This is a genomic window from Aureibaculum luteum (assembly GCF_003449015.1).
GTDB classification, from domain to species: domain Bacteria; phylum Bacteroidota; class Bacteroidia; order Flavobacteriales; family Flavobacteriaceae; genus Aureibaculum; species Aureibaculum luteum.
Genome location: NZ_QRGD01000003.1, coordinates 403,700 through 461,370, shown reverse-complemented (window position 1 = coordinate 461,370; position 57,671 = coordinate 403,700). Strand labels below are relative to the sequence as shown.

At 30.9% G+C, this 57,671-nt stretch carries 57 protein-coding genes and 2 tRNA genes (2 of these 59 running past the window's edge); 29 read left to right on the top strand and 30 right to left on the bottom strand.

All coding sequences use genetic code 11. From position 1 onward, the window contains the following. The 3 genes in view from D3P13_RS10220 to D3P13_RS10210 are tightly spaced (at most 18 nt apart) and all read right to left on the bottom strand, a layout consistent with a single transcriptional unit that may run on beyond the window. Positions 1–278, bottom strand: the start of a protein-coding gene (locus D3P13_RS10220; RefSeq protein WP_117881990.1) for a beta-N-acetylhexosaminidase. 1,336 nt of this gene lie to the left of the window's left edge; 278 of the gene's 1,614 nt are visible here — the first part of the coding sequence; its start codon is at positions 276–278; its stop codon lies beyond the left edge, outside the window. 18 nt (positions 279–296) lie between these two features. Then, entirely contained in the window at positions 297–1,454 is a 1,158-nt protein-coding gene (locus D3P13_RS10215; RefSeq protein ID WP_117881987.1) for an N-acetylglucosamine-6-phosphate deacetylase, read from the bottom strand. Positions 1,455–1,457: 3 nt separating this feature from the next. Further along, positions 1,458–2,939, bottom strand: a complete 1,482-nt coding sequence (locus tag D3P13_RS10210; protein WP_117881985.1) for a sodium:solute symporter family protein — start codon at positions 2,937–2,939, stop codon at positions 1,458–1,460. Positions 2,940–3,286: 347 nt separating this feature from the next. Here D3P13_RS10210 and D3P13_RS10205 point away from each other — a divergent pair, with 347 nt between their 5' ends. Then, complete coding sequence (locus tag D3P13_RS10205) at positions 3,287–4,318, top strand: LacI family DNA-binding transcriptional regulator (protein ID WP_117881983.1); 1,032 nt, start codon at positions 3,287–3,289, stop codon at positions 4,316–4,318. A gap of 13 nt (positions 4,319–4,331) precedes the next feature. Here D3P13_RS10205 and D3P13_RS10200 read toward each other — a convergent pair whose 3' ends face one another. The 6 genes from D3P13_RS10200 to D3P13_RS10175 all read right to left on the bottom strand — a co-directional run bounded on the left by D3P13_RS10200 (position 4,332) and on the right by D3P13_RS10175 (position 13,598). Then, a complete protein-coding gene (locus D3P13_RS10200) occupies positions 4,332–5,894 on the bottom strand; it encodes a family 20 glycosylhydrolase (RefSeq protein WP_117882270.1) in 1,563 nt (520 codons plus the stop codon). A 90-nt stretch (positions 5,895–5,984) separates the two neighbouring features. Continuing rightward, positions 5,985–6,761 (bottom strand): 6-phosphogluconolactonase, encoded by a 777-nt coding sequence (locus D3P13_RS10195; RefSeq protein WP_198680007.1) that lies wholly within the window; start codon positions 6,759–6,761, stop codon positions 5,985–5,987. Positions 6,762–6,862: 101 nt separating this feature from the next. Then, positions 6,863–7,618, bottom strand: a complete 756-nt coding sequence (locus tag D3P13_RS10190; RefSeq protein WP_117882268.1) for a glycoside hydrolase family 16 protein — start codon at positions 7,616–7,618, stop codon at positions 6,863–6,865. Positions 7,619–7,641: 23 nt separating this feature from the next. Continuing rightward, entirely contained in the window at positions 7,642–9,090 is a 1,449-nt protein-coding gene (locus D3P13_RS10185; RefSeq protein WP_198680006.1) for a CBM96 family carbohydrate-binding protein, read from the bottom strand. Between the two features lie 29 nt (positions 9,091–9,119). After that, on the bottom strand, positions 9,120–10,487 hold the full coding sequence (locus D3P13_RS10180) for a RagB/SusD family nutrient uptake outer membrane protein (RefSeq protein ID WP_117881979.1): 1,368 nt from the start codon (positions 10,485–10,487) through the stop codon (positions 9,120–9,122). A 12-nt stretch (positions 10,488–10,499) separates the two neighbouring features. Further along, positions 10,500–13,598 carry a SusC/RagA family TonB-linked outer membrane protein gene (locus tag D3P13_RS10175; RefSeq protein WP_117881977.1) on the bottom strand — a complete coding sequence of 1,033 codons (3,099 nt, stop codon included), beginning with the start codon at positions 13,596–13,598 and terminating at the stop codon, positions 10,500–10,502. Between the two features lie 587 nt (positions 13,599–14,185). On the opposite strand from D3P13_RS10175, the gene D3P13_RS10170 reads away from it, so the two are divergent. The 5 genes from D3P13_RS10170 to D3P13_RS10150 all read left to right on the top strand — a co-directional run bounded on the left by D3P13_RS10170 (position 14,186) and on the right by D3P13_RS10150 (position 18,301). Further along, positions 14,186–15,514, top strand: a complete 1,329-nt coding sequence (locus D3P13_RS10170; protein ID WP_117881975.1) for a phage integrase SAM-like domain-containing protein — start codon at positions 14,186–14,188, stop codon at positions 15,512–15,514. 36 nt (positions 15,515–15,550) lie between these two features. After that, positions 15,551–16,444, top strand: coding sequence for a hypothetical protein (locus tag D3P13_RS10165; RefSeq protein ID WP_117881973.1), 894 nt, complete (start codon positions 15,551–15,553; stop codon positions 16,442–16,444). A gap of 78 nt (positions 16,445–16,522) precedes the next feature. Further along, positions 16,523–16,804 (top strand): MerR family transcriptional regulator, encoded by a 282-nt coding sequence (locus D3P13_RS10160; RefSeq protein ID WP_117881971.1) that lies wholly within the window; start codon positions 16,523–16,525, stop codon positions 16,802–16,804. A gap of 4 nt (positions 16,805–16,808) precedes the next feature. Beyond that, positions 16,809–17,195, top strand: coding sequence for a hypothetical protein (locus D3P13_RS10155; RefSeq protein ID WP_157972889.1), 387 nt, complete (start codon positions 16,809–16,811; stop codon positions 17,193–17,195). Between the two features lie 311 nt (positions 17,196–17,506). Next, positions 17,507–18,301: a hypothetical protein gene (locus D3P13_RS10150; RefSeq protein WP_157972888.1), complete on the top strand. Its 795-nt coding sequence runs from the start codon at positions 17,507–17,509 to the stop codon at positions 18,299–18,301. A gap of 504 nt (positions 18,302–18,805) precedes the next feature. Here the strand turns inward: D3P13_RS10150 and D3P13_RS10145 are convergent. After that, entirely contained in the window at positions 18,806–19,321 is a 516-nt protein-coding gene (locus D3P13_RS10145; protein ID WP_157972887.1) for a hypothetical protein, read from the bottom strand. Positions 19,322–19,476: 155 nt separating this feature from the next. On the opposite strand from D3P13_RS10145, the gene D3P13_RS10140 reads away from it, so the two are divergent. The 5 genes from D3P13_RS10140 to D3P13_RS10120 all read left to right on the top strand — a co-directional run bounded on the left by D3P13_RS10140 (position 19,477) and on the right by D3P13_RS10120 (position 22,842). Then, complete coding sequence (locus D3P13_RS10140; protein ID WP_117881964.1) at positions 19,477–19,686, top strand: hypothetical protein; 210 nt, start codon at positions 19,477–19,479, stop codon at positions 19,684–19,686. A gap of 40 nt (positions 19,687–19,726) precedes the next feature. Then, positions 19,727–20,248 carry a hypothetical protein gene (locus tag D3P13_RS10135; RefSeq protein ID WP_117881962.1) on the top strand — a complete coding sequence of 174 codons (522 nt, stop codon included), beginning with the start codon at positions 19,727–19,729 and terminating at the stop codon, positions 20,246–20,248. 415 nt (positions 20,249–20,663) lie between these two features. After that, the gene (locus D3P13_RS21920) at positions 20,664–20,807 is read left to right on the top strand and encodes a hypothetical protein (protein WP_157972886.1); all 144 of its coding nucleotides are present in this window, start codon (positions 20,664–20,666) and stop codon (positions 20,805–20,807) included. 2 nt (positions 20,808–20,809) lie between these two features. Further along, on the top strand, positions 20,810–21,055 hold the full coding sequence (locus D3P13_RS10125) for a hypothetical protein (protein WP_117881958.1): 246 nt from the start codon (positions 20,810–20,812) through the stop codon (positions 21,053–21,055). 389 nt (positions 21,056–21,444) lie between these two features. Further along, positions 21,445–22,842: a hypothetical protein gene (locus D3P13_RS10120; protein WP_117881956.1), complete on the top strand. Its 1,398-nt coding sequence runs from the start codon at positions 21,445–21,447 to the stop codon at positions 22,840–22,842. Positions 22,843–22,974: 132 nt separating this feature from the next. Here D3P13_RS10120 and D3P13_RS10115 read toward each other — a convergent pair whose 3' ends face one another. From D3P13_RS10115 to D3P13_RS10095, 5 genes are all read right to left on the bottom strand, one after another. Then, positions 22,975–23,427: a hypothetical protein gene (locus D3P13_RS10115; protein WP_157972885.1), complete on the bottom strand. Its 453-nt coding sequence runs from the start codon at positions 23,425–23,427 to the stop codon at positions 22,975–22,977. A gap of 3 nt (positions 23,428–23,430) precedes the next feature. Beyond that, entirely contained in the window at positions 23,431–23,979 is a 549-nt protein-coding gene (locus D3P13_RS10110; RefSeq protein ID WP_117881952.1) for a helix-turn-helix domain-containing protein, read from the bottom strand. A 1-nt stretch (position 23,980) separates the two neighbouring features. Continuing rightward, positions 23,981–24,502, bottom strand: a complete 522-nt coding sequence (locus tag D3P13_RS10105) for a hypothetical protein (RefSeq protein ID WP_117881950.1) — start codon at positions 24,500–24,502, stop codon at positions 23,981–23,983. A gap of 335 nt (positions 24,503–24,837) precedes the next feature. Further along, positions 24,838–24,923: transfer RNA gene (locus D3P13_RS10100), tRNA-Leu, on the bottom strand. 45 nt (positions 24,924–24,968) lie between these two features. Beyond that, positions 24,969–25,040 (bottom strand) — tRNA-Gly (locus D3P13_RS10095). Positions 25,041–25,211: 171 nt separating this feature from the next. On the opposite strand from D3P13_RS10095, the gene cyoE reads away from it, so the two are divergent. The 10 genes from cyoE to tsaB all read left to right on the top strand — a co-directional run bounded on the left by cyoE (position 25,212) and on the right by tsaB (position 32,924). Beyond that, complete coding sequence (gene cyoE / locus D3P13_RS10090; protein ID WP_117881948.1) at positions 25,212–26,117, top strand: heme o synthase; 906 nt, start codon at positions 25,212–25,214, stop codon at positions 26,115–26,117. Between the two features lie 7 nt (positions 26,118–26,124). Further along, on the top strand, positions 26,125–26,685 hold the full coding sequence (locus tag D3P13_RS10085) for a cytochrome c oxidase subunit 3 (RefSeq protein WP_232829169.1): 561 nt from the start codon (positions 26,125–26,127) through the stop codon (positions 26,683–26,685). Between the two features lie 82 nt (positions 26,686–26,767). Then, on the top strand, positions 26,768–27,754 hold the full coding sequence (locus tag D3P13_RS10080) for a cytochrome c oxidase subunit 3 (RefSeq protein ID WP_117881944.1): 987 nt from the start codon (positions 26,768–26,770) through the stop codon (positions 27,752–27,754). A gap of 9 nt (positions 27,755–27,763) precedes the next feature. Next, a complete protein-coding gene (locus tag D3P13_RS10075; RefSeq protein ID WP_117881942.1) occupies positions 27,764–28,123 on the top strand; it encodes a cytochrome C oxidase subunit IV family protein in 360 nt (119 codons plus the stop codon). A 184-nt stretch (positions 28,124–28,307) separates the two neighbouring features. After that, positions 28,308–28,952 carry a hypothetical protein gene (locus D3P13_RS10070; protein ID WP_117881940.1) on the top strand — a complete coding sequence of 215 codons (645 nt, stop codon included), beginning with the start codon at positions 28,308–28,310 and terminating at the stop codon, positions 28,950–28,952. Between the two features lie 91 nt (positions 28,953–29,043). After that, positions 29,044–29,676, top strand: coding sequence for an SCO family protein (locus D3P13_RS10065; RefSeq protein ID WP_117881938.1), 633 nt, complete (start codon positions 29,044–29,046; stop codon positions 29,674–29,676). After that, positions 29,676–30,194, top strand: coding sequence for a DUF420 domain-containing protein (locus D3P13_RS10060; protein WP_117881936.1), 519 nt, complete (start codon positions 29,676–29,678; stop codon positions 30,192–30,194). The genes D3P13_RS10065 and D3P13_RS10060 overlap by 1 nt, the downstream gene beginning before the upstream one ends. Positions 30,195–30,407: 213 nt before the next feature. Then, a complete protein-coding gene (locus tag D3P13_RS10055) occupies positions 30,408–30,614 on the top strand; it encodes a hypothetical protein (RefSeq protein WP_117881934.1) in 207 nt (68 codons plus the stop codon). A 190-nt stretch (positions 30,615–30,804) separates the two neighbouring features. Continuing rightward, on the top strand, positions 30,805–32,142 hold the full coding sequence (locus D3P13_RS10050) for a TolC family protein (protein WP_117881932.1): 1,338 nt from the start codon (positions 30,805–30,807) through the stop codon (positions 32,140–32,142). A gap of 107 nt (positions 32,143–32,249) precedes the next feature. Then, a complete protein-coding gene (gene tsaB, locus D3P13_RS10045; RefSeq protein WP_117881930.1) occupies positions 32,250–32,924 on the top strand; it encodes a tRNA (adenosine(37)-N6)-threonylcarbamoyltransferase complex dimerization subunit type 1 TsaB in 675 nt (224 codons plus the stop codon). Here the strand turns inward: tsaB and D3P13_RS10040 are convergent, their stop codons facing one another. From D3P13_RS10040 to D3P13_RS10020, 5 genes are all read right to left on the bottom strand, one after another. Continuing rightward, positions 32,925–33,737 carry a mechanosensitive ion channel family protein gene (locus tag D3P13_RS10040; protein ID WP_117881928.1) on the bottom strand — a complete coding sequence of 271 codons (813 nt, stop codon included), beginning with the start codon at positions 33,735–33,737 and terminating at the stop codon, positions 32,925–32,927. 15 nt (positions 33,738–33,752) lie between these two features. Further along, on the bottom strand, positions 33,753–34,112 hold the full coding sequence (locus D3P13_RS10035) for a DUF1304 domain-containing protein (protein WP_117881926.1): 360 nt from the start codon (positions 34,110–34,112) through the stop codon (positions 33,753–33,755). Then, positions 34,109–36,169, bottom strand: a complete 2,061-nt coding sequence (locus tag D3P13_RS10030; protein WP_232829168.1) for a thioredoxin domain-containing protein — start codon at positions 36,167–36,169, stop codon at positions 34,109–34,111. The genes D3P13_RS10035 and D3P13_RS10030 overlap by 4 nt, the downstream gene beginning before the upstream one ends. A gap of 221 nt (positions 36,170–36,390) precedes the next feature. Further along, positions 36,391–36,591 (bottom strand): dodecin family protein, encoded by a 201-nt coding sequence (locus D3P13_RS10025; RefSeq protein ID WP_117881922.1) that lies wholly within the window; start codon positions 36,589–36,591, stop codon positions 36,391–36,393. 45 nt (positions 36,592–36,636) lie between these two features. Continuing rightward, positions 36,637–37,530 carry a NifU family protein gene (locus D3P13_RS10020; protein WP_117881920.1) on the bottom strand — a complete coding sequence of 298 codons (894 nt, stop codon included), beginning with the start codon at positions 37,528–37,530 and terminating at the stop codon, positions 36,637–36,639. A 59-nt stretch (positions 37,531–37,589) separates the two neighbouring features. Between D3P13_RS10020 and D3P13_RS10015 the strand changes: the two genes are divergently transcribed. After that, the gene (locus tag D3P13_RS10015; protein WP_157972884.1) at positions 37,590–40,265 is read left to right on the top strand and encodes a T9SS type B sorting domain-containing protein; all 2,676 of its coding nucleotides are present in this window, start codon (positions 37,590–37,592) and stop codon (positions 40,263–40,265) included. Between the two features lie 31 nt (positions 40,266–40,296). Then, positions 40,297–41,292: a PorP/SprF family type IX secretion system membrane protein gene (locus D3P13_RS10010; RefSeq protein ID WP_117881916.1), complete on the top strand. Its 996-nt coding sequence runs from the start codon at positions 40,297–40,299 to the stop codon at positions 41,290–41,292. 8 nt (positions 41,293–41,300) lie between these two features. Here the strand turns inward: D3P13_RS10010 and D3P13_RS10005 are convergent, their stop codons facing one another. Beyond that, positions 41,301–41,972 (bottom strand): hypothetical protein, encoded by a 672-nt coding sequence (locus tag D3P13_RS10005; RefSeq protein WP_157972883.1) that lies wholly within the window; start codon positions 41,970–41,972, stop codon positions 41,301–41,303. A 14-nt stretch (positions 41,973–41,986) separates the two neighbouring features. Then, a complete protein-coding gene (locus tag D3P13_RS10000; RefSeq protein WP_117881913.1) occupies positions 41,987–43,141 on the bottom strand; it encodes a vWA domain-containing protein in 1,155 nt (384 codons plus the stop codon). A 215-nt stretch (positions 43,142–43,356) separates the two neighbouring features. Here D3P13_RS10000 and D3P13_RS09995 point away from each other — a divergent pair, with 215 nt between their 5' ends. The 5 genes from D3P13_RS09995 to D3P13_RS09975 all read left to right on the top strand — a co-directional run bounded on the left by D3P13_RS09995 (position 43,357) and on the right by D3P13_RS09975 (position 48,701). Beyond that, entirely contained in the window at positions 43,357–45,576 is a 2,220-nt protein-coding gene (locus D3P13_RS09995; RefSeq protein WP_117881911.1) for a histidine kinase, read from the top strand. A gap of 132 nt (positions 45,577–45,708) precedes the next feature. Continuing rightward, the gene (locus D3P13_RS09990; protein ID WP_117881909.1) at positions 45,709–46,452 is read left to right on the top strand and encodes a LytR/AlgR family response regulator transcription factor; all 744 of its coding nucleotides are present in this window, start codon (positions 45,709–45,711) and stop codon (positions 46,450–46,452) included. A 133-nt stretch (positions 46,453–46,585) separates the two neighbouring features. After that, the gene (locus D3P13_RS09985; RefSeq protein WP_117881907.1) at positions 46,586–47,095 is read left to right on the top strand and encodes a gamma carbonic anhydrase family protein; all 510 of its coding nucleotides are present in this window, start codon (positions 46,586–46,588) and stop codon (positions 47,093–47,095) included. A gap of 14 nt (positions 47,096–47,109) precedes the next feature. Further along, positions 47,110–47,619, top strand: coding sequence for a DUF6265 family protein (locus D3P13_RS09980; protein ID WP_157972882.1), 510 nt, complete (start codon positions 47,110–47,112; stop codon positions 47,617–47,619). Then, positions 47,619–48,701, top strand: a complete 1,083-nt coding sequence (locus D3P13_RS09975) for an esterase-like activity of phytase family protein (protein WP_117881903.1) — start codon at positions 47,619–47,621, stop codon at positions 48,699–48,701. Before D3P13_RS09980 ends, D3P13_RS09975 begins: the two co-directional genes overlap by 1 nt. Before the next feature lie 306 nt (positions 48,702–49,007). Here D3P13_RS09975 and murI read toward each other — a convergent pair whose 3' ends face one another. From murI to D3P13_RS09935, 8 genes are all read right to left on the bottom strand, one after another. Then, on the bottom strand, positions 49,008–49,799 hold the full coding sequence (murI, locus tag D3P13_RS09970; RefSeq protein WP_117881901.1) for a glutamate racemase: 792 nt from the start codon (positions 49,797–49,799) through the stop codon (positions 49,008–49,010). 101 nt (positions 49,800–49,900) lie between these two features. Beyond that, positions 49,901–50,410, bottom strand: a complete 510-nt coding sequence (locus D3P13_RS09965) for an OmpH family outer membrane protein (protein WP_117881899.1) — start codon at positions 50,408–50,410, stop codon at positions 49,901–49,903. A gap of 82 nt (positions 50,411–50,492) precedes the next feature. Continuing rightward, the gene (locus tag D3P13_RS09960) at positions 50,493–51,290 is read right to left on the bottom strand and encodes an OmpH family outer membrane protein (protein WP_117881897.1); all 798 of its coding nucleotides are present in this window, start codon (positions 51,288–51,290) and stop codon (positions 50,493–50,495) included. 63 nt (positions 51,291–51,353) lie between these two features. Continuing rightward, positions 51,354–53,954 carry an outer membrane protein assembly factor BamA gene (gene bamA / locus D3P13_RS09955; RefSeq protein ID WP_117881895.1) on the bottom strand — a complete coding sequence of 867 codons (2,601 nt, stop codon included), beginning with the start codon at positions 53,952–53,954 and terminating at the stop codon, positions 51,354–51,356. Further along, the gene (locus tag D3P13_RS09950; RefSeq protein ID WP_117881893.1) at positions 53,947–54,699 is read right to left on the bottom strand and encodes an isoprenyl transferase; all 753 of its coding nucleotides are present in this window, start codon (positions 54,697–54,699) and stop codon (positions 53,947–53,949) included. The genes bamA and D3P13_RS09950 overlap by 8 nt, the downstream gene beginning before the upstream one ends. A gap of 6 nt (positions 54,700–54,705) precedes the next feature. Beyond that, positions 54,706–55,377, bottom strand: a complete 672-nt coding sequence (gene porG, locus D3P13_RS09945) for a type IX secretion system protein PorG (protein ID WP_117881891.1) — start codon at positions 55,375–55,377, stop codon at positions 54,706–54,708. Positions 55,378–55,517: 140 nt separating this feature from the next. Then, on the bottom strand, positions 55,518–56,402 hold the full coding sequence (locus tag D3P13_RS09940) for an NAD kinase (protein ID WP_117881889.1): 885 nt from the start codon (positions 56,400–56,402) through the stop codon (positions 55,518–55,520). Between the two features lie 15 nt (positions 56,403–56,417). Beyond that, positions 56,418–57,077 (bottom strand): CBS domain-containing protein, encoded by a 660-nt coding sequence (locus D3P13_RS09935; protein WP_117881887.1) that lies wholly within the window; start codon positions 57,075–57,077, stop codon positions 56,418–56,420. A 146-nt stretch (positions 57,078–57,223) separates the two neighbouring features. On the opposite strand from D3P13_RS09935, the gene D3P13_RS09930 reads away from it, so the two are divergent. After that, positions 57,224–57,671, top strand: the 5' portion of a protein-coding gene (locus D3P13_RS09930) for a pyridoxine 5'-phosphate synthase (protein WP_117881885.1). 266 nt of this gene lie beyond the right edge of the window; only the first 448 of its 714 coding nucleotides appear in the window; it begins with the start codon at positions 57,224–57,226; its stop codon lies off the right edge, out of view.

The window sequence follows — 57,671 nt, the reverse complement described above, 5'->3', positions numbered from 1 at the left end:
TTTTCAAGTTTTGGGTTTATTATTAATTGAATACCATTACCTTTTTCTTTAAGCTTAGGTTTTTTATGAAAACCTTTTTCAAGAATGGAGGATAGTAATAATGCTGAGCTTTTACTGTCTTTATCAAATACAATTTTAGTTTTACTTGTTAAAATGAAAGACCCTTCTCCAATTGATATTTCCATCGGACGAGGAATAATATTTATTTGAGCATTTAATGTACCAATAAAAAGAAGCAATAATGCAGTGATAAATTTTATTTTTTTAAAAGTATTCATATTTTTCAGGTAGGATATTTAGTTAAAATCAGAATTAGAAAAAACCAGTTTTCCAGATTTAATGGTTTTTATAATCTTTAAAGAGTCACCTTCTTTTTTAAAAATAACAAGATCTGCTGGGTGTTCTATTTGTAAGTAATTTGTAGAATTACCAAACAAACACTCGGTTGGTTTTATTGAGGCCATATTCCAAGCTTCATGTAAGGATAAGATATTTTTCTTTATTAATTGGTTAACACACCAAAGTAAAGATTGGGCTGAACCTGCAAGCATTTTTGGACTGTTTTTCATAAACAATCTACCGTTAGAGTCTAGTTCAACGTCACCACCAATATGAGCCTTATACGTTCCCGGTAAAAGGCCTGCATAAGATGTAGCGTCACTTACCAATATACTTTTATTAGGTTTGGTTTTTATAAAGATTTTTAAAAGTGAATCTGGCAAATGAAAACCATCGGCAATTAGTGACGACCAGAGTTTGTCTGAGGCCAATTGTTCCATGACATAATTTGAATGACGAGGCAACATAGCGTGTGAAGCATTGCCTAAATGTGTAGACATGCTTGCACCTGCTTCAATAGCATCATTTATTTGTTGAGTAGTAGCAGCAGTATGTCCAATAGAAACAATAATTCCAGCTTCTACACATTTTTTAATAAAAGTAATGGATTCTGGCCATTCAGGTGATAATGTGATAATTTTAATTCTATTACCTGAAGTTTTTTGCCATTTAGAAAATAAGTCCCAGTCTGGAGCTTTTATAAACTCCTTTGAATGTGCACCTCTAGGACCATCTTCAATAGATAAAAATGGACCTTCTAGATGGATACCACCAACACATGCATTTACATTAGTAAAACTGTCACAAGCCTTTGCTATAACTTTTAGTAGTGATTCCGTAGCGATATCACTATTACTAATTACAGTAGGGTAGTAGGTGGTAATTCCTTTTTCAAGGAGAATTTGCGTTAATGTTTTAAGATCAGCAATAGTTAATCCTATTGTATTTAAGTCGATCCCTTTGAAGCCATTAATTTGTAGATCAACTAAGCCAGGGGCAATGTAATATGGTGTGACTAATTGCTCATTATATGCTGCTATATTATCTATATATCCATTTTTTATATGGACACTAATAGGTTTGTTCGTTCTATAATCTAATGCTTCAATCGTCATAATTTATCCGTTTTTTGAACCTTTAATTAAGTTGGAATGTAAATCTTTTACTTTTTGCGGCACAGCTTCTTTATTAAAAAGACCAATTACAATAAAAAGTATTAAGGAAGCCAAAATAGGAGCACCCAACTCAAGAGCGAGTGATTTTTGTTCAACAACTTTTAATAAAGCAAAAACGGCTAAACCACCAATTATGGAACCAATAGCCGCTTTGCTTCCGCTTTTTTGAAACATAGGTAGAAGTCCAAGAATCATTGGAACAGACATTGGTCCTAATAAAGCCGCAAACCAAGTAACTATTAATCCGAAAACGCCTCCAAATTTACTTGCATTTAATCCTACAATAATTGTAATTAATGTAAAACAAAAGGTAGTTATTCTTGCTAATCTTAACTCCCTGCTTTTAGAGAGGTTTCGGAATTTTGGAAACAATTTAGGTAAAATATCTCTACAAATAACAGAAGATATGGTATTAGAATCTGACGAGGTCATTGAGAGTGTATTTGCAAACATTGAAGCAAGTACAAGACCTAATAAACCGGCAGGTAAAAATTTTAGAGCCATTAATCCGTATGATAAAGTTGGATCTTCTAGATTGTCAAAAAATAGAGGAGCCGCAAACATAGGGAATAGAAGAATTAAAGGCCAAATAAGGTATAAGATGGCAGATAAAATACCTGCTTTTTTAGCTACAGTTGCAGAAGATGAAGATATAAATCTGGTAGCTAAATTCCAGGTACCACCACTATAACTGAAAAAATTAATGAGTAACATGGTAAAAGCAAATGCTATTGTGTATGGATCATTAAAGAAATCTGCATTTCCTTCAGGCAGTTTATCCCACATGGTAAATATACTAGAAGCACCATCGTCTAAATTCATTAAAATGATTACGAACATGGTTATTCCAGCCAGAAGTTGCACAATAAATTGAGCAAAATCGTTCCAAACATCTGCCCATAAGCCTCCAATTGTAATATAAACAAGTGAAACTATACCAACCAGTACGATTCCGAAAGAAATGGAAGTTCCACTAAATACATTTAGTAATACGGCTATAGCTGCTAGCTTACCACCGGTATCAAAAACTTTTATAATAGACCCAACCCAAGCAATAAGTTGTTGCGTTTGTACATTGTATCTCACTAAGAGATATTCGGTAGGCGATTGTATGTTTGCATATTTTCTTAGTCTTGCCCATTTGGGTGCAATATAAAAGGCGGCCAACAATGTAGCAATGGAAACTGTAAAAGCCCACCAAACATATAGCGTGAATCCGTGGGTATATGCAATACCTGCATAGGCAACAAAAACGGCTCCACTATAACCTGAAACGTGATGAGAAATACCAGACAACCACCAAGGTAGTTTACCGCCGGCAGTATAAAAATCAGCAGAGCTTTTTACTCGTGAATATGCCCACAAGCCAATGGAGATAAGCATTATAAAATAACATGATAAAACTAACCAATCTAGTAGTTGCATTTAAGTCTATTTTTTATGTAAATTAATTAAAAAGATGTCATTATATAATATGTTGTAAATCTATACGCTTAACTATTGTTTTGATAGAGAATTACTTTTTTTTGAGTAAAATTATTTTGAATTATAAAACTAACTTTATCTTCGTTTTCAACAAACATAAAACAATTTTAATTTTTATGCAAACGTTTGCATAACTAATTTTCTTTTAATGAAGTTTTTGTTTATATTTTTTATTAGCTTGCATAAGTGAACATTTTATTGAGCTTTTCAATACGGATTTAAATCTTTTGAGTATTATAATTTTCACGAGATATGAATCTGTTAAATGCAAACGTTTGTGTTTTATTATGAAGAATAAGAGAATTACATTAAAAGACTTAGCTAAAGATTTAAATTTATCTGCATCGACAATTTCACGAGCATTAGATAACCATCCAGCTATTAGTGATGCAACTAAAAAAAAGGTGCAACGAAAGGCGGAAGAGCTGGGTTTTATTCCCAATTCAATTGCTTCAAGTTTTAGAACAAAAAAAACCAAATCTATCGGTATAATAGTACCTAGAATAGATATTCATTTTCATTCATTAGTTATAAGTGGAATTGAAGATTTTGCATATAAAAATGGTTATAACGTTACTATTTTTCAATCAAAAGATTCTCTTAAGCGGGAAAAGGAAATCGCCAAGATATTACAGAATAGAATGGTAGATGGTATTATTATCTGCTTAAGTATTGAAACTGAAAAGTGTGATCATTTTAAAAAATTTGATAAACTAGGAGTGCCTATGGTTTTTTACGATAGAGTACCTACAGATTTTGATGCAAACAAAATAGTAATCAACGATTTTGAATCCGCTTTTACGGCAACAGAACATCTTATTAAAAAAGGATGTAAAAGAATAGGTCATATTGCTGGAAGTCAAAAAACTGATATATTTAAAGCACGTTTAGAAGGGTTCAAAGCAGCACTTCAAAAATATAAACTACCCGTAAACGAAGATTTAATATTGTATACAAAACAATTGGGTTATGAAGAGGGTGTTATTTGTGCTAAAAAGTATTTAGAATTTTCAGAATTACCAGATGGTGTTTTTTGTGCAAATGACTACACCGCAGTTAGTGTTATTCAAGTTTTTAGAAAGCATGGTATAAGAATCCCTCAAGATGTTGCCATTGTTGGGTTTAGTAACTATCCTATTTCTAAAATTATTGAACCTAATTTAACAACCATTAACGATTGTGCTTTTCAAATGGGTGAGTCTTCTGCAAAATTATTAATTCGTCATATTGAAGATAAGGATGAATTTATAAATTCAGAGTCTATTACGTTAAGAACAGATTTAATTGTTAGGGAATCTACCCAATTGTCAGATGCTTAGTGACGCATAGCTTCTATTTTAATTTTGCTAATCGATCATGTAAGGCGTGCATTTGTTGAGTTCGTAAAAAGTTTTGCTCATTTATTTCAGCATCATAAAGAAAACCTTTGTTGAGAGCAAGGAATCTTTTGTCTAATCCTTTTGCATTTTCTAGTATTTTATTTAAGTCTTCAAGTAGTTTGGGGGTTTGCGATCTGACAAAATTAACAGAGTTATATGAAGATTCTACTTCCTTAAAATTTAAGTAATGCATTCTTAAATCTGCCATTAATTTATAATGGTCAAATTCCTCTTTGTTTTTCTTAGGATTTATTAGGATTAATTGGTCCCTAACTTTACCGTAATCATTTTTCATAACGGCAATACTTGAACTTTTATCAGGTTTTCCATTTGTGATTAACTCTTTAGGAAAAAATATAAATTCAGATAATTTTTGAGCATCTTGTTTTTTTAAACCAAACTGTTTTTTTGCATATTTTAAAACAAAGGTTTGTGGATCAATAGCATCTTTTGATTCAAGTGCTTCGGTATAACTTTGAATTAAAATATTGAATCCAGAGAGGGGATAGGTGTTTCTAATTTGAACCATGTCAACAACATCATAGTTAACATCCCAAGTAAAACCGTATACTCCAGATGTAGACCAAGAAGTCATAATGATACCTTCATAGTTCGCTTTTCTAGCATAGGGAATAAATTCCTTTTGATTTTTAAAATGGGTAGCCCAATCGGTAATAAACCAATTGTCTGGATGAGATCGTATTGCAGGTGATCCCCAAAAAGTAAAACCTAATTTTTGAAGGTTTGGAATATCTCCAAAATGATTAATTTTCCAACCATAATTCCAATCCACAAAAATGGTTTCTTTCGGTAAATCTGCAGCCGCTTCAGGATATTTTAAAATAATATCTGCCCACATCACCGGTTTCTTACCTAATGAGATCACAATGTCTGCTATCATTTTCATATGATCAACAAACAATTTTGATTTACCTTCTTTTGCGACTTTCTTTTTACATTTTTCACAATGTCCCAATAAATAGGTTTCATCACCACCAATATGTATATAATCTGAATTATGCATGTTTGCTAAATCAGTAAATAAGTCGGTAAACAAGGCTTTATTATCAGAAATTTCCATTGGGCATAACTGAGAAATATCTTTGCGGTCTTCCTTCAAAATACTATATCTAGGATTACGTAAAATATATTCTACATGCCCCAATGTTTGTTGTAATGGAATAACCTTAATTCCTAAGCCTTCACAATGTGAAATAAAACTTTTTACTTCAGCTCTTGTATATGAGTATTTATTAGAAATAGTTGCATGTTTTTCAAACGGGTAAGTACCTTCCCATTCTAATACCAATGTATTCATACCTAACTCAGAAAGCTCATCGGCAAATTCCATTAAAGCCGTAGGAGTCATTACTTGTATACGTAAATCTAAATGAAACCCTTTAACCTTGAAATTATCAGCTTCTTTTTGTACCTGTTTTTGTGCAAGTAGCTGAGAAGATCCAAATGCAACAAAGCATATCAGTAATAAAAACTTATAAAAATATTTACAATTCATCTTGTTCGTTTTTTGAAAAATAGAAAAATTCATAACGGGTTTTAATTTACTGATTTATTTTAAAACATCTCTTTGAGATAGTAATTTTAACTAGATATTTTGAAGCTTTAAAGTTTCTTGATACGCGTCTTTATCAAAATAAAATTTACAATTAGCATGTGTTGTAAGAATAGAGGCAGGACATGAAGTTGTAATTGGTCCAGTCAACGTATCTTTTACAGCGTTACTTTTGTTTAAACCATTAACAACACAAAACAAATGCTTACCTTTTAAAAGTGTTGGAATTGTTAAGGTAATAGCTTTTTCAGGCACACTTTGTATAGAATCAAAACAGCCATCATTTACCTGTTGTACACGACATGCACGGTCTAATTTAACCACTTTAATTGTTTCTGAATCATTAAAATCAGCTACCGGTGGATCATTAAAAGCAATATGACCATTCTCTCCAATTCCTAAACATACAATATCTATAGAAGCATCTAAAAGTAAATCTGTATATCTCTTTAGTTCATTAGAAATGCCATTATGAACATTGATTGTATTTTTGTTTTTGACACTTATTTTTGAAAACAAATTCTTGTTGAGATATGAAGAAAATAACTCTGGTGAGTCAGGTTCTAAGCCAATATACTCATCCATATTAAACGCTGTTACTTTATTCCAATCAATTAATTTTGAATTGGTTATATATGCTAGCATTGAATCTTGTGAAGGAGCTGCAGCAAATATTATACGTACACTGGTTTGTGTACTTTGCAATTTTACAATACATGTTTCTATGGCTTTACCTGCAGCAACACCTGTTGCTGTTTTATTAGGAAAAACATGAATATCTTGGTTGTGGTCAGACATTATCTTATTCATTTACTTTTAAGTGTTTCGGTTAAAAGAAACTCTGTTAATTAAAAAATATATAATTAACAAGAGTTTCAATCCTTATTTACTAACTCAACTATTTTTATACTTTATAATATTTCAATACGGTCAATAATCATTTCAGCGGCTTTGTTATCCGTTGGTCCATTACCTCTAAACAACCATAGGTTTATTTTTAAACGCTCGTCATTAAGTGGAGGTATAGCTTCGCCAGTATACGTCCATGTGTTAATAATAGCATTGGTTTCCGGTTCTAACGTATGCCCTTCATAACTACCAAAGTCAATTTTATCAGCTTGCCAATCAAAGAAATGTGTAGTTAAATTACTATCTAAATTCATATCATAGCGTGTTTTATTTCCTGCTACATAAGACGGTTGAATTGCAAATTGTGAGTTCTGATTCTCAGTATCTGACCATCTAGAAAATTCGATATCAATTTCTTCTTCGTCATTCTTATAAGTGAACAATCCGGCAACAACATTTTCATCCAATTGATCAACTCTACTTGATAGATAGAAAACATATTTTTTATGTCCTTGCGTTTGGCGTAATGTTATACCCGCACAATACCATATACCATCTCTTTGTACAACTTTGAGGTGGAGTTTTCCATCATTATCTACCCATACATTTTCTTCAGAGTCTGAAAAAAAATTAGGTCCAGGACCTTGTTTATCATCCTTGGTAGTTCTTACTACCCATTCATAACCTGAAAATGTTATGATTCTCGTTGTTACAACAGGTATTTCTTCATCTTTATCACCATTAGACGCACTGCAAGAGTTCATCATAAACAATGGAAATAGTAATAAAAAACTAAGATAAGTAAGGGTTGATTTCATGGGTATGCTCATATTATATTTCCCTATTGGATAGTTATATCAATATTAAAATTATCTACAGTAGCCCCTACTTTATCCGCAGCTGATACAACAATTTTATCTGAAGATCCTGAGCCATTACTTATAAAAATAAGATTCATTACATCTATATCTTCTTGTGTAAAAGTATCACCTGTTTTTAATATACTGGCACCTCTTACTAGCCATCCATATTCTGGAGCCTCTTCAATGGTAAAGGTTAAGTCTTCAGGAGCAGCACCAATTACCTCTAAAACGTTGTTGTCAAAAGCAAAAGTTTCTCCACTGTCTACTGAAAAACCAGTATTGGTTTCTATAGTAAGAACACTAGTTTTAGATGAAAGTCTGGCAATTAGCATTGGAGGATTAAAGCCTAATACATTTTCTTTAGAATAAATCTCATCAGTTTCATTACTTCCCAATTCTCCATCTAATACAAAAGAAACTCTTCCGTTGTGCGTCAAGTTTTTATAATAATCTATAAGATCAAATTCGAAAGCACTCAATTTTGAGGTTGTTATGCTAGCAATAGGGGCTGTAGTAGGTAACGTAGCATTGTCAAAAGTTAAGCCTACTTCACTCCATAAAGTGTCTTGTACTTCGTAAACATTAAAGTCAACTTCCTTTCCATGGGTAAATTTAATCGGTAACTCTAGCTTAAAGTCAATTATTACACCTTCTTTGCTTAACTCTTTTAAGTCGAACATTAAATATCCTTTTCTGTCATAAAGTCCGTTGTCTGAAACATTCTTAACTTTGATAAGAACATCGGTACCAAAATTTCTTCCAGATTGGCTACCGCCATTAATATACGTATCGTGTATTGGATAAATGGTATCCATCGTAATAGATGGGTCAGGGTCGTCGTTACCTGTTGTAAGAGCAGAAAAATAAACAATCGAAGGTAATACGTGTATCACCCCAGTTGTTGATTTTAAATTGGAAGTTATGATATTCCATTGTTTACTAGTTCCTTCATTTACAATTCCTGTAAAACCACTATTATGTGATAAGTAAATTATTTGACCATTTTCAGTGGTGTATGGTAACGGGTTATTTCGCTCCATTAAATCAGGATCATCAAAAGAAACAAAAGAATTTACGATATGGTATTTAAGAGCATTACGTAAAATAGGTACAGGTACTTCAGATAAACTTAGGTACGAGTTGTCTTGCAAATAATTTGTAAATGCTTCATTAGTTGGTGCTATAAAAGTCTTATCTGAACCGCTTTCATAGAAACTTTGTGTATTTGTTAACGTAATAGCTTCTTCTAACAAATTTAAGGAGTCATTGTTTTGTATATACTCCCATGCTGTAATGCCGAGTTCAGCATTAGAGTTTGAATGATCATATGAAAAGTTATCTTGTATTTCACAATTGTAAAAAAGAGTTACAATCATTATAACAAAAACTCCGATGTAAGGCCGTCCAATTATTTTATTGTTTTTCATTTTTTTGGATTTAAAATTTTAAAATAATTTTAATTATAAAATTGATTTTGTTCAAGTTTAGGATTTTTATTCAAAGCGTCTTCATGTAGAGGCCATACCAAATTAGCTTCATCACTTAACCCATTTATTGGGTTCATAACGTTTATTGCGTTTCCAGTTCTAACTAAGTCAAACCAACGATGTCCTTCAAAAGACAATTCAATTGATCTTTCATGCAGAATTGTAGCGGCTACATCTCCATAAAGATTTACAGCTTCGGTTTCATTCAATTGAGGTATTCCAGCTCTATTGCGAATTAAGTTTAGTAAACTCAATGCTTCATCTACTTGATTAAGTTGATTATGAGCTTCTGCCTTTAACAATATGATATCAGCTAATCGTAATAATACTATATTGTTTGAAGAAGGTTCAGCACTTTCATCATTAAATCCTTCGCCAAAAAATTTCCATATTTTTCTAGGGTCAGAATTTGATGTATCGTAGATTAAATTTTTTCTTTGGTCACCATCTTCAAATGAGTTTCTAAATGATTCACTTGGAAAATAATCACTATCAGAACCTACAGCATAAAGTGTTCTAAGGCCACTTGTTTGCGTATCGTCATAACCGATTTCAAAAATACTTTCGTTAGAATAGCCTGATGTAAAAATTTTAGACCAGTCACTCATTGAAACTAATGAATATAAGTTATTGTCTAATACTTTTTCCGCACTTACAATTGCATTTTCATAATCCTTTCTCCACATATAAACATGTGTTAATAATGCGTTTGCTGCACCTTGAGTAAATAGAATTCTTGTATTATCTCCAGAGAAAGTTTCTCTACAATATTCAGAAGCAAAAATTAAATCAGTTATTACTTGATCTAATATTTCTTCCTTATTTGTTTTGTCAATAAAAAATTCCTGATCAACACTTTCATAAGGTTCAGTAACTAACGGAACATCTCCCCAAATTTTAACAGCATAAAAATAAGACAATGCTCTTAATGCTCTTGCTTGAGCGATTAATTGAAGGCTAAATTCACTTTCTGTTTCAAAAACTTCTGGAATGTATTTTATAGCATAATTGGCACGACTTATGGTTTCATAAATATTATTCCATCTGGCCGATGTTATTGCTTTGCTCAAAGTGTTTTGTTGCAACGCTAATGGGTCACCTGAATGATTTGTATTAACCGCATCAGCTCTTCCTTCTCCCCAATGAGAAAAGTTAGTACGAAATGTAGACTGAAGGGCATCGTAAATACCATATACTCCCGCTTGAGCATCGGCTGATGTCTGATAGAAACCTTGAGCAGAAAAACTACTAATGGGGTCGTTATCTAAAATATCATCTGAACAAGATAGTGTAAGTAACACAATTAATCCTGTAATTATTTTCTTAAAATTTTTCATGTTTTTTTATTTTTAAAATCCAATATTCAAACCTAACATTATAGTACGACTCTGAGGATATGATCCTTCATCAATACCTTCTCTTAATCCGCTATACGAATTAACATCAGGGTCAAATCCCGTATAACGTGTCCAAGTAATTAAGTTAAGAGCTGAAGCATATACTTCCAGTTTTCTTAAGCCTAATTTTGTTACTACATTATTAGGTATGTTATAACTTAGATTAACATTTTTAAGTTTTATATAAGAACCATCTTCAACCCAACGACTTTGAACTCTACTGTCTGATCGTAAAGGGTCGTCTAATACAGGTTTAGGGAAATCAGTAACATCTCCTTGGTTTCTCCAACGGTCTAAAGCGTCAGTTGATAAGTTGTTGTATCTAACAACTGAATTTCTTTGGTGATTAATTTCACTGTAAATGTCATTACCGTAAGAAAATTGGAAAAAGACTCCTAAGCTTAAACCTTTGTAAGAAAAGTTATTCGTTATCCCACCAAAGAAATCTGGTGTAGCATCTCCAATAATTTGTTGGTCATCTTCATTTATTATATTGTCACCATTAACGTCATCCCAGATAGGGTCACCTCCTTTGTAGATTTGACCAAGTGCTCCATTGGTAACACCATTAACGTTGTCTTCATCTCTAGAATAAACACCGTTAAACTTATAACCATAAAATGTTCCAATTGGTAAACCTTCTTTTAAGATGTGAAAATTACCATTTTGTATAAAACCATTAGTTAATAGGTCATCTGGTAAATCTGTTATTTGATTTTTATTAGAACTGATGTTGAAGTTGGTGTCCCATTTAAAATCACCAACAAGGTTTCTAGAAGTTATAGACAATTCAATTCCTTTATTTTCAATACTACCAATGTTTTGAGTTACATAGGCAAAACCAGTTGTTCTTGGTATAGGCACATTATAAAGTAAATCATCAGTAATCTTCAAGTAAACATCAGCGTTAAGCGTGATTCTATTTTGCAAAAGGGCAATGTCTAAACCTGCATTGTATTGTGTTGTTGTTTCCCATGATAATCCTGAATTCGGCATTACTGATGGTGAAGCACCTGAATTATCTAAATAATTTGAACCTACTATAAATTCACCTTGAGAAGTGTAATTACCAATAGCCTCATTACCTGTCTGACCAACGCTGAATCTTAATTTAGCATCATTTACAATATCTAAATTTTCGAACAATGGCTCATCCGAGAAACGCCATCCAAAAGAAGCAGAAGGAAAATAGCCGAAACGCTTATCCTTACCAAATCGTGAAGATCCATCAGTTCTTAAATTAGCTTCAAATAAGTATTTGCCTTTGTAGTCATAAGAAAGTCTTCCAAAATAAGATAACATGGAGTGTTCAGTTACAATATTTACGTCTTGATTAGAAATTGTACCCGCACCATTCAACGTGGTGATGTTATCACTGGCAAAGAACATACCGTCTAAACCAACTCTTTCGTATTTCCATTTCTGAAAACTCATACCTGCAAGTGCAGATATATTATGGTCTTCCTTTACCGTTTTATTGAAACTCAAATATGTTTCATTACCCCAAGTTAAATTATTGATAGCACGAACAGAACCACTATTGTAGCCAGCTCTATAATCTAGTGTAGAAGGGATAAACTCATCTTCTTTCATTGAGATGTTATCTAAATTAAGGTTACTCCTCAATTTTAAACCATCTACTATTTCGTATTCAAAATATTGACTTCCAATAATTCTATTACTCTGGTTCGTATGTGTAGCTAATTCTGCCAATCCTACAGGGTTTCTCCTACCAAATTGATAACCGTTATAAGAACCGTCAGGTAAATACATAGCAAAAATTGGTGGTCTTACTAATAATTCGCGAATTACACTTAGGTTATTAGTACCGCCCGCATTTATTCTATTGTTTAAACCATGTGTATATGAAATGCTTTGTCCAAAAGTTAATTTTTCAGAAACTTTATAATCAACATTTAATCTAGAAGTTACTCTTTTGTAATTCGAATTTAAAATAACACCATCTTGATTTAGAAAAGAAGTACTCCAAGCATATTTAATATCATCAGATCCACCTCGTACTGCAAGATTAACTTTGTACTGAGGTGCTGTTCTTAATAATTCTTTCTGCCAATCAACATCACCATTGTTTTTCGGATTTAAAGAATCCAAAATAATTCCGTTGGGTGTAGTAGGGTTTTCCATATTATTGTATGCATCAAGAATCACCTGTCTATATTGTGTTGCATTCAATACACTTAGAGTTCTAGATATTTCACTAACTCCAGTGTTGATATTAACATCTATTTGTGCTTTACCTGAAGAACCTCTTTTGGTAGTAATTAAGATTACTCCATTTGCAGCACGTGAGCCGTATATAGCGGTAGACGCTGCGTCTTTTAATATTTCAATAGACTCAATATCACCAGGGTTTATATCTGCTAAAGGGTTAAGTCCGAAGTTTTCTGTACCATTTAATGAAGAAAGCATGTTCGATTCAATGGGAACACCATCAACTACATATAATGGGGAGTTACCAGAATTTAATGAGGAATTACCTCTTATTTTAATTGACATTCCACCACCTGGAGCTCCTGAATTTGAGATTACTTGAACCCCTGCAGCTCTTCCTTGTAGAACAGATATTGGATCCTGTAAGCTTGACTTGTCAATGTCTTCGCTTTTTACAGAAATCACTGATCCTGTTACGTTTATTTTCTTTTTAACACCATAACCTACAATAATTACTTCGTCTAGTTGGTCTGTTAGAGCATTTAAAGTAATGTTTACAATTTTTTCATTACCAATTTTTACTTCTTTCTCTCCATAGCCAACATAGGAAAAGACTAAAATGTCATTTGTGGAAATGTTGTCAAAATTATACTTTCCGTCTAAGTCAGAAGATACACCTCTGATAGAGCCTTTGAGAATAATGCTAACTCCAATTAATGGTTCTCCAGTAACTCCATCTGTTATTTTTCCTGAAACAGATTGGTTTTGAGAAAAACCTGTTGTAATGGAAAAAAGGAGTAAAAAGAAGAAAAAAATTGACTTTTTTACAAATGTCGCTTTGTAAAAATTAATAGGGGGATTTTCAATTAGTTTTTTCATGAATTAAAATTTATGGGTGTCTATTATGACACAAATATAATTAAATATTTTAATTACGCAAACGTTTGCATAAAATTGTCATGCAATTCATTTTAATGTAATCCATTGATACAGTGTGTTTTTTTTATTTAGTGATTTAAATTGTTATTTGCTTGAAGTGATAATAACCTAGTCTTGATGCAAACGTTTGTTGATTTTCAAATGCTATGGTAACGTTGCACTTTAGAGCCGTTTTAATTTGTGAAAATAATTTTGATTCAGATGATTTAAAATTAAAGAGAATGGGACTTGAAGAGTTATGATTGTACCTATATAGTACGTGAGGATAATCTAAATAAAAAAACCTAGACGAAAGTCTAGGTTTTTTTGTACTCGAGATGGGAGTAGGATATACTCAATTGATGCTATTTGAAAACCTCAACAAAATTGGTATAAGGCTTTGTTAAATCAATGTTTACGATAGTTTATAGTCTATAAGCAAAATTTAATCAAATTGATATAAATTGAATGAAGAGTAAAATATGTTTAGCAAATGTTTAGCAAATTAATAATATTCATTATCTTTGGTATGTTCAAACGTTCAAAATATGGCAACAATCAATTATAAACTTCGTAGTAAGTCAGAAAACACACCGATTTATTTAGTACTATCAGCGGGTAGGGGTAAAGTAATATTTAAGAAAATTGGTAAAGAAATTAGTTTCAAGGATTGGAATACTAAAAACGGACTACCAAAACAAAATACACCACACTTAAAAAATTTAACCAAAGAGTTAAGAGCCTTAAAGACTTATGTCATTAATAACCTTGACAATTCAAAAGAAACTACCAAAGAGGATTTGTCGGAATGGTTAGAGTTAAGTATAAATATTTATTTCAAACGCGTTAAAACGACTGAAATAAGTAATTTGGTTACTGATTATATTCAGAATGTTATTGATACTGCAGATACTAAAGTACTATCAAACGGTAAAATCGGATTATCTCAAAACAGGGTTAAGGGTTATAAAACTTTTAAGGGTACGATTGAAAAATATGAAGCCTTTACCGGTAAGAAATTAAAGTTTAAAAATCTAGATGCAAATTTTTCAGATGCTTTTAGAAATTGGTTATTAAAAGAAAATGATTATAGTAAAGGTTACGCAGGTAAAATTATTGATAACCTAAAGGCAATTTGTAAAGATGCTAAACCTAAAGGCGTTGAGATGCATTCCTATGCATTTGATATTCCTATTTTTACAGAACCGAAAGCCGAAAGGGTAATAGTAACTTTATCATTTGAGGAGTTGAGGTTAATTGAAAATTTTGAATTAAAAAATGAATCATTAATTAATGTTAGAAAGTGGTTATTGTTTGGCTGTGAGATTGGGCAAAGGGGGGGCGACCTACTTAATATTACAGAAGATAATTTTAATGTTAGAAATGGTATTGAATATATCGACTTAACGCAACAAAAAACAGGTAAAGAAATTTCAATCGCAGTGAGGTCAGAAGTCAAAGCAATAAAAGAAAGTGGTTTACCGTATAAAATATCTATCCAAAAGTTTAACAATTATTTAAAAATGCTTTGCAAAGATATAGGATTAAATAAACTAACTAAAGGCAGTTTGTTAGATTCTGACACAAAAAGAAAAATCAAAGGCACTTACCCAAAGTATAAATTAATAACTTCACACGTTTGTAGAAGATCCTTTGCAACCAATTATTATTTACATATCCCAACACCAATTTTGATGTATTGCACGGCTCATTCTAAAGAAGCATTGTTTTTATCTTATATCGGAGTAAAAGAGGATAAAGATGAAAACGCTAAGTTAATGTTAGAATATGCAGAATTAATGGAGCAAAAGAAAAAGAGTAAAGTTTCATTAAGTGAAAAAACAAATTTAAAGGTATTAAAAGTATCAAATCAATAATAACAATCTATAAGCAACGTGTAAATAAATGTTCAAATGGAAAATTTAGATTATTTCACTAGACATGTAAGAACCCCTTACGAACTTGATGAAATATTAAAACCTAAACAATATAGAGATGGAGGAGGGATTGATAATGTATCTATTTCAGATTTGGAAGAAAAACTCAACTCTTGTTTTATAAAATTGGAGGATTGGTTAAAGGATGAATTAATTAAATTTATTAAAGATCATTTAGTATATGCAAGAAATGAAACCACACATTTAAAAAAAAGCATCAAGGCACTAAATAAATCTATAAAAAAATTAGAAAAAGAACATCCAATATTAGATATAAATAATCATAATGATTTTGAAATTTTTAATAAAATAAGTAATAAAAAACATCAAGTTATAGAAGAAGAATTTATCATTGATTACTATTTTGAGCAAAAAAAGATTATTAAAGATTGGGCAAAGGAAAAAAGAAAAGAATTAATAAAAATTAATAAAACAAAAAGAAAGGAAGCAGATAAAAGGTTAGATGAAATGTTTGACCGACTATCGCCTGAAAATGATGGAGAAAATTTTAATTATAATAATCTTAAAGAAAAAGAAACTATAGTTTATCCATTTTACTGCGAAATAGGAGCATTGTTTGCACAGGGGTTTATTACCATAGAAAAAAAAGGATTTAATAACGACTATAAATTTAAAGGCGAAAGTTTTTCGGATATTTCAAAATTATCTATACACATCAAAAAAGAAATTTTAAAAACTGAAAAAGCGGTACGACAATACGTAAACGATACATTGCAAGATGCTGGGCAAAAAAATTTCTACAATTCAAAAACTATGATGAATAAAATTGCCGTCTACTGCAATGAACGGAATATTGAAACAACTACTGATTTTCAGAACATTTATACTAAATTAAATAATCTGCACTAAATCTGCACCAGTGCAGTAGTTTGGTGCAGGGCAACTTGCATTAATCTTGTCGAAGTATTAATCAAAAATATTTCGAAAATGGAAACAGTACAGTTTATTTCAACATCGCCTTCGGCATTAGTTAATCTAATCAATGAAGCCGTTAAATGTCAATTAGACAACCTTAAAAAAGAATTTCAACCCAAAGAACCTACAAAGTACGTTACCCGTCAATATGTAGCGGATGAAATGTTACATTGCGACCTATCCACGGTACACAATTTAACCGTCAAAGGCATATTAATTAAATACGCTATTGGCGGACGTGTTCTGTATATCCGTGATGAGGTGGAAAATGCTATTGTTCAACTTAAAAAATAAGACAATGGCAACGCAAATACCTCAACCAATTACCCACTTGTTCAAAGAAATAAACGAGGGTAAATATAAAACCACGAAACATTACGAGTTATTGGAGATGCTTAACGGCAGAACTTTACTTTCAAATTTCCTTAACATTAGTAAAAACCAAAATTGTGCCTTATCAATGCCTGAATACTGGATAAAGATAAGACAGGGCAAAAAATGGAGTAAATGCCTAACAGGATTATTTATAACATCTAAAACGAACCTCTACAAAGGCGATATTAATCGTAAAAGAGATTTAGTAGTATTTAAGTTTTCAGATGATACTAGTACACTATTGGTTTATTACTTTCAGAACAACTATACAACCGATTTAAGCAAGGTTTTGCCATTCATTAACAATTAGTCCAAATAAAAAAAAGGGGTGTTCAAAGCCCCTTTTAATTTGTTCAAATGTTAGGGAATACGGCAACGCATACCCTTATCGCAAATATACAAAAATGCCTTTATATAATTATACTGCAATAAGTATTAAAAATTAATACCCTCATAAGTAGATTGACAAGATTAGATTCCATATCATTAACAACACCGACTGACTTAATACAGGATATTAATTTTAAAAAATTTACTCATTCTAAAGTTAAAACCTCAAAGGGTGTAATAAAAAATAATTATATTTTAGAAAGTAGCATAACTGGCATTAATAAAATAATAGTGAATTACGATAGTGATACGGTAAGAATTAATTTAAGTAGTAAAATTTTAGGTTTAGATTATCCAAAAGGAATTTGCATTGATACAATTGAACAAGTAGTCACGAATATTAATAAAAGTGGTATTGTTTTGTTGCCTGATTTTATTAAATATAGTACTTTAAAGTCGGTTGATGTAAAAAATGATTTAAAATTAAGTTCACCTAAAAACTATATCCAATCGTTAAATAATTTAATAGCACCTAACTTTACAAAAGCAAAGTACCCTAGTGGTATTACATTTAATGAAAACATACAACGAACGCCATTAAGGTTAACTGGCTATCTTAAGGGGTATGAAATGCTAAAGCATAAGAGTTTCTATAAACATTACCCTACCCTTTTAGGTGTATTTGATGATGTATTAAGAATAGAAACTAGATTATCAAAAATGGCAACAATTAGAAAATATTTAAAAAGTACAAACCTTGTTGATGTCCTTAATTTTAAAAACTTAAATTACAATACACTTACTAAAATCATAGATAATCAAACCAAAATACAGTCAATCTTAAACACTACTAATATGACAAACCCACAAGAAAAAAACTTTGCACATATTTTTTATTTAAACGATATATATAATGGCGACTTTGAAAGCATCATGAGACATATAAAAAGTAAGTTAAGTAAGAATACGAAAGCAACCCACCAAAGAAAAGTCGTAAAGTACAATTTAGCATTAATTAACAACTCTAAAAACCAAGATACTATGCAGAACATCAAAGAAATGCAAGAAGCATTGTTAGATGGTTAAATAGGCTTAGAATCGCACATCAAAAGTAACTGTTTAATATTAATCTTGAATAAAATATTTTTTTATTACGCTGTCAACACCTGTAAAAGCAGATATTGTTAAGGTTAAATGAAATTATCTCATTTATTTTTATAGCCTGAAGGTTATAAATAGTAACAATTCAGAGAACATATTACATGATGAAAAAAGTCAATAAATTCAGATAGAGCCAATTAAATAAAAGGATTTGTGGTATTTATGTTGCATATCAAATATTATAGTAAAAATGTTATTATGGATGAAATTGATTCATAATTTGTCTATTAAATTAGATTGTAGGGTACTAAGGTCACATTGATAAAAAAGTCAAAAAAATTTAAAAGTTTAACTAAAGTTAATAGGGGTATGGGTTTATTTATTCCTTATACCCCTTTTAAAAATGTATGAGGATTAACCATACTAGGCACTAGTAAATAATTAAACTTTGTATTTAATAAATCTCTTTAAGGATTGTGGTTTAAAGCTTTATTCCTTGTTATCCTTCCTTCGTTCCATTGTATTTCTAAAGGCTATTATTCTTGCACGTTCATTTTCCGTTAGTTTCGGGAGTGTTTTTTCCTCTAAGGTGTTTATTGTTGTTCTGAGGTCATTTTCAAGTTGATTTATTCTTGATTTTTGACTTGTAATTAGTTCTTTTTGTTTCTGCTTCTTTTCACTTATTTCATCCATTCTCATTTTAGAAACGAAATAAAAAGCAATAAATCCAAATAGTATTATTATTTGATCCCAATATGGTCTTGTTTCTAAATAATTATAAAATCCTGGAGCAATAACTAAAAAGACTGAAACTACAAATGACATAAATATAGAAAAAGCGGATATACAAGCAACTATTAATACTAATATTTGAATTGGTTTTTTAAAATTTAAAAAATCAATTGGTGCAGAAGAATTAAAATCAAAGTTTTTATAAATTTTACTTAATATGAAATAAAGACCCATTAATATCAATACTTTTGAAATCAAAATAAAATCTATCATAATTTATATTTTATATTAATACTGTTTATATTTATTGAAGAAGGCTTGCTATGTTTCATTTAGTTCTCTTGAGATTTTAAAAATTAGATAAAAATATAATAATATTATACTTAATACTTCAACTAATTATTAATTTAGTGGTTTAAATATTAATCATGCCAAGAAAAATATCAAAAAAAGAATCCACTTTTAATGCAGAGCGTACAGGTATAACAGATGAGCAATTTAAACTGGAATTATTGTATTCGCAACAAATTAAGATTGATAAATTAGAAAAAATAAGAAACAACCTATCTACTATTGTATGGGTTATCGCTATTATTTTAATCTTATCAATTATTGGCGTGTTATTGCGAGGTAGGTAGTAGATTTTAAATAAATAAAAACTGGATAATTTTTTATACAATGAGAAACGTCACACTACTATTGTTATTAATTCCTTTTGTTATACAATCTCAAGTCAATTCATTTAGCAACTTTAAAGTAGATAAGGGGCGTATTGTTTGGCAAAGAATTTTTGAAGATTCTATACAATTACAAGATTTAAAAAGAAGCCTTAAGTTAACTTTTGAAAATGTAGGTAGTGATTACCTTGATTTTAATAAAGATTTCAATCGTGAAGATTTAAAACATTACGGACATAGAGTAGGTACATTTCCAATGTATACATCGTTGGGAGGAGATTTAAAAGGTAAAATTGAATTTAAGGAAAGTAAGTATAGAGTTACAATTAACCTAATTAGAGTTAAGACAAATCGAATGGTAGGTTTACAATTAACAGATAAATATGATTATGATGATTTATCAAGGTTTGTGATTAGAAGTGATAATATTAAGATAAATAAGTCCACCAAAAAAGCATTATCAATGTATAATAATTTTTTTGAGGATTTATTTACTGTAAAAGAAGATAATGAAGATTGGTAGTATTAATTGAATAAGTCTAAAAATATCTTATTATTTACAACAATAATTTAGAATAATTTTAAATTACAGTTTTGCTACAAATTGAATCAATCACTTATTCATTCTGTAAGTAGTTTTGTTAAATGAATTATACAGAATACTTTAGTAACATTGTCAAGCGAAATGGAGTACCAAATTTGAGTAAAGACCAATTTCGTAGGTTTATGAACATTGTAAGTATTGAAAGTAAAATTTTGGAACTTGAAAGCCTAAATTTTAACAGTCCTGTTATTTATAAAATTATTGAATTAAAGAAAACTAAATTGTCAAATCTTACAAAAAGATTGGTGCCAATTGAACTACTTAATGAAATGATAAAATTATCAAAAGTTTGAATAAGGATAAAATTATTAAATTAGTAGTCTAATATTAAACTATGGAGGGTACATCAGCACCAAAAGCAAGTTGTAAAGAACCCCAAAACACAAACAGTTTTGATGATTTTGGTAAATATACTTTGATTTATGGTATTGCCTTTGTAGTGATTGCCTATATTTTACAATACTTCAATATTATTTAAAAATGACCCTTTACGAGTTTTTATTATTGAATAAGCAAGAACAGTTTAATTCAATTTGGAATTTAGGCACTTTTTTAGATACTGTTATCGAGGGCAGTTTTAAAATTAATGTTTACGCAATAGATATGTTTTTTGTTGAGGTGGTTTATGATGCTCAATCAAATAAGATAATTGAAAATAGACCTTTTAAAGAGGGGTATAGGTTAAATAAATATTCAAAAAATCTTAACAATTACTTCATGAAATAAAAAGGTATTCCCCTTTATCAATGGGTGTTTTTCCTCTTGATTATAATTATTGTTGTAGTTTGATCGATTTGTTTTAATTTTATAATTTTGAAAATCCAGTTTAAAAAACTTTAGCAATAAAAATCTCACTACAATTGTAACTTTAACAGATATATTAATTATTCTAAGTATTTAGGTGGCTATAATTAATGCTGGAATAATTCTCTATATAATTTCAATTTTAGTTTCAACTGTTAGTAAAAGAAAACTATTGTAAAGAATTACACTACTATTATTGATTATTGTTTTAATTTTATTTGGAAAAAGTAAAGGCAGAAGTGAGAGTGAAGTGATGTGAAGTGGTCAGATTTGTCTAACTTTAAATTAGTAATTGGTTGAAAATACTATTTATGAGGATTAAATACACCGTCTTAAGCGGACATATTAAGCATGATAGTGAAGAATGTGTAATTCAATTTGCTTTAGTCTCAGAAAAAAAAGGAGTTTATAGTGTTGAAACATTTTTGTCAGATCCCACTTTTTTCGAAAGAACAGATAACTCATATTATTATTCATTAGTCGGTATTACTGAAAAGGGATATGATATTGAAATTTCAGGTTTGTTTTGTTCAACTTATACTGAAAATAACCAAAAAGCGAAGTTTAAATGCTATGGAAATATTAAATTAGAAGATAATAAAAAGGAGCGACCAAAACAAGAGAGTTATGAAGATGTTGAAGACAATTTTATTTACGCAATTGAAATTGATGGTTTGAAAATCGAATTCAGCGACTCAACAACAATTAATGAATATAGAAATGGTTCTCAAATAAATAAATTCGGTAATTTTAAATTTGACCATACATCTATAGGGTTTTTCATAAATCATAAGGATTTTATTTGCAACTTTTTCAATATGGTCTTAACTAGAAATACAAGAAATAAAAATATACTCATCGATTTCAGAGATCCGTCAAGTTCTTGCCGGCTATTATATAAGAATTACTTAAAATTTAGGGACGAGCTTTTAAGTTTTTTATCTTTTATAAATGGCTCAATTGTTATTTTAAAGAAAGAGTATACTGGATGGTATATTTCTGAAAAAGGGTTAGGGGAAAAAACACTAGATGCTCAGTTAGTAAATTTATACTCTAGAAAAGAAATTACAAAGATAAGTTCATCTGATTATTTACCAATAAATGATTATCGAGGGGATACAAATGAAGTGTTTTCAAAAATGTTTTTTCAAGGCTTTGATAAATTTTATCACTTAGGACAGGAGCTTGATTTTAAGTCATTAATATTATCATTAAATTCTACCAATGAAATAAACATAGAAGAGCGATATTTTATATTAATTACGGCATTGGAGAAAGTTAGCAAAAATCACTTACATAATTCAACCGATACACCAAGTGAATTAATTTCTACTGAACTTTTTAAAAATACGATACAAGCAAAAATAATTGAGACTATAAAAAAATTCAAAGATGAAATAGATAAAGAAAATAAAACAGCATGGAGTATTTTTTTATCTAAAATAGGAAACTTGAATAAACTTCATAAGGGAGAAACTACAAACAAACTTTATAGTTTTTTAAATTATGCAAAAATTCCACTTAATGAAGAAGTAAAAAGTTTAGTGAATATTGAACGGAATATAGCAGTGCATGAGGGAGATTTTGGTGAAAATGACAATGAACGGCTAAAGAATTATTACAAACTTGATCATATTTTAAGAGATTGTATTTTAAATTTAATAAATTATGATGGTGTTAGAAAAAGAAGGTTTAATTATGACAAATAAACGTAGGAATATTTACTATTAAAAGTAAATTATATTAAGATTTTTCCTTAATACCAGTTTTTTGACAACTGCAAATGTGTCTTATAAATGTTATGAAATGGAATATTATCTAAAATAAATATATACTAGTTGTTAATTCTCAAATTTACTTAAATCAACTAAGGGAAATGTTATATCATTCATTTGAGTATTCATTAGTTTTATAGAAATCATACCTCTTATTCCACCTATACAAATATTTAATAGTTTTCTAATAAAATCCTCTGGGGGCGAAAATTCTCCTTTTTCATTCAAAAGTTTATCAAAATCAATCACTCTAAATAAAGTAGAGCTTTTAATACCAAAAATATTTTCTTTCTTTTTTGAATTTTGAGCCTTATAATAACAATCATTTTCTATATCAATTGTCACCAACTGTTTTTCAATGTTATGTCCTATTTTCATAACAAGTCCAAACTCAACACCATCCTTTGTTAAATTGTCCTTACTTTCAAAATCATGCATGTAAAAACCATATGGGCGGACACTTATAATTTCTACCCTGATTTCTTCGAGTTTCTTAATTTTACTTTTAGTTTTTGACATCATCTATAATTCTATAAATTCTAGCCTTTTTGTATGTAATTTACTAGACATTACAGGTTCAATTTTGATATTATCTCTTTCTAATTTACTCTCTTCATCATAAATTTTAAAACTCCAACAATCAGAGGGGTTACTTTCACAAGCCCCAATTTTTATATTTCTATATTTTGACTTTGTATAGGTGTAATTAATTTTAACTTTAATCTCATTCAATTTTAGCAATTGCCCTTTTAATCTCGATATCAATTCTTCTTTCTCATGGAGTAGCTCCTCGTAAAACTTGATTTTACTTGATTTAGAAACTATTAAATCAGTTCCTAAAGTAGCACCTATTTTCCGTACAGTTTTGAATGTGAAGTTGTGTAATCCTGTCAGCCATTTACTTATTTCAGATTCTGACTTGTCCATTAATCTTGCTAAATCTGCAGGAGTCATACCCTCTTGTTTTAAAACGGTATAAATCTCATTAGCAATATCAATCGATCCAAAAACATCATTCTGAATTTCCTTAGGAATTTCTTCCAACATTTTCAAATAAGCTTTTGAAGCCATATTATTTTTTTTGATAAGTTAGTCTAAAATTTTTTTCAGTTTTAATATCTTTTCCTTTTAAATTCCATTCCCCACGTTTTTTTGAAAAATGAAATTGTGATGAAATAGATTGAGCGAACATTAATTTTTCAAAACAAGTCGGACTATCTCTTGCAGCATCACTTTCTTTAATTCCACCACTTACTAATATTACAACATCCATACTTAGGACAATACAATATAACCTGAGGCTTAAATTTTTTTTGTCTAGTGAATAATCAAGTTTTCTTATTGTTTTTGTCGGTGGTGGTAGAGCAGAAGCATTGTCTTCAGGCCTAAAATATTGATCATCAGCTCCAAATTTTTCACCAATCTGGGCTATCCAAAGCTTTAGAAAATTAATACAGTACAGATATTCTTCTTTATATTCATCTATAAATTTTTGATATTCTGTTTTCTCTTCATCAATAAATTTTAATGTATAGTATCTCACTTTCGTAAAATCTAAATTTTCATCTTTTATGATTTCTATTTGAAACTTCACTTATAAGTTAACTTTGTAAATGTATATTTATTTTGTTACTTGACAACATTATTTTTCAAATATAATTATATTTTAAACATATATTAACTTTTGTTTAACGAAAAAAACCATTTTATAATGGATTCACAGCATCAAGGTACGTATGAACTAGAAAATAATTCCTAGAATAATTGTTATATTTTAAATAATAAATCACAAAAGAAAAACCAAGTTTCTTAAAATAGTAAAATTTCTTATTAAATCCAATTATTTTAAAATGTTTAGCATATGTTTAGCAAAACGTAAATAAAAAAACCTCAACTTTCTAATAAACAGATAGTTGAGGTTTTAAAAAGTACTCGAGATGGGACTTGAACCCATACGGACATTACTGTCCACTGGATTTTAAGTCCAGCGTGTCTACCAATTCCACCACTCGAGCCTGTTTATCGTTTGCACGACAACAAATTGGTATATATTATGAATGAGCGAAAAACGGGATTCGAACCCGCGACCTCCACCTTGGCAAGGTGATGCTCTACCCCTGAGCTACTTTCGCGTTTTTTAAAGAACATGGCGTTATCATCTCAAACGCGAGGGCAAATTTAATATAATTATATAAATTGCAAAGCCTTTTTTGGTTTTTTTTAAAAATGATCTGTAAAGTCTCTATTTTACTGTCGGTTGTATCAAATTAATAAATATATTTGCACCACTTTAGTAATAATTTATGAATACTTCATTGGGTACTATCGCAAAAAAGCAATCATTCGCATCGACTTTAGATAATTTAAAGCAATTAACAAAGTTTGGATTATCAATTAGTGTAGTCTTTTCTGCTTTGGCTGGATATTTATTAGCTGCAGAATCTGTACAAATATCAACACTCTTTTTATTGGCAATTGGTGGCTATTTTATGGTTGGAGCATCAAATGCTTTTAATCAGATTATAGAAAAAGATTCAGACAAATTAATGAAGCGTACTATGAACAGACCATTGCCTACGGGCAGAATGTCTGTGAATACAGCTTTAATTATTGCAGGAACCAGTACCGTTTTAGGTATTGCAATTTTATATATGATAAACCCTAAAACAGCTATGTTTGGGGCCATTTCTATATTTTTATATACAAGTATTTATACACCCTTAAAACCTAAAACACCATTGGTGGTTTTTGTAGGTGCATTGCCAGGTGCTATTCCCTTTATGTTAGGTTGGGTAGCCGCGACCAATCATTTTGGTATTGAAGCAGGAATGTTATTTATGATTCAGTTTTTTTGGCAGTTCCCACATTTTTGGGCCATAGGTTGGTTACAATACGATGAATATAAAAAAGCTGGGTTTAATATGTTACCCACTGGAGAGAAGAATAGAAAAGCAACAACACAAATTATATTGTATACTATTTGGATGATTGTTGTTTCTGTATTTCCGGTCTTTAAGTTAACGGGTAGTTTATATTTATCACCAGTGGCAGCAGTTTTAATTTTTATAGCAGGTATCGTAATGTTATATTACGGTATTAAATTACACAAAGAACAAACGGATAAATTAGCGAGAAAATTAATGTTGTCAAGTGTTTTTTATATAACACTAATACAAGTAATTTACGTAATCGATAAATTTTTACATTAAAATGATCATGGACGCTCAAATAAGAAGTAGAACTTCGAAACAAATGATGTACGTTGCCATCATTAGTATGATAATGATGTTTGCTGGTTTAACTAGTGCATATGTTATAAGTAGTAATCGTGAAGATTGGGTTTCTTTTGATTTGCCTCAAGCCCTATATATTAGCACGCTATTAATTATTTTAAGCAGTATTAGTTATTTTTTAGCAAAAAAAAGTATTCTAAAAAATAAGAGATCACAAACAACAATTTTTTTAGTAATTACGTTAGTGTTGGCTGTTGGATTTGTATTTTTTCAATTCGAAGGATTTAATCAATTAAGAGAAGTAGGCTTATATTTTACCGGAGAAGGCAGTGTTGTATCTTCATCATTGCTGGTCGTAATATCATTTGCTCACTTGCTGCATGTTGCGGCAGGTCTAGTAGTTTTGCTAGTTGTTCTTTTTAGACATTTAAATAATAAATACAGTGCCGATAATGCGTTAGGCTTAGAGGTGGGTGGAATTTTTTGGCATTTTGTTGATTTTTTATGGATTTTCCTATTTTTATTTTTCTATTTCATTACATAATAAAAATTGGTGATGTCATATAATTTTATATTTTTGCGTATCAACCAATATTATATAACCAAAATTAACTGATAAACTTTTTATGGAAGCAACAATTGCTACAGAAAACAAAGAAGGCGAAACTTGGTCTGGCGGAGGTAAGAAACCGTTAGGGTCCAGTTACGGTAAAATGATGATGTGGTTCTTTATCATGTCAGATGCCTTAACCTTTTCTGCATTTTTAGGAGCTTACGGGCTTATGCGTTTTAAATTTATAGACAGTTGGCCAATTGCCGACGAAGTTTTTACGCACGTACCTTTTTTACATGGTCATTTTCCTATGTACTATGTGGCTTTTATGACCTTTATTTTGATATTTTCTTCAGTAACAATGGTGTTAGCTGTTGACGCTGGTCATCAGATGAAGAAAGCCAAAGTAACATTATATATGTTGCTAACAATAATTGGTGGTTTAATTTTCTTAGGCTCACAGGCCTGGGAGTGGAAAAACTTTATTGGTGGTACTTATGGATCTTTAATTTTACAAGATGGTAAAGTGGTTCAATTTGTAGATGCTTCTGGTCATCAAGTAGCTTTAGAAGATTTTGTTACAAAGTCTGCTGCTAATGAAAGAGTTGCACACACTAAAAGTAATGGATTATGGTATGTACAAGATGCCGGTGCGTTACCTCCGTTTACAACAAGCGAAGTGATAGAGAGTTTTAAAAACAGTCCTAATATCAGCTTAAGAACTGAAGAGGTTGATTTAGCAACAAAACATAAAATAATATTATCTAGAGAAGACGCAAATAAGTTTTTATCGAAAGCAACAGGTGTCGTAAAAGGTGCAAACCTTAAGATTAATGAATATGGTAATACGTTGTTTGCCGATTTCTTTTTCTTTATTACAGGATTTCACGGATTTCACGTTTTCTCAGGTATATTGATAAATATCATTATCTTTTTTAATGTTATAATTGGAACCTATGAAAGAAGAGGTCATTATGAAATGGTTGAAAAAGTAGGTTTATATTGGCACTTTGTCGATTTAGTATGGGTATTTGTATTTACATTCTTCTATTTAGTTTAAAAAAATAATATGGCACACGATCAAGAACACGAACACGAATCGCACGTTGGATTAATATGGAAAGTATTTGGAGCATTATCTCTAATTACAATTGTTGAAGTAATCTTAGGTATTTTAAAACCAAAAGGCTTACACCTGACTATTTTTTTAGGAACAAGTTTATTAAATTGGATTTTCTTAATACTTACATTGGTAAAAGCATATGGTATCGCTTGGTATTTTATGCACCTGAAGCAAGAGAAGTCGGGTTTACGTAGAGCCATCGTTTGGACAACAGTATTTTTAATTTGTTATTTAGCAACTTTATTGTTGATTGAAGGAGGGTATATTGGAGATGTGATGAGTAACTACACAAAATGGAGCTACTAAATTTTAGTAACATATAAATTATATAAAGCGGTTTTTAAACCGCTTTTTTTATACGCTAAAGAACCGTAATTTTGTGTTATCAAATTAATTGATAGGTTCGAAATGTCGGTTTTCTTTTTTAGAAAGAACAAAAATGTTAAGATTGACATTCCTTTTGACCTTAAATAAACAATAAGTAATACTGATGAAATCAAAGAAATTTTGGATTTTAGTGGGGCTTTTTATTATGCCATTGGTCTTTTATCTACTGCTATTGACTGGTACCAATAAGTTTGCTAAACTACCCGTGCTGAATAAGGAAATTGGTGATGTAACTGAATTTAAAACAAGCACAGGAGCTTCCATATCTTTAGATGGTAAAATTACAGTGCTCAGTTTTTTAGGGAACGATTTGCAAACGGTAAAGAATAATGCGTTAAACCTAAATGAGAAAATATACAAACACTTTTATAAGTTTAAAGATTTTCAATTCATTGTCGTATTGAAAGAAGGTTCTTCTAGTCAAGTAGCTGAACTCGTAAAGCAATTGAAGGTAACTACTGATATGCAAAAGTGGAATTTCTTATATGGTAGCCAAGAACAAATAGAAGGATTGTTCAATAGTTTAAAGACCGACCTTAAAATTGATGCAAATGGCTATTCTCCATATGCATTTATAATTGATAAGGATAGATATTTACGTGGAAGAACGGATGATGAAGATAATGGATTAATGTATGGGTATAATGCTGAAACAGTAGCACCAATACATGGAAAAATGGTAGATGATGTAAAAGTTTTAATTGCAGAATATAGAATGGCATTAAAAAAGAACAACAGAGAAATTTAAGTAAAAAGTGTTATTAGAAAAAATGGTCACCTTGAGGATAATGAGCGTAGCTCATTAGGGGTGTTTTTTCGACGAGTTTAGATTGTAAATTATGAAAAAAACATACATAGGTATTGCATTTATAGTATTGGTTTTTGGCATTTGGGCGGTGCCTAAAATTGTAAATAGATTATCACCAACTACATTGTTAACATTTGAGAAAGTACCTGATTTTAAGTTTACCAATCAGAATAGCAAAGAAATTTCAAATGAAAATTTTAAGAATAAAGTTTATGTCGTAGAATTTTTCTTTACCTCTTGTCCAACTATTTGTCCAAAAATGCATCAAAGTATGCTTAAAATACAAGATGAGTTTTATGGTAATCCTAATTTCGGTATGGCATCAATAACCATTGACCCAAAGAGAGATACTCCTGAAACTTTAAAAAAGTATGCAGAAAAACATAATGTAACGCTAAAAAATTGGCAATTTTTAACTGGAGATAAAGATGTGATTTATGATTTTGCCAATAAAGGGTTTAAGCTATATGCTGGAGAAAATGAAGAAGCAGAAGGTGGGTTTGAACATTCTGGATTATTTGCCTTGGTAGATAAAAATGGATTTATAAGATCAAGGACAGTTACATCAGGTGAATTTGAAAATCCGATAAAGTTTTATGATGGATTGGATGCTGAACAGGTTCAAATGTTAAAAGAAGATATTACTATTTTATTAAATGAATAATGGAGCAAACATCAAATAAATATAATAAATGGATTGTTGTGTTGTCCGTAGTTATTCCACTGGCAGTTGCTGGGTTATTTAACGTTAAAATAGATGTGGAATTACCTGTTTTTTTACCACCTATTTACGCTTCAATCAATGCATTTACTGCATTGGTATTAATAGTGGCGGTCTGGGCTATTAAAAATAATAAAAGAAATTTACATGAAGGTCTTATGAAAACGGCCATATTATGTTCTGTTATTTTTTTGGTATTGTATGTTTTATATCACATGACCTCAGACTCTACTAAATATGGTGGAGAAGGTGCAATAAAGTATGTGTATTTGTTTATTCTATTGACACATATTTTACTATCTATAATTGTAATACCATTTGTATTAATTACCTATGTAAGAGCAATTACTAATAATTTTGAAAAACATAAAAAAATTGCGAAATTTACATTTCCCTTATGGCTTTATGTTGCCGTATCGGGAGTGGTGGTTTATTTGATGATTTCGCCTTATTATCAATGAGGTTCCAGTTTTTTGAGCGAAGCAAAGAAAAATTGGTAAATAGAATTGAACCTGTACTTATGCTGAACTTGTTCAGTATATAGCGGGGCAGTTATTTTTTTGCAAACAACACTAAAGAAGTGAAACATCGAATTTTATCGATAAAATGAATAAAGCAAAGAAAAATTGGTAAATCGAATTGATCCCGTTTTTTAGTTGAATAAAAATCAATTTATGAGAAATAAATTATTCATAGTATTCTTTTTAATAGCTACTCAAATGGTTAGTGCTCAATGTGCTATGTGTAAGGCTGTTGTAGAGTCTGGTGATGCGGAAATGGCTGAGGGATTGAATAATGGTATTGTATACCTTATGGCTTTTCCATATATCTTAGTAGGTGTTGCAGGATATTTTCTATATAAAAAAATGAAAAAAGGATAAATTAATTATACATTAAGAGTGTTTAAGTGTAACAAGTTTTACTTTTGTTCGTCATATATAAAAAATCAGTAGAATCAGCCTTTAGAAACAATTGTTTTATGAAACAGCATAACTAGAATTTAGATTTTAAATCTAAGTGGTAATTATGGCTTGCCATGTGAACAATAAGGGTCAATAAAATTATAAACTTATGAAAATCAGATTAAGTGTTTTAACCGCACTCCTTGTTGTAGCAACTTCTTTTGCTCAAGATAAAGAATGGACATTAAATGAATGTATAGAACATGCTTTAGAAAATAATATCAGCATAAAAAGGAATAAGAAGTTAGTTGAAATGAGCGATGTTGATGTCATAAGTGCAAAAGGTAACTTTTTACCTAATTTAGGGGCATCTTCAAGTGGTAACTTTAGTTCTGGTCTTTCTCCTGATCAAGAGGGGATTTTAAAAAACACCAATAATTTTAGCACATCTTTTAGTTTATCAACTGGAGGTACTATTTTTAATGGTTATAGAAATTTATTGACTTATAAGCAAGCTCAATTAGGGGTTGAGGCAAGTAAATTAGATTTGCAAAAAATTGAAGATGATATTTCATTATTTGTTGTGAATGCATATCTTAATATTTTATTTGCTAAGGAGAATTTAGAAGTTGCTCAAAATCAGTATGAAATCAGTACAAAACAGATTGAAGCTACACAGGCACAAGTTGATGCTGGTGTAAAACCAAAGGGTGATTTACTAGATGCAGAATCAACGGCAGCAGCTGATGCTCAGAATGTGGTTACACAAGAAAATGCCTTAGATTTAGCTCTGTTATCGTTAGCCCAATTATTACAGGTAGATACAGATGGTTTTGATGTAGCAAAAGTTGATGTTGGTTCACCGTCTATTGCTACTTTATATGATAATTCAACAATGGTTTATGAAAAAGCATTGGAGAATAGAGCGGAAATAGCAAGAGCAAAACTAGCTGTTGATAATGCAGAATTGGGAATTAAATTAGCAAAAGGAGCATATCTTCCTTCGCTAACTTATTCATTAGGTGCAAGTACATCCTATTTTTATCAATTTAATAATTTATTACCAAGTCAAGTAAATACAGGATTTTCAAATCAGTTTAGTGACAGATTTCAGTATGGAGGAGGATTGTCTTTAAACATCCCTATATTTAATAGAAATCAGACAAAGGCTAACGTAAACAGGTCAATTATCAGTCAAAAAATGAGTGAGATTGACTTAGAAGACCAAAAATTACAATTAAAAGAAACCATTGAAAGAGCTTTTTTAGATTCTAAGGCAGCGGCAAAATCGTATGAGGTTGCCAATATATCTTTAAACGCTCAAAACGAAGCTTTTAAAAATGCGGAACAAAGATATAGCTTAGGGGCCATGACCTCTTTTGATTTTGATCAAGTTCGAAGCAGACTAGTAGATGCTGAATCCACTTTAATTAGAGCTAAATACGATTATGTCTTTAAAACTAAAGTATTAGAATTCTATTTTGGTGAAGAAATCGTTTTGGAATAAATAATATCTAAAATTTTAAATCATAAATTCCAAATTCCTATTAGAGGAGTTTGGAATTTTGTTTTATTAATCATCAAAAGTTTATCTTTGCCAATTAAATTAAAAATTTGTCTTTAATACTAAACATAGAAACGGCAACCAAAAATTGCTCTGTTAGCTTAGCCGAAAATGGCGTGTTACTTGCGTTAAATGAAGTAAATGACGGTAACTATTCTCATGGTGAGCAATTACACCTTTTAATCAAAAACATCCTTTCAGAGGGCGGAAAATCAATAAGTGACATAGATGCCATTGCGGTTAGCAAAGGGCCTGGTTCTTACACAGGATTACGTATAGGAGTTTCGACTGCTAAAGGGTTGTGTTTCTCTTTAGATAAACCGTTAATTGCTGTTTCTACTTTAACGGCATTGTCTAATGCCTTTACCGTTGATAAAGGTGCCGTAATTGTACCCATGTTAGATGCGAGAAGGATGGAGGTTTACAGTGCTGTTTATAATCATAACCACAATCAAATTAGAGAAATTAAAGCGGAGGTCATTACCGAGAATTCGTTTTCAGAATATTTAAGTAAGGGGAATGTATATTTTTTAGGTGATGGGGCTGATAAATGCAAAACAATATTGAAAAATAATAATGCTATTTTTCTTGACGGATATTTTCCCTCAGCGAAACAAATGGCTCAACTTTCTTTTGATAAGTATAAAATAAGCGACACCGAAGATGTCGCTTATTTTGAACCTTTTTATTTAAAAGATTTTATGGTTACAAAGTCAAAGAAATAATTATCCTTTCTTTTGTATTTCAACAGCATGTGGATAAGGTATTTCAATACCAGCTTTATCTAAGGCTAATTTTACATTTTCCATTGTACCAAAATATACGTCCCAATAATTTGCTGGTGTACACCATGGTCTAACCGCAAAATTAACAGAACTGTCCGCTAATTCAGAAACGTTTACTGAAGGTGCAGGATCAGATAATACTTTATCATTAGACGTTAAAACTGAAAGTAAAACCTCTTTTGTTTGTTTGATATCAGCATCGTATGATACACCAATGGTAAGATCAACTCTTAATTGACCTTCTTCCGTAAAATTAACGATGTTGCCATTTGATAAAGTACCATTCGGTATAATTACTAATTTGTTATCAGGTGTGATAATTTTAGTGGTAAAAATTTGAATTTCTTTTACTACCCCAATTTCTCCTTGAGCTTCTATTAAGTCTCCAATTTTAATGGGCTTGAAAATCATTAACAATACTCCACCAGCAAAATTAGCAAGTGAACCTTGAAGAGCTAAACCTATAGCTAAACCAGCTGCAGCTAAAATAGCAGCGAAAGATGCGGTTGGAATACCTAAAATACCTAAAATGGTAATAATTAAGATTATTTTTAATGCCCAACCTATTAAGTTTGTTAAGAATTTTTGTAGACTTTCATCATAATCTTTTTTAGCCATTACACCGGCTACAGTCTTCATTAATTTTTTTATAACCCAAGAACCAACTATCCATATAACTATAGCTCCAATGATACTGAAACCATAAGTAGCTAAGAAGGTTGTGATACTCGCAAAAATACTGTCAAAATCCATATTTAGTTTTATTTGTTAAGTGAAAAGAATTGTAATTAATGCAAGAACAGCTGGTACCCCTTGAATATAAAATAGTTTTATTTTCTTTGTTGAATAAGCACCGTAGATACCCGCAATAATGACGCAAGATAAAAAGAATATTGCAATTTGGTCAGGAAAATTTTTGTTTACGAGTGACCACACAAGGCCAGCCGCTAAAAAACCATTATATAAACCTTGATTGGCTGCCAATACCACAGTTTGTTTAGCAAATTCAATGGATAGCCCAAAAGCTTTCAGTGCCCTAGGTGTTGTCCATAAAAACATTTCTAATATTAGAAAATAGAAATGCAATAGAGCCACCAGTGTAATTAAAACTATTTGAACCGTTCTCATTTTAAAAGTATTTTAATTTGTTGAAGTGCTTTTGCCGTTTCATTAACAGGCAATTGACAAGTACCATCTATACAGACATAAAAAGTGGTTTCATTTTTTGAATACTTATATTCTAATAAAGGCATTTTACTATCGACAGTACTACCAACGATTAACTTATTTGGAATATATTTCTTATTAAATTCTTTTAATTTTTCTAACGCATCTTCACCAACTATGGCTACTTCATAAAAATCACCTATAAAATTTGAATATAATAACAACCAATTGGATGCCCCACCTGCATATTTTGATGCTTTCTCTTTAACATTATGCAACATTTGATTGGCATTTTTAGCATAGGTTGGGTTGGCAAAATAATGTCCGAGTTTGAATAAATTATTTGCCATAATTGAATTTGAAGACGGAATCACATTATCGTCGGTTTCAATTTTTCGAGTTACTAATTGTTTATCTTCATCAGAGGTAAAGAAAAACATTTGACTCTTGTCATCATAAAAATGATCATAACAATAATCGGTCATTTTTTTTGCGTCATTTAACCATTGCTCATCAAGAGTAACTTCATAAAGATTAATAAATGCGTCAATTGTTGTGGCATAATCAATTAAATAAGCATTAATGCTACTTTTTCCATTCTTGTAATTTCTGAATAAACTACCATCTGCCTTATGCTGTGTTTTGTCAATAAAATTAGCCGTTTTTAGTGCTCTTTCTAAAAAACGCTTGTCATCAAAGACACGATAAGCATCAACATAACCCTTAAGCATTAATGCATTCCATTCTGTAAGTATTTTATCATCTAAACGTGGACGGTCTTTTTTACTTCTGGCTTTAAGTAAGGTCTCTTTCCAGATAGTTACTTTTTTGGAAAGATTCTCTTTAGAGATTTGAAAATTTTCTAAAATGTCATCATTTGTTTCTATTCGATTCAAATGGTACGTTTCGTTTTCCCATTTAAAAGCATCCTTAATATTGTAATAGGCAGCAAATAAATCGAAATCTCCCGAGCCTTCGAGATTAAGAATGTTTTTTAACTCTTCTTTTTTCCAAACATAAAAGACACCTTCTTCTAATTCACCTTTTTCATTCTTACTATCCGCATCAAGTGAAGAGTAAAAAGCACCTGTTTTGTCCATTAATTCACGCTCTACAAAAGCTGTGGTTTCATAAACAATCTCTTTATATAAAGGGTTTTTAGTAACCAAGTATGCATTTGAATACAAACTTACCAATTGGCCATTATCATAAAGCATTTTTTCAAAATGAGGAATGTGCCATTTAGAATCTACTGAATAGCGAGCAAAACCACCACCAACTTGATCGTATAAACCGCCATACGCCATATTTGTTAACGTGGTATTTACATAATCCATTATTTTATCGTCAGCATTTTGAACTGCATATCTCAATAGAAATTGATAATTGTTAGGCATAGGAAATTTAGGAGCACCTACGTTACCGCCAAGGTCCGTATCCATATATTTCTTCCAATTCTCAACAATGGTGTCTAATTCAATGGTAGAGTATTCTTTTTCGGAGGTATTTATGGTAACCAAGTCCGATTGCTGCACACCAGTAGTTAATTGCGTAGCATACTCTTCCATTTTTTCAGGATCTTCCTTGTAGAGTTTTGTAATTTGTTCCAAGGCACTTACCCAGTTTTCTTTCGGAAAATAAGTGCCACCCCAAACTGGTCTACCATCAGGTAAGGCGATACAGTTTAAAGGCCAGCCACCACTTCCTGTCATTAATTGCACAGCATTCATATATACTTGATCAACATCAGGTCTTTCTTCTCGGTCAACTTTTACATTGATAAAATTTTGATTCATAAGTTTTGCAACTGTAGAGTCTTCAAAACTTTCGTGTTCCATCACATGGCACCAATGACATGCCGCATAACCAATGGAAATTAAAATAAGTTTGTTTTCCTTTTTAGCCAATTCCAACGTTTCATCATTCCATGCGTGCCAATCAACAGGGTTGTGAGCATGTTGTAATAAATAGGGGCTAGTTTCATTGATAAGACTGTTAGTGTACTTATGTTTTGTCATCTCTTCTTTATTTTGACTAGTGCAGTTAATCATCAGAATACTGCATAATGATAGGAGAAAAATTTTTTGAATCATGATTTTAATATTGCGATAAAGATAAGGAATAATGACAAGCCTCTAAAAGCTATTTTAAGTGTTACAAAAAAAGAAGAAAGTGATGCAAATAAAAAAAACGTTTTGAAAAGTTCAAAACGTTTTAATATTTTTTTAAAAAGAAAGAGTTATTGAACTTCAAAAGTAATTTTTACATTTACTCTAAATTCTTCTACATCTCCATCTTTTACAACTGCACTTTGAGATTGTACAAATACAGATTTGATATGCTTCACACTTTTAGATGCATGTTTTACTGCTTTGCGAGTAGCTTCTTCCCAGCTTTTGTCAGAACTCGCCATTACTTCAATTACTTTCATTACTGCCATAATATTTGTTTTTAAATTAAAATGAGTGAACGTAAATATACGAATTTATCCATTTAATGCTACAACTTCCTCTATCTTATTGGGCAATAATTGTTTTAAAGTGGCCTCAATTCCACTTTTAAGAGTAATGGTAGAAGAAGGGCAACCGCTACAAGCTCCTTGTAAAATTACGCTTACTGTTTTTGTATTGGCATCATAAGATTGAAACATAATATTACCACCATCCGAGGTTACCGCAGGCTTTATATATTCATCTAAAATAGCAATAATTTCTTGCGAAATATCATCTAAGTTTGCCGTGGCTATTGGTTCTATTTCTACTTTTTCATGTACTATGGGAACATAATTTTCTGTAATTATTGGTTTGGATTCCGTCAAATATTTTTTTAAAAAATCGCGTAGAGCTGTTGTTATTTCGAACCATTCAACACTATTGTTTTTTGTAATTGAAACGTAATTATTACTAATAAAGACTTCATTTACAAATGGAAAACTATATAATTCTTTGGCAATTGGAACTTCTAACGCATCTTCTAATGAAGTAACTTCAATATTTTCTGAAGTCAATAATTGATTACTTACAAATTTCATAACCCCAGGGTTTGGAGTGCTTTCTGCATATACATCAACAATTATCTTTTTAGATTCTATTTTTGAATTAAAAAGACTATCGTTTACCGTAAGATAATTTTCGATAATGGCTTTAAGTTCATCTTGAACATCAGTCCATTCTACAATATCAAAGCGTTCAACAGCAATGAAATTTGCGGTTACAAATACTTTTTTAACAAAAGGTAAATGAAAAAGCTCTTGAATAAATGTTGAGTTTTTTACATCTTCAACAGAATTATACTCAAAGCTTCCCTCTGTTAAAATTTTATTGGCCACAAACTTAATTATGGTAGGTGTTTTAGTACTTTCTATATCTATTTTTAACATCTTCAAATTAATTTATTACAAAAGTAATACTATATTTGATACAACCTAAACTTATTCATTTGAAGAGATTTTACTTTTTCATCTTATTTTCTTTGTCCCTAACCCTAAATACTTTTTCACAAAAAGAAGCATCGCATTGGTATTTTGGTGATAGAGCAGGCTTAGATTTTAGCACAGGAGTACCCACAGTAGATACAAAGGGCGTTTTATCTACCACTGAAGGTTGTGCAACGATATCTGATATTGGCGGCAATCTTTTGTTTTATACGGATGGTACCACTGTTTGGAATAAGAACCATAATAGAATGCCAAGTGGTAGTGGCCTTTTAGGAGATTCTTCTAGTTCGCAATCTGCCATTATTGTACCTAAACCTGATGATAATAATATCTATTATATCTTTACTGTAGATTGGTCTGGAGGTGAAAATGGACTCAATTATTACACTGTTGATATGACCTTGGATAGTGGTTTGGGTGATGTTATTGGAACTAGTAATTCTCCCAAACCAACAACGCTATTGTCTTTACCCGTATCTGAAAAAATTACAGCCATAAAAGTAAAAGATGAAGAGGCTTTTTGGGTAATAGCGACTAAGGAAGGACGTTTTTATGTCTACAAAGTTGATGAAAACGGAGTTGAAAGTACTCCTGTTGCTGGAAATCTTGGTTTTATGAACCCAGATGATATGAGGGGGTATTTAAAAACGTCACCAGATGGAAAGTTTTTAGTTTCCGCAAATATGTCTTCAGGTACTTTCTTATATGATTTTGATAGTGCCACTGGTAGTGTTTCAAACCAACGTCGATTAGATTTGTTAAATGAGTTTGGTTATGGTGTTGAGTTTTCTCCATTAAGTAAGAAATTATATATCTCTACAGGTAATTTTGGTAGAAACGGACCTTATTTAGAAAAATTATTCAAGTTTTCACTTGATTTAGCAGACCCATCTATTTCAAACATAAATGCCAATAAAATTGAAATGCACTCCTATTTGAATTCAAGGGCCGCATTGCAAGTAGGTGTCGACGGTAAAATTTATAGAACTATAGATAATGCCTCTTTTTTAGGTGTAATTAATAATCCCGATAGTGATGGGGCTACCTATACACATAATGCTATTAGCCTTGGCGGAAGGTCAGGTACGCAAGGATTACCACCTTTTATTCAATCGTTTTTTGCAGCCTTAATTAGAACGGAAAACCTTTGTTTGGGAAATGAGACAGAATTTTCAATAGAGTCTAATGAGCCTATTTTATCCATTGAATGGGATTTTGGAGACGGATCAATATCAACAGATTTGGAGCCATCACATACCTATACAACAGCGGCCGATTATATTGTTAATGTTGATGTAACTACAGCAACAGAAACAAAAACGATTACACAGACAATTACCATTTTTGACGTACCTGTGGTAACTACTCCGATAGATTTGTTTCAATGTGATGATGATACGGATGGGATTACTACATTTAATCTAAAAGAAGCTATCCTATTAATGGTTGCCGATCCAGCAAATTTGAATATTAGTTTTTATCAAAAGAATATAGATGCTACTGAAGGTAATATTGTCAATAGTATCCAAAACCCTCAAACTTTTTCTAATGCACTTGCATCTATAGTTTATGCACGTGTAGAAAATACTTATGGCTGTGAGAAAATTGTAGAAATCAATTTAAAAGTATCGTCAACTTCAATTAATTCAGATTATTCATTAATTATAAATGAATGTGATTATAGTACCGACGGGGATGATACAAATGGATTTACATCATTTAATTTTACTGATGCCTCAGCAACTATTTTAGATCAATTACCAAGTAATCAGAATTTAGCGGTTACTTATTACGAGAGCATGTCCGATGGACTGGAAGAAATAAATGCCATAAATCCTGAAAATTATACAAATACAACTGCTTTTACGCAAAAAATAGTCGTTCGAATTGAGAGTGAGGATAATAATAAGTGTTTAGGATTGGGCTATTTTGTTACTTTACAAGTTAACGAGTTGCCAAATTTTGAACTTCCAGAAGATGCCTTTACATGTATAAACTACCCATTAGATCCCGTTGTTGTTTCTGTTATTAATCCACAAGATGTTTACAATTATCAATGGACTGATAACAACGATAATGTTTTGGTTAATGGTACCATGGCTTCTTATAATTTCACAGAACCTGGTAGCTATAAACTTACTGCTTACAATTCACTAACCAACTGTTCGAGAACAAAAACCATTTTGATTAGTGCATCTAATATTGCTGCATTTCAAGATTTTAAAGTGGAAGATGCAGCAGAAAATAATACAGTAACTGTTACTGTTACTGGTGAAGGAGATTATGAATATGCACTAGACAATCAGTATGATGTATACCAAGATTCTAATATGTTTGAGAATGTTACTTCAGGCATTCATACCATTTACATTAGAGATAAAAATGGCTGTGGTACCTTAGAAGAAGAAGTTTCTGTAATTGGTTTCCCTAAATTTTTTACGCCAAACGGCGACGGATTTAATGATACTTGGCAAATAGATGGAGTAAGCTTTCAGCCTACCTCTCTAATTTATATTTTTGATAGATTTGGTAAGGTTATAACAAAAATTGATCCCACTTCTGAAGGATGGAATGGAACATACAGAGGTAAATTATTGCCAGAATCTGACTATTGGTTTAAGGTAAAACTAGAAGATGGTAGAACGCTAAAAGGTAACTTTAGCTTAATTAGACGATAGTTAATAAAAAGACTCAAGAAATTATATTTGAATGAATGATTTAAAAAAATATTTAGCAATATTAATTATTGCTTTTAGTACTTTCAGTTTGAAAGCTCAGGGCACCTTGCCTATTTATTCTGATTATTTATCGGATAACGTATTCTTAGTGCATCCAGCAGCAGCTGGTATAGGAAATTCAGCTAAATTTAGACTAACACACAGACAACAATGGTCAGATAATGAGGATGCTCCGTCTTTACAAACATTAACTTACCATCAAGGGTTTGGAAAAGGAATGGCTTTGGGAGGTATGTTGTTTAATGATAAAAATGGATATCATTCGCAATTAGGAGTACGTGCAACTTATGCCTATCATCTTAATTTTGGGAGAGATGATGCCTTAAATCAGCTTTCATTATCACTATCTGGGTCTTATGTGCAAAATAGTTTAGACCAGCGTAGTTTTACTGCTTATGATCCCGTTATTTCACAGGTTATTGAATCAGATCATTATGTGAATGCCGATTTTAGTGCAGCTTACTTTAATTTAGATGGCTACGTTTATTTAACAGCAAAAAACCTGTTGTTAAATACTAAAAATTCTGTAGATAATAATTACAATTCATTGAACTTACGAACCTATCTTTTAAATATGGGTTACTTTTTTGGTTGGCAAAAACGATTTCAGGTGGAGCCCTCTGTAATGTTGCAGTATGTTGAAAAAACAGGCGAATTTAATGTTGACCTAAATGCCAAAGTGTATAAACTATTAGATAGAAATAAGCGTATATGGTTTGCGTTAAGTTACCGTCAAAGTTTAGATGGTAATAAATTACAAGAATTGAGTCAATTGACTCCAATTGCGGGATTTGAAATTGATCGTTATTTACTTTCTTACACTTATACGCATCAATTGGGGAATATAACATATGCTAATGGAGGCTTCCATCAATTTACGTTGGGTATTAATTTATTCAATAAAAGACCTAAAGACCATGGGTATATTCCTAGATTTAATCCATTTTTATTTAAAAATGATAATTAACATTTAAATTAATTTAAATTTTTTAGTTCCTCTACTAACAAATTATTCCGAATAAAATCATTTGTAGAAACAGAATGCATCGATTGGCTATCCTTGTCATTGAGTTTTCTGTTATTGTCAATATCATCATTTGTTGTAAAGTAAATATTTTCGGTTGCAGGAATATATTTCCAGTTCTTTAAATGCTCATTAGTTTTTGTGATTTTTGTAAAATTCCTACCGGCATTGGTACTTAAATATAATGCTGTAAAGGCCTCTTGTTTTTCATTGTTAGGAAACGAATCAATTACTTGGTAAATCGTTGTGTTTAATGATGGGGTAAGGCTGTCAATTAACCTTTCAAAAGAAATAATCTTTATCTTTTTCTTAGTTAAAATATGAGTTTCTTGTGTTTTTATATTTTGAAACATTAGATTATCCAGATAGTTATTGTACCAATCATCACTAGCATAAGAACTTCTTTTTTGTTCGCGAACCTCATTGTTTTGAATAGAGAAAACGATAAAATCGGTATTTTCAATAAGAGTTGGCAAATTGGCAACAAGAGTGTTTGCTACTGTTTTCTGATTTTCTGGTTTGTCAATAATTGTATTCGTATTTTCATCATCCGCTGATTTCGCACAAGATAAAAATAGCATCCCTAGGAATGCTATCGTCATCAAAATTTGATACTTTTTCATGTTGTTATTTTCAATTACCATTTATAGTTCTTTCCTTTCGCTTGTCTTTTTATGGCTTCTACCATAACATTCTCTAAGCCTTTGCTACTGTCCTTTTGTTTTTCGGCTACATACTTATTTCTTCTAGTATTCAGTTCCTGAATCTTTTCTTGAATTTCAGTTCGTTTTTTACTTTGAGAAGCAACATAGATTTTAATCTCCTTTGATGATTTATTTTTAAGGGCATCAGGTAAGGTTTTTTTGTCTAATTTATCATAACTAAATCCAGCTTCTTTTTCGGCATCTACTAAATCCCATGTAGCATTATTATATATTCTAGAGCTTTTACTTACGGCTCTCTTAACTTCAACAACTTCGTCTAATTCAGCAGCATTATTATCCTGAAGAGCTTGTTTTCTTATTTTAGTATAACCGTTACTTCCAAAATAAATATAGGTGTCATTCAATTGCTTATTTAACTTGATAATTACGGCATCATATGGAGAAGCAATATGTACAATTTTTTCATCTTGATTTATAGTCATATAATCACCGCCAGTTAAAGTTGCACCATCTTTCCACATGCCAGATACTCCGTTTTGATAATTGCCACAGAAAATGGTGTTTACCACAACATCTTGTTCTTTGGCTTGTGTTGTTGCGTCTTTATAGTCAGTTTTACCTTGTGTAAATGGTTCGTTACCCGCTATAAAGATGATGTTAAGATCATTTTTGTTTTTACCCCATTCTAATTCCTTTAATGAGGTCATAATCACTTCACCACAAAATTCATTGCCGCCATTTGTTTTTAATGCAAAGAGTTTTTCTGAAATCTCATCAAGATCAGAGCTAAAACCGATGACTTGACGGATAAATCCTTCTTTAGAAGGGAGGCTACTATTTCCATATTCGTATAATGAAATTTCTAAATCGGGATTTTCATTTTCACATTTTGCATAGGAAAGTTCATTCACAATTTCCCACAATTGGGTTTTTGCTTGATTAATCAAACCATCCATTGAATTACTAGTGTCCAATAATAATGCTACTTTTATAGTGTTTTTTTTCTTCGGATGTTCTTCATTAGCATAGCTTAAGAAGCTATTACAGACAAGAATTAGTATTAAAATTTTACTCACACCATTTTTAATTTTAAAAGAGAGTCCTTGATTTTTCTTCGAATAGTTCATAATTTTCGTTTTAAATTCAGAGTAAAAGTATATAGAAGAAAGAGCTATAAAAACTACAAATGAGTGAAATGGTTGTTTTAATGAGTGAAAATGACTTTTAAAAAAGTGAAGTAGGAATCCATGGCTAAAATAAGCCCCAAATTCCTTGTTTATAGATTAGGGCCATTTTACTAAACCAATTTTAGTATGTAGATTTACATAATTAAAGAAACCTAATGAAGCAAAAACTTTACATACTTATCATGCTATTTTTTGTGGTATTTTCTTATGTGCAGGCCCAAGAAAATGATAGGATAGCACTTCCTAATAAGATCTATTCAGATAGGATTACTGATGAAAGTGGTACACCATTAAGTGGACTTACCGTACGTGTAAAAAGCAAAGGGTTAAGAACAACAACGAATTCGAATGGAGAGTTTTCTATCAATGCTAGTAATGGAGATGTAATTGAGTTGAGTAAAAATGGAGTCGTTATAAATACCTATCGTTTAACAGGTAGTGTGTATTATGAAGTTCAAGATGAATCTGGAGTTATTGAGAATGATGAAAAGAAAAAAATAGGGTCGTCTTCTAAAATTAGTAGGCGAGGAGGGTCATCTGAATTTCGACTTTATTTAGATTCAGCTAGTTATAATAAAAAGAGAAACCCCACAAAAAGTATAGATCAAGTTGGAGGAGCACTATTAATTGCAAATGACAATAATAATAAAAGTCAATTGGCAGATTCATATACTATTCTCGGAGATGTTTATATGAATTTAAAGCAATATGATTTAGCTGCCAGTAATTATAAAATATCTATTGATAATATTGATGATATAGCGATACAACTAAAATTGGCAAATGCTTATTTTCGGGATAACGATACTAAAAAGAGTGAAAGTAAATATAATGAAGTATTAGGTAAAAGTGGATTGTTAGATACGCAAAAAATAGCGGCACATAAAGGTTTAGGGAATGTCTATTTAAAATTAAAAGAACATAACAAGGCTGTAGCTCAATATCAAAAAGCATTAACAATAGCTCAAAAGGAAAAAAATACAGCTGAAATAACAGATTTAAACACAAGGATTTCAGAAGCATTAGAGGCAAGTGGGCAAATTGCTAAGGCAGAAGGTTTTTTAATGCAAGCTCGTGCTAATGTTCGTAAACAAAGTCCAAAAGAAGAAGCGATTCAAAGTCAACGAACGGCTGATTTTTACAGTCGTAATAAAAACGTTGACAAAGAGGTATTACTTAGAAAAGAAACATTAAAAAATCTAGAAGACGCTGAGCTTAGTGAGATTGTTATGGAGGATGATTCAGAAGCTTTGTCAAAACCTAAAGTTAAATATGACCTCGGAAATGCTTTATTAAAACAAAATAATTTTGAAGAAGCCATTCCTATTTTAGAGGAAAGTGCTTCTGAAGCGGAAAACAATGAAGACATTTTAACGCAAAAAGATGCCATACAACGTTTGTCAGAAGCATACGCTTCTGTTGGAGATGATAATAAAGCGTTGAGTAATTATCAAAAATATGTTTCTTTAGTTGATAAATTATATCAACAAAAGGAAGAGGAAATAAATGCTGTCGTTAGTCTTAATAGAGATTTATCAGAAAAACAGAATAGAATTACTAGCTTAGAAAAAGACAGGGAATTAACACAAAGTAAGTATCAATTAAGTCAATCAGAGAGCAGATTGACTATTGAAAATGATAGACGTCAAAAACTCATAATTTATGCGTTAATGGGAGGTTTGCTATTGTTGCTATTCTCTTTGTTTTGGATGATAAGAAGCAATAAACAAAGACGATTGGCAAATAATTTACTGGCCTTAAAATCATTGCGTACACAAATGAATCCGCATTTTATTTTTAATGCTTTAAATTCAGTGAACAGCTTTATAAGCCAAAATGATGAACGGACAGCCAATCGATATTTGACTGATTTCTCTACTTTAATGCGAAGTGTGTTGAACAATTCTGAAGAAGATTTTATTCCACTAGAAAATGAAATTGAATTGTTAGAGCTTTATTTGAAATTAGAACACTCTCGTTTTAAAGATAAGTTTGATTATGAATTAAATGTCGATGCATCTATTGATAGAGGACAATTTCAAATTCCACCAATGCTGTTACAACCATATGTGGAAAATGCCGTGTGGCATGGTTTACGCTATAAAAAGGAAAAAGGTTTTTTAAAAGTAAGCCTGGACAAAATTGATGAAGAAACCATTAAAATTGAAATATCAGATAATGGTATTGGTAGAGTTAAGTCTAAAGCTTTAAAAACGGAGCATCAGAAAAAACAAAAGTCGAAAGGAATGCAAAATATAAAACAGAGAATAAAGATTTTAAATCAAATGTATAAAGATAAAGTAGATGTTTTTATTGAAGATATGCATGAGGATAAAACAGGAACCAAAGTGGTTTTGATTTTGAAAAAGGATTGATTTAACACTTAAATAGAAAGATTGAAGTAAAGAAATTTTTGAACCAAAACGATGAACTAACAAAATAATAATTACGCTTTCAGACTAAATGATGTTTAAAACTAATTCAGACTGACTAAACACTAAATACCAATGACTAAAGGACTCTTAAAAACCATTATAGTAGAAGACGAGCAAACTAGTAGAGAAATCTTAAAGAATTATCTTGGTAAATATTGCCCAACAGTTGAGGTTGTTGGTGAAGCTGAAAATATTGATGAAGCGTTGGTTTTAATTCGTAATAACGAGTTAGACTTAGTGTTTTTAGATGTAGAAATGCCTTATGGTAGTGGGTTTGATTTACTAGAGAAATTAGGAAACACAACATTTGAAGTTGTTTTTGTAACCGCTTACAATCAATACGCTATTGATGCATTAAACAATCATGCTTCATATTACTTGTTAAAGCCAATTTCCATAGATGAGTTAATTAAAGCAGTTGATTATGTAACCACATTAAGATCGAAAGAAAGTGAATTGCAAAATGTAGGTTTAGTACCGAAAATTAAAGTGAATGAAGGTAAAATAACCATACCTACGCAAGACGGATTCGAAGTCTTAGAAATGAAAGACATTATGTATTGCAAGGCAGATGACAACTACACAGAGATATTTTTAGAGAATAAGCATAAAAAATTAGTGAGTAAAACTTTAAAGTATTTTGAAGATATTTTGAAAGAAAGTGGTTTTGCACGTATTCATAAATCATATTTAGTAAATGTGTCTTATATCATATCTTATAAAAAAGGAAAGGGAGGTACTGTTTCTTTATCTAATGGAAAAGAATTAAGTGTTTCAGCATCAAAAAAAGCAGACTTTTTATCTTATTTTAAGTAGTAAGGTTAGTACTCTGAAGTTTTTTAAAACCTTAATAATTTTTATAGTTAGCTATCCTATAAATTGATTAATTTTGTAGTATCTGAAGGTGAAAACAGTCAGTGTAATCTACAAACTTTTTAATATTAAAAATATGATTATTAGAGAATTAAACGGGAAAAAGCCACAATTTGGTGATGATTGTTTTATTGCCGAAAATGCAGTAATTGTGGGTGATGTGCAAATGGGAGATCAATGTAGTATTTGGTACAATGCAGTATTACGTGGTGATGTGCATTTTATTAAATTGGGTAATAAGGTAAATGTTCAAGATGGAGCAGTGATACATTGTACCTATCAAAAATGTCCAACTACAATTGGTAATAATGTATCTATTGGTCATAATGCACTTGTTCATGGTTGTACAATACATGATAATGTTTTAGTAGGCATGGGTAGTATCGTTATGGATGAATGTATTATAGAAAGCAATTCAATTATTGCAGCTGGTGCAGTGGTAACTAAAGGTACGACAGTAGAGTCGGGTAGTATTTATGCGGGTACGCCAGCTAAAAAAATTAAGGATATCTCTCAAGAGCTAATCTCTGGAGAAATTGATAGAATTGCCAATAATTATGTTAAATATTCTAGTTGGTATAAATAATGAAAATCTATAATTTGAGAAAAATTATTATTCTTACCGGTTTATTTTTTTTAATTTTTTCCTGTGAAAACAAACAAGAAAAAGAAGTAGATGCCTCTAAAATTTCTGAAAGTAATTACGATAAAATAGAAAGCCTTAAATGGTTGGTTGGCAATTGGGATAATATAATTCCTGAACAGCAATCGTATGAGAGTTGGAAGCAGAAAAATGACAGTACGCTAATTGCTTATAGTTATACGACGGTTTCTGAGGATACCGTTTTTCAAGAAAACATGCGTATTCAGCAAATTTCAAATCAGTTAATTCTAACAGTAAGTGTTCCAAATCAAAATGAAGAACAGCCAGTTGAATTTAAGTTGATACCCAAAAGCAATAATGAATTTACGTTTGTTAATGAACAACATGATTTTCCTAGTAAAATAAACTACACCAATCCTGTAAAAGATTCAATACATGCTTGGGTAGAAGGGCAAATTGATAGTGCTTATAAGAAGATTGATTTTTATTTTAAAAGGAGTAATTAATGCAAAAAACTCTTGTATTAATAGCACTAATACTAGTATTTATAGGTTGTAAGACTGTTAAATCGACATCACAGAAACAAATTCAACTCAAGTTTCTAGATGAATATATTGTTCCCAAGAACATTTCAATAGATGGTAATTTAGTTGGTGGCTTATCGGGAATAGACTATGCAAATGGAAGCTATTATTTAATTTGTGACGATGCTTCTAATCCCAGATATTACAAAGCGAACATTAAGATAAATAATTCAAAAATTGATACAATTGCGTTTACAGAAGTAGTTGTTTTTATTGACAGTACGCAATATTTGGATGTAGAATCTATTCGGTTTGATAAAAAAACAAATAACGTTGTCATAACAAGTGAGGGTAGTATTAACCTGAAGAAAGATCCCTCTTTTTTTAGTGTTGACTCTAAAGGTACAATTAACCATTTTTTTGAAATACCTCATCATCTTAAAGCAACAAGTAAGCAGAAACCTAGAAATAATGGTACGTTGGAAGGTGTAGCAATTAGCGATGACCAGAAAGGGTATTGGATTGCGATGGAATTGCCATTAGAATCTGATGGACCGGAACCTAAAGTTTTAGAAACGAAATCGCCAGTTAGAATAACGTATATAGATGCGAATACAAAAAAACCGACAAGGCAGTTTGCCTATTTGTTGGACAAGATAGCTAAAGAGCCGAGAGAAAACTTTGCTGTAAATGGGTTAACCGATCTGATTGAGTATAAAAAAAATCAATTTATTATTATAGAACGGAGTTATTCGTCAGGATTAGGTACGCAGGGTAATACGATCAGAATTTTCACCGTTAATGCCTCAAAAGCCAGTAATACAATTGCTATGGAGTCTTTAATTAATTCAGAGGTTGTTCTCGCTAATAAAAAGCTTTTGTTCGATTTTGAAAGTGTAAGAAGTGAGTTAACCGATAAAAGTATTGATAATATTGAAGGGCTCACGATTGGTCCAACGTTGGCCAATGGAAATAAAACTTTGATTTTAGTAGCGGATAACAACTTCAATAAATTAGGTGCTCAATTAAACCAATTTATTTTATTGGAAATTTTGAAGGATTAAAACTACTTTGCCGTAATAAATTAGTATACAAAAAAAATATATTTACTGTTTAGGTAGCTAATAAAAGGGATGGCGTAATTTTAGGTGATTTGAAATACGAATTTTTACTTTTTTTTATAGTATATAAAAAATATTTGTATCTTAGCAGTCTACTTAGAAAAGGTTTTGCCTTTTCTTTTTTGGGTGTTTTCATAAGTGTTTAGCGACAAAAATAATATCCCAAAATCTTAGACAGCTAAGTTTCTTAGCTGTCTTTTTTTTGTTTTTTTTAATAGTAATTGATTGGTAGTAAATTGATTGGTAATTTTAGAAGTTTAAAAAAGCTACAGATGCCGATGTGTTAATACCGTTAACAATTCTCGCTAACGTTTTAATATCAGCATTGCTATATAATTTATGACTAGGTTTTATAGTTGAATTATTTAATAAATTGTTGCGTTCTAAAATAGCTTTCGTTTGTCTGGCCACAGCTTCACCAGAATCAATAATAGTTAGCTTATTTCCAACTATTTTTTTAATTTGAGGTATTAAAAAAGGGTAATGGCTACAACCCAATACTAGATAATCTATTTTTTGTAGTAACATAGGCTGTAAAAATTTTTGCAACAAATGTTCCATTTCCATACTATTTATTTGATCATTTTCTATTAAAGGTACCAACCCTTCTCCTATAGTTTCAATTACAATTATACCCTCAGTAAACTTTTGTGAAGTACTATGGAATAAATCACTACTTAATGTTCCTTTAGTAGCTAAAATACCGATAGCGTTTGTTTTAGTGTTTAATGCGGCTGGTTTAATAGCAGGTTCAATACCAATAAACGACACATCGTAATTTGATCTAAGATAATCTATGGCATTTGTTGTTGCGGTGTTGCAGGCAACAACGATAAGCTTGCAATTTTTTTTTAAAAGTAACTCCGTGTTTTTTACACTCAGATTAATAATTTCTTGTTTTGACCTTTCACCATAAGGAGCATTTTTACTGTCTGCAAGATAAATAGTGTTTTCGTAAGGTAAATGTTGGACTAGCTCTTTCCAAATAGAAATACCGCCAATGCCAGAGTCAAAAACACCAATAGGATTTGTAGAAGTCATATTACAAATATAAGATAATGCATTACTATCTTTAGCGTATAAAAATAAAAAAATCCCGTTTAAAACGGGATTTTTTTATTTAATGTACTTTAAGTAAAATCTTATTTGATACCTAAGTTCGTTTTAACATCAGCCATTAGATCAGTACCTTTAAAAACAACTAGTCCTTTACCAGGAGTAGAGTCAATAACATAATCAAATCCTTTTGCTGCTGCAACGGCATCAATAGCTTTTTGAGCTCTTTCAGCTATAGGTTTGTATAAATCAAACTCCTTTTTTTGTAATTCTTCACGAGCAGTTTGTTGATACATTTGTAATTTACGTTGTGCATCTTGAACTTCTTGTAATCTTTTTTGATTTTCAGCATCTGTTTGAGTAGGTGCTTCTTTATCGTACTTTTGCATTTTTGTTTGTAATGCAGTTGATTGTTCTTTGAAATCAGCATCATATGCTTGCACCACTTTTTTAAGTTCTTCCTGCATCTGTTTAGTTTCTGGCATTGCAGCAACTAATTCGTCAGTATTAATATGTGCTACTTTAGACTGTGCATTCACGGTCATAGCTCCCAAAATTAATACACTTGTTAATAGTAGATTTTTAAATAGTTTCATTTGTTTTTAATTTATTAATTATTGTTTATTGTTGTTCCTTGTATTATTATTGATCAGTGACATTAAAGTCAACATCTGTTTTCTATTGACCTGTTTTTGTGGTGTCTTGTTTTTGCTTTATTGCTGCAGCTCTATCCTCTTTTAGTTTTGCAATTTCGTCCAAACGTTTCTGACGTGCCTCTTGCTTAAGCTTTATGGCTTCAGCTCTTTTTTGTGCTTTAGCTTCATTTTGTAATCTAATTTTTTCTCGTAAATCGTCATTTTTAGTTTTTCTTTCTTCTGCTTTTGTTTTAGCTTTTTCAACTGCTACTTCTTGAGCTTCTGTCCGTTCTACTTTTTTTTCTGCAATCTCTTTAATCTTACGACCTTTTACTATTTTATTTAATACCAACTCACTAATGTCATATTGATTGTTTGAATAAAGCATAACCAAATCACTAGACTTGTCAAAAACAATATCGTATTTTTTGGCTAATGCTATTTCTTGTACAGCATTATATATTTGATCTTGAACTGGTTTTACTAACTGCTGACGTAAAAAGAACATATCTCCGTTAGGGCCAAAATAAGCAGCTTGCAAATTCTTTAAATCGAGCTCTCTGATTTCAATATCTTCTTCTTTTTCATTAATTAAATCATCCGTTAGCAATGCTTTTTCGTTACTTAAATCTGTCTTTAAAGTTTCAATATCACTCTTTATCGCATCTAGCTTTTGTTGCCAAGTAATTACTTTTGCCTTTAATCTAGATTCAGCATCAACATATTCAGGTACATTATCTAGAATGTATTGCATATCAATATATGCTATTTTTTGTGGCTTTTGAGCTACGAGTACAGTACTTACGAATATAGTTAATATAAAAATTAATTTACGTATCATGTTACAATGTGTATTTAGAAAAAACCGTGCCAAAGTAAATATATTGCAAATGTACTAATTTAGTTAGAATTGTTGACCAATAATAAAATGTACAGATTGACCTGGCGTAACTAGATCAGTATCAAATCCTTTTGCAAAATCTATACCAAGTAAACCAAAGGCTGGCATGTGTATTCTAATACCTGCTCCAGCAGAACGTTTTAAATTAAATGGTGCAAAATTATTAAAATCATCAAATGCTTTACCACCTTCTAAAAAGCCTAATACGTAAATTGAAGCGGTTGGTTTTAAAGTTATAGGGTAACGAAGTTCTAATGAAAATTTGTTATAGATAGTACTTCCTAAGTTAGAAGATAAGCTGTTATTTTCGTAACCACGTAAACCAACAGTTGTTCTTCCATCAAATTGACCTGATGCTAGACCATCACCACCTAAGTAAAAACGTTCGAAAGGCGAAACACCTAATTCGTTATTATAAGCACCTAAGAAACCAAACTCAACGTTAGACATCAATACGAGTTCGTGTTGAGGTTTCCCCATTATTTTACTAAACCATTTACCGCTAAAGTTAAGTTTGTAGTATTCTAGTAGCTTAAAACGCTCTGCAGAAGATAAATTTTCATAATCTTTATCTTTACTGTCAAACAATGAATATGGAGGTGTTAATTTAGCACCTATACTGAATGTAGAACCCAAGGTTGGAAATATTGGATTATAACCAGCAGAACTTCTGCTAAAGTTAAGACCTAAAGATAAATTGTTTGAAATACCGTTATTAAATCCAAAAGTACCTAAGAAAAAGTTATCTAGATTAAAACGTTGGTAGCTAATGGCAGTAGATAATGTGAAATAATCATCAGGCCATTTTAAACGTTGATTTAGGGCTAATGTAGCACCAATAATATTTAATTTTTGATTTTTGTCAACCTTATTTGTTTGATAATTGTAGCTAAACTGACTAGAGCTATACACAGATAAGGATAATGACTTTGGTTTTTTACCACCAAACCATGGTTCCGTAAATGATATACTATACGAATTCGAAAAACGACTTGCTTGAGCACGTAATGCAACACTCTGTCCATCTCCTCTAGGTACTGGTTTATATTCTTTACCTTTAAAAATATTCTTTATTGAAAAGTTGCTAAAAGACAACCCTAAAGTTCCGATAAAAGTACTACCACCAAAACCACCTTGTAGTTCAATTTGACTGGCACCTTTTTCAACAACACTGTATTCTATATCAACTGTTTTATCTGCATAGTTAGGTTGCACATCAGGTACAATACTTTCTGGATCAATATATGGAAGCTGTCCTACCTCTCTAATAGTACGGATAATATCTTCTCTACTAAATAATTGACCTGGCATGGTACGCATTTCTCTCAATAACACATAGTCATTGGTTACTTCGTTACCTACAAGTGTTATTTTTCTAATATTAGCAGGTTCATCTTCTCTAATTCTAATCTGAATATCGATAGTATCATTTTCCACTTTAGTTTCCACAGGGATTACACTAGAAAACAAGTAACCATTATTAAGGTAGAAATTTGTAATGTCTTGAGAATCTGGTGTTCCGTCTCCTTTTATACGTTCGTTCAATAATTTTCCATTATATATGTCACCTTTTTCTAATCCAATGAACTGTTGTAAAATAGTATCAGAATAAACGGTATTACCCAAGAATTCAATATTACCGAAATAATATTTTTTTCCTTCGTTCAATGTGATATCTAGATTGATGGTATTGTCATCATTCCAAGAAATAGAGTCTTTTAAAATTTGAGCATCACGATATCCTTTTTCTTGATATTTTCCAATTAATTTTTCTAAGTCAGCCTCGTATTCTTCTTCAATATATTTAGAAGGTTTCCAGAAGCGATAAAATTTCTTTTGCTTTGTTTTTTTAAGTTGCTTTGCAAGCCACTTATCCTCATATTTCTCATTGCCACTGAAGCGTAAGTTTTTTATTTTTATTTTATTTCCTTTGTCAATAACAATAAGAGCTTTTTCGGCATTATTATCAGTAGTATCAACTTTGGTATTTATGTTAACTTTAGTTTTTAAAAACCCCTTGTCAACATATTTCTTTTTAATATAGTTTTTAGTCGTTGTTAAAAGGTTTTCGGTAAGCATTGCACCCTTTTTAAACTCTGTTTCTTTAATGAGTTCTTCCCCTTTATTCTTTTTCACTCCTTCAACAGTAACGGAGCTTATTTTTGTAAGTTCTTGAACTTCGAATTCTAAATAAATAGTGTTATCATCAATTTTTGTAACATAAACGTCAACATTGCTAAACAGTTTTGAGTTCCACAATTTTTTTATTGCTCCTGTTAATTTATCACCAGGTATTTTTATGGGCTGCCCCACTCTTAATTCAGAAAAAACGGTAATAGATTGATCAGAAAATTGCTCATTTCCTTTTATAGAAATACCACCAAGTATATACGTGCTTACTTTATTAAAATTAACATCGTCAATATTTATTTTTTTAGTAGGAATTGTATCAGTAGATTTTACAGCAAGACTATCAATTGCAGAAGGGGTAATTATGGTATCTGCAGTTTTTGTAGTTGTTTGGGGGATGTCTTGTGCATTACTTAAAAATGCTGTTAGTGTAAATACTAAGAGTAGTAGGTTGACCTTTAGTTTTCTAATCATTATTGTTTTGAATTTGTTCACTAATTTTCCCAAAGCGTCTTTCTCGACATTGATAATCTAAGATTGCTTTAAAAAAATCTTCTTTTCTAAAATCTGGCCATAATACATCAGTAAAGTATAATTCTGCATAGGCGATTTGCCATAATAAAAAATTACTGATGCGTTTTTCACCACTAGTACGTATCAAAAAATCAACGTCGGGCAAAGTAAATGTATATAAATGATTATTTATAATATTTTCATCAATTTCTTCGATCGAAAGCTGCTTATTAACAACTTTTTTAGAAATATTTTTAATAGTATTAACAATTTCTTCTCTCGATCCATAGCTTAATGCCAAATTTAACACCATAGAAGTATTATTTTTGGTCAATTCAATAACTTCAAGTAGCTCTTTTTGAGCTTTTTTTGGTAAATTTTGAGTTTGACCTATCGTTTGTAGTCGAATATTATTTTTTTGAAAAGTTTCTAATTCATCTTTTAGCGAACTCACTAAAATTTTCATTAAGGCTTTTACTTCCGTTTTTGGACGGTTCCAATTTTCTGTTGAAAAAGCATATAGGGTAAGAACTTCAATACCGATTTCGGAAGCAGCTTCAACAGTTTGTTTTACTGCTTTAACACCATTACGATGCCCAAAAACTCTGAGCATTCCTTTTTGTTTAGCCCAACGACCGTTGCCATCCATAATTATGGCAACATGTTTTGGTTTTTTTTCGGTATTTATTTGTGTTAATATATCCATTGTGTGTTAAAAGGCACCAGTATAGCAACCTGGTCTGCCAAAGGCATAAACTATTGTAATACCAGTAAAAACATACCAATCATTGCTGTTGGGGTTTCCAAATGTAAATCTACTATCATCAATTGCATGGTTGTTGCCGTCAATAACATCTTTAAAAGTATATCTAAAAGAGGTTTCTAAAGCAATTCCTACATTTTCCATCAGTTTCATTTTATAACCAAGACCTATTGGAATTACAAGTGAAGTTGTTCTAGTATTACTTCCATTGTCATCAATAATAGCGTAATTTACAGCTCCTACTTGTGCAATTATATATGGCGTTTGTGTAAAGCCCGTTTTGTTTAGGCTATACTTAAAGAAACTGAACTCTACACCTAAGGCAGCTTCTAATATTGAATTGGTAAATTGAAGACCTCTGTCTTGCCTTACACTGCTTTGTGCTTTATTGTCATTATCACTTAAACGCGTATATAAACCTGTAGCTCTGAAGGTGATTCTAGGAGTGTAATTAAACTTAGCAACACCGCCAAGGGCTATTCTATTCGGTTGAATATAAAATTCAGAACCAATATCGCCAACGTAATTACTACCGCCTAAAAAGACACCAGCTTCATACAGTTGTGCTGATGAAATACTTGTAATTAGTATGAATATATTAAATAAAAGCCTTTTTCTCATTTTAAAAAATGTTTGCAAATATAGTTAAATCTATCAGGTTTAAAAGGATAAAACTTCCTTTTTTGATAAACAGTTTTAATGGTAAAATATTGTTGTCAAGACCGTTAAGTTTTCACAAAATAGTGTTAATAAAAAGGTTTCTAGTTGCGTTTGTCTTCTCCCCAAAGCAATTTATCTCTAAGTGTTTTAAAGAAAGTCTGTTGATCTAATTGTATGGTTTTAAGTGAAAAATCGGCTTTTTTTATGGTAATTACTGAGTTGCTATCAATGGTAGTAGTTCGAGAATCTAAAGATAATAAAGCTTGTTTTTCTCTTGCAATTATTTTTAATTTGATGGTAGTATTTTCTGGTATAACTAAAGGTCTTGCATTTAAGTTGTGAGGGGCAATTGGAGTTAATACCAAACTTTTAGTATTTGGTGTTATAACTGGTCCACCACAGCTTAAAGAGTACCCTGTTGAGCCAGTTGGTGTAGCTACAATTAAACCATCTGCCCAGTAAGAAGTTAAATACTCATCATTTAGATATGATTCAACAGTAATCATTGAAGTTGTATTTCTCCTACTAACTGCAATTTCGTTTAAGGCAAAGTTAATTTCTGAAAGATCATCATTTTTTTTATTTGAAGTAACACTCAGCAATGTTCTTTCATTAATGGTGTATTTTCTGGTAATTAATAAATTAATAGCTTCAGAAATACTGTCTTTTTGAATAGTTGCTAAAAAACCTAATCTACCAATATTGATACCTAAAATAGGGATGTCTAGATCTCTAACATAGGTAACCGCTCTTAAAAAGGTACCATCACCACCAACAGTAAGCATCACCTCAAAAGAGTTGTCTAAATCTTTATAACTACTAAAGGTTTGATATTCTTTCTCTGGGAAATTATTAACCTTAATAAGGTCGTAGAAATTTTCTTCAATAAAAACATCAATATTTTTTGCAGCCAGTGTTTTTAATAGAATTTCTATATAGCTAATGGCTTCTCCTTTATAATATTGTCCGTAAATACCTACTTTCATGTTTTGGTTTTATGACTAAATGTCTAAATATTTTTGTAAATAATCTGACCTCTCTTTTAATGTATTTAGATACTCATCCACATGGAAGCTATTCAATATTGTATAATTATATCGTCTAAAAGATTGAATGGTGTTGTTAAGATCATGATCACTTATTTTAATCGTAATCTCTGCAGTTTCTTTATTAATATTTGAAATAAAAGCACCAAGTAATTTTGCATTGTTAGATTCTACAATTTGAGAAATTTCACTAAAGGAATATTCGTTAACTCCTTTAGAAACAACCATAACGGCACCACTTTGGTTTAAAAAAGGAGTGCTGTTAAATATGTGTAAAATATCGGCTAATTCATAATATCCTAAATACTTTAATTTTTCTGTTACAACAGGAATAATAGTAGCCTCATTTAATGCAAATATTTTTAATAACTCAAACCAATTTGTGTTTTTGCGAGCAAAAAACGATTGAAATAAATAGCTGTATTCAGATATTAATTGATCATCTTCTGCAATGGTTTGCACGTCATTTTCAGCAATTAACCCCATGAAATTTCCTTGCTCAATAACTGGCAGGTGTGTGAACGTAAGTAGATTAAACAATCCTTTGGCTTTGCTGATCTTGTCAGACGTCTGCAAGGCTCTTACGTCTTTTGATATGTAATCTGATGTTATCATATTATGTTGCAAAATAACTAAAATTAAACTACAAATACACTAATTTTGTTTTTGTAAATTTAAATGAAGGTTAAAGCTTACCTGTATTTAATCGAATTAACCCCAAGGTAAGTCCTGCATAAAATTGTTTAATCAATAAACGACAAATGACGAAATTAAGTGTAAATATTAATAAAATTGCAACGTTAAGAAATTCAAGAGGTGGAGATACTCCAAATTTGGTGAGTGTAGCAGTTGATATTCAAGAGTTTGGTGCACAAGGTATTACGATACATCCAAGACCTGATGAAAGACATGTTAGGTATCAGGATGCATATGATTTAAAGCCGATTGTAACTACAGAATATAATATTGAAGGGAATCCTATAAACAAGTTTATAGATATGGTATTGGCTATTAAGCCTACTCAAGTAACCTTGGTGCCAGACGGAATTAATGCGATTACCTCAAATGCAGGTTGGGATACCATTAAAAATCAGTCATTTTTAACCGAAGTAGTTGCTGAATTTAAGAGAAATGGAATAAGAACTTCAATTTTTATGGATCCTGACTTGGGTTTAATAGAAGCTGCGGTAAAGACAGGGGCAGAGAGAA

Excerpts from the sequence above, each read along its gene's own strand:
- D3P13_RS10215 (WP_117881987.1), bottom strand. The coding sequence starts at position 1,454 with ATGACGATTGAAGCATTAGATTATAGAACGAACAAACCTATTAGTGTC.
- D3P13_RS10210 (WP_117881985.1), bottom strand. The coding sequence starts at position 2,939 with ATGCAACTACTAGATTGGTTAGTTTTATCATGTTATTTTATAATGCTT.
- D3P13_RS10205 (WP_117881983.1), top strand. The coding sequence starts at position 3,287 with ATGAAGAATAAGAGAATTACATTAAAAGACTTAGCTAAAGATTTAAAT.
- D3P13_RS10200 (WP_117882270.1), bottom strand. The coding sequence starts at position 5,894 with ATGAATTGTAAATATTTTTATAAGTTTTTATTACTGATATGCTTTGTT.
- D3P13_RS10195 (WP_198680007.1), bottom strand. The coding sequence starts at position 6,761 with ATGAATAAGATAATGTCTGACCACAACCAAGATATTCATGTTTTTCCT.
- D3P13_RS10190 (WP_117882268.1), bottom strand. The coding sequence starts at position 7,618 with ATGAAATCAACCCTTACTTATCTTAGTTTTTTATTACTATTTCCATTG.
- D3P13_RS10185 (WP_198680006.1), bottom strand. The coding sequence starts at position 9,090 with ATGAAAAACAATAAAATAATTGGACGGCCTTACATCGGAGTTTTTGTT.
- D3P13_RS10180 (WP_117881979.1), bottom strand. The coding sequence starts at position 10,487 with ATGAAAAATTTTAAGAAAATAATTACAGGATTAATTGTGTTACTTACA.
- D3P13_RS10175 (WP_117881977.1), bottom strand. The coding sequence starts at position 13,598 with ATGAAAAAACTAATTGAAAATCCCCCTATTAATTTTTACAAAGCGACA.
- D3P13_RS10170 (WP_117881975.1), top strand. The coding sequence starts at position 14,186 with ATGGCAACAATCAATTATAAACTTCGTAGTAAGTCAGAAAACACACCG.
- D3P13_RS10165 (WP_117881973.1), top strand. The coding sequence starts at position 15,551 with ATGGAAAATTTAGATTATTTCACTAGACATGTAAGAACCCCTTACGAA.
- D3P13_RS10160 (WP_117881971.1), top strand. The coding sequence starts at position 16,523 with ATGGAAACAGTACAGTTTATTTCAACATCGCCTTCGGCATTAGTTAAT.
- D3P13_RS10155 (WP_157972889.1), top strand. The coding sequence starts at position 16,809 with ATGGCAACGCAAATACCTCAACCAATTACCCACTTGTTCAAAGAAATA.
- D3P13_RS10145 (WP_157972887.1), bottom strand. The coding sequence starts at position 19,321 with ATGATAGATTTTATTTTGATTTCAAAAGTATTGATATTAATGGGTCTT.
- D3P13_RS10140 (WP_117881964.1), top strand. The coding sequence starts at position 19,477 with ATGCCAAGAAAAATATCAAAAAAAGAATCCACTTTTAATGCAGAGCGT.
- D3P13_RS10135 (WP_117881962.1), top strand. The coding sequence starts at position 19,727 with ATGAGAAACGTCACACTACTATTGTTATTAATTCCTTTTGTTATACAA.
- D3P13_RS21920 (WP_157972886.1), top strand. The coding sequence starts at position 20,664 with ATGGAGGGTACATCAGCACCAAAAGCAAGTTGTAAAGAACCCCAAAAC.
- D3P13_RS10125 (WP_117881958.1), top strand. The coding sequence starts at position 20,810 with ATGACCCTTTACGAGTTTTTATTATTGAATAAGCAAGAACAGTTTAAT.
- D3P13_RS10120 (WP_117881956.1), top strand. The coding sequence starts at position 21,445 with ATGAGGATTAAATACACCGTCTTAAGCGGACATATTAAGCATGATAGT.
- D3P13_RS10115 (WP_157972885.1), bottom strand. The coding sequence starts at position 23,427 with ATGTCAAAAACTAAAAGTAAAATTAAGAAACTCGAAGAAATCAGGGTA.
- D3P13_RS10110 (WP_117881952.1), bottom strand. The coding sequence starts at position 23,979 with ATGGCTTCAAAAGCTTATTTGAAAATGTTGGAAGAAATTCCTAAGGAA.
- cyoE (WP_117881948.1), top strand. The coding sequence starts at position 25,212 with ATGAATACTTCATTGGGTACTATCGCAAAAAAGCAATCATTCGCATCG.
- D3P13_RS10085 (WP_232829169.1), top strand. The coding sequence starts at position 26,125 with ATGGACGCTCAAATAAGAAGTAGAACTTCGAAACAAATGATGTACGTT.
- D3P13_RS10080 (WP_117881944.1), top strand. The coding sequence starts at position 26,768 with ATGGAAGCAACAATTGCTACAGAAAACAAAGAAGGCGAAACTTGGTCT.
- D3P13_RS10075 (WP_117881942.1), top strand. The coding sequence starts at position 27,764 with ATGGCACACGATCAAGAACACGAACACGAATCGCACGTTGGATTAATA.
- D3P13_RS10070 (WP_117881940.1), top strand. The coding sequence starts at position 28,308 with ATGAAATCAAAGAAATTTTGGATTTTAGTGGGGCTTTTTATTATGCCA.
- D3P13_RS10065 (WP_117881938.1), top strand. The coding sequence starts at position 29,044 with ATGAAAAAAACATACATAGGTATTGCATTTATAGTATTGGTTTTTGGC.
- D3P13_RS10060 (WP_117881936.1), top strand. The coding sequence starts at position 29,676 with ATGGAGCAAACATCAAATAAATATAATAAATGGATTGTTGTGTTGTCC.
- D3P13_RS10055 (WP_117881934.1), top strand. The coding sequence starts at position 30,408 with ATGAGAAATAAATTATTCATAGTATTCTTTTTAATAGCTACTCAAATG.
- D3P13_RS10050 (WP_117881932.1), top strand. The coding sequence starts at position 30,805 with ATGAAAATCAGATTAAGTGTTTTAACCGCACTCCTTGTTGTAGCAACT.
- D3P13_RS10040 (WP_117881928.1), bottom strand. The coding sequence starts at position 33,737 with ATGGATTTTGACAGTATTTTTGCGAGTATCACAACCTTCTTAGCTACT.
- D3P13_RS10035 (WP_117881926.1), bottom strand. The coding sequence starts at position 34,112 with ATGAGAACGGTTCAAATAGTTTTAATTACACTGGTGGCTCTATTGCAT.
- D3P13_RS10030 (WP_232829168.1), bottom strand. The coding sequence starts at position 36,169 with ATGACAAAACATAAGTACACTAACAGTCTTATCAATGAAACTAGCCCC.
- D3P13_RS10025 (WP_117881922.1), bottom strand. The coding sequence starts at position 36,591 with ATGGCAGTAATGAAAGTAATTGAAGTAATGGCGAGTTCTGACAAAAGC.
- D3P13_RS10020 (WP_117881920.1), bottom strand. The coding sequence starts at position 37,530 with ATGTTAAAAATAGATATAGAAAGTACTAAAACACCTACCATAATTAAG.
- D3P13_RS10010 (WP_117881916.1), top strand. The coding sequence starts at position 40,297 with ATGAATGATTTAAAAAAATATTTAGCAATATTAATTATTGCTTTTAGT.
- D3P13_RS10005 (WP_157972883.1), bottom strand. The coding sequence starts at position 41,972 with ATGAAAAAGTATCAAATTTTGATGACGATAGCATTCCTAGGGATGCTA.
- D3P13_RS10000 (WP_117881913.1), bottom strand. The coding sequence starts at position 43,141 with ATGAACTATTCGAAGAAAAATCAAGGACTCTCTTTTAAAATTAAAAAT.
- D3P13_RS09995 (WP_117881911.1), top strand. The coding sequence starts at position 43,357 with ATGAAGCAAAAACTTTACATACTTATCATGCTATTTTTTGTGGTATTT.
- D3P13_RS09990 (WP_117881909.1), top strand. The coding sequence starts at position 45,709 with ATGACTAAAGGACTCTTAAAAACCATTATAGTAGAAGACGAGCAAACT.
- D3P13_RS09985 (WP_117881907.1), top strand. The coding sequence starts at position 46,586 with ATGATTATTAGAGAATTAAACGGGAAAAAGCCACAATTTGGTGATGAT.
- D3P13_RS09975 (WP_117881903.1), top strand. The coding sequence starts at position 47,619 with ATGCAAAAAACTCTTGTATTAATAGCACTAATACTAGTATTTATAGGT.
- murI (WP_117881901.1), bottom strand. The coding sequence starts at position 49,799 with ATGACTTCTACAAATCCTATTGGTGTTTTTGACTCTGGCATTGGCGGT.
- D3P13_RS09965 (WP_117881899.1), bottom strand. The coding sequence starts at position 50,410 with ATGAAACTATTTAAAAATCTACTATTAACAAGTGTATTAATTTTGGGA.
- D3P13_RS09960 (WP_117881897.1), bottom strand. The coding sequence starts at position 51,290 with ATGATACGTAAATTAATTTTTATATTAACTATATTCGTAAGTACTGTA.
- bamA (WP_117881895.1), bottom strand. The coding sequence starts at position 53,954 with ATGATTAGAAAACTAAAGGTCAACCTACTACTCTTAGTATTTACACTA.
- D3P13_RS09950 (WP_117881893.1), bottom strand. The coding sequence starts at position 54,699 with ATGGATATATTAACACAAATAAATACCGAAAAAAAACCAAAACATGTT.
- porG (WP_117881891.1), bottom strand. The coding sequence starts at position 55,377 with ATGAGAAAAAGGCTTTTATTTAATATATTCATACTAATTACAAGTATT.
- D3P13_RS09940 (WP_117881889.1), bottom strand. The coding sequence starts at position 56,402 with ATGAAAGTAGGTATTTACGGACAATATTATAAAGGAGAAGCCATTAGC.
- D3P13_RS09935 (WP_117881887.1), bottom strand. The coding sequence starts at position 57,077 with ATGATAACATCAGATTACATATCAAAAGACGTAAGAGCCTTGCAGACG.